Origin of the sequence: Nocardia sp. NPDC047654 (assembly GCF_043205035.1) — a bacterium.
Classification (GTDB): domain Bacteria; phylum Actinomycetota; class Actinomycetes; order Mycobacteriales; family Mycobacteriaceae; genus Nocardia.
Genome location: NZ_JBIDDF010000025.1, coordinates 1 through 57,671, shown reverse-complemented (window position 1 = coordinate 57,671; position 57,671 = coordinate 1). Strand labels below are relative to the sequence as shown.

The window sequence follows — 57,671 nt, the reverse complement described above, 5'->3', positions numbered from 1 at the left end:
TGCTCAGCGGCGTGTACGTCAGCGGGTGGATCAAGCGTGGCCCACGCGGTGTGATCGGTTCGAACCGGATCGACTCCGAGGAGACGGTGGAGCTGCTGCTCGCCGACTTCACCGCGGGCAAGCTCGCCGCGCCGCAGGCCGACCGCGCCGCGCTGAGGGCCCTGCTCGCCGAGCGCCAGGCCGACTTGGTCGACCGGGCGGGCTGGCGAGCGATCGACCAAGCGGAGAAGACCGCGGGCAAGTCCGCGGGCCGCCCGCGCGTCAAATTCACCACCCGCGAAGACCTGCTCAAAGCCGCCCGCGGCTGAGGAACCAGCCGGGCCGGTCGGAACGCCACGTTCCGACCGGCCCGGTCCCCCGGCCCCGACCGAGCCGTGCGGCAAATCTCGTCGCCTGACGTCACGACCGCGCCGAACGGGTCTCGCCGGAACCGGCCGACTGATTTCGCAAGAACATGGGTAACTCACCGGGTACGCCCGAAACCCGAGCGGCACCCGACGCAGGACCTGCGCGGGAATCCCCGCATCCCCGACTGGTATGGCCTGAAACCCGGAGAGGCGGGGGAGCCTAAAAAACCGGAGAGGCGGGAGAGCCGGGTAAGGGCATGATGCGGACCACGGTTGTGGTGGTCCCGCCGACCACGAACCACAGCCGGAGCACCGGCTGCCCGGTGCGATCCCCCGCCTCGTACCGGCTGCGCACGCTCACGTGCTGGCGGGCCAGCACCGGGGCCACGTATTCGATCACCGCGCGGTGCGGACCCGCGAGCAGCTTGGGATATTCGACCAGGAACTGTTCCACCGCTTGCCAGTAACAGGCGTTGTTGACGTGGTTGTACTGGTCGATGTCGGTGGCGCGCACCGGGAAGGGCAGGTCGGTGTCGGACTCCGGCGGCGTGGCGTCGGTCAGATAGGGCCGCCACCGCAGACGGTGCTCGCCGGAGGTGCGCGCGAGGTAGGCGAGGCCCTCGTCGCTGATCCGCGCGGGCATGCCGGTGGACTCGCTGATATTGATCCAGAAGCCCTCGGTCTCGATCAGGCCGCCGTTTCCGCTGGTGATCCGCACGCGCATGTTGGTCCAGCGGGTGGACAACGCCGAGCACCACCGCAGCAACTGCACCTCATCCGGCCACAGAATCGGCCGGATGACGTCGATGACCGTGCGCCGGATGATCCAGTTCGGGTCGGTCCGATGGAAGAACGTCTTATGCAGGTTTTCCCAGGCGATATCTTGCAAGTAGCGGGCGATGGCATCGAACCGCAACCGGTCGTAGGGATCCACATCACCAGCCCGGATGGGCCACGCCGAAGCAAAGCCCATGCCCTCCTGGGGAAGCGGGGCGAGTGGCTGATCGAGTGACACTTGTGCTCCTCGCGCTGCACGGTGTGCCGCGTTTCTTCATGCGGTGCTGTTGTGACGACTTTACGGGGCGTACGTCACACCCTCGCGTCGAGCCGTCCGTACCTCCTTAATAGTCCGTCAGCCGGGTCGTGGGCCAGCAAGAATGGGGTTTTCCGTGCGCGGCACCGGTACGAGATCACGCGCGCTCGGCAGCCGGTGGGGGCAGGCCATGGCCGTGAGCGGGTCAGTAGCCCTGGTACGCGCCGCCCGAGTTGACGGCGGCGACACCGGGGACGTTGCCGAGCGACCCATAGCGATCGATGGAGTAGCGCACTCCGGCGATGATGTTGTCGACCGGGTTCCAGACGTCGTCGTGGCCGGGCGCTTTGTAGGCGTTGAACGTGCTGTCGATGGTCTGCATGAGACCCTTCGACGGATGTCCGGCCACCCAGTTGCTGTCCCAGCGGTTCTCCGCGTAAGGATTGCCCGCGGATTCGTGCTCGATGATCAGCGCGATAGCTCGTTCATCGATGTCGGCCGGGTCGTACCCCATCGCGATGAGTTTCTGCTTCGCCTCGGCGATCCATCGCGCGACGTCACCGCTGGGCAGCGGACCGGTCGGCGCGGACGAACTCGGCCCGCCGTGATACGGCGTTCCCGACGACGTGCCATGGGAGGTTCCCGAGTCGTTGTGCCCGGACATCAGCTGGCTCGACCGATCCGGCGAAGGCGCGGAGACTGGGGTTCCCGACGTGGCGGCCGGTGTGGTGGCGGCGGGCGCGGTGGGGGCCGCGGGTACGTTCGCGCTCGGCTCACCGAGCCCGGCGAACGCCGCCTCCAATTTGCCTGCCGCGCCATCGACCTGGGTCTCGGCTCGGTTCGCCACGTCTTCGGCGGTCTTCAAGGCGTTGGTCAGCTCCCACGTCCGCGAGGCCGCCTGGAGCGCTTCCTGGAAGACGAGCCCCTCGACGTCGGCCTTGTCCGCGTGCGCCCGGAGGTAGTCGATTCGCGTCTTGGCATCGACGGTGCCGTTGGGCGCGACATCGAAGGGTGGCGTCTGGTTCAGTGCGTCGTCGCGCAGGCTCAGTACCTTGGCCTTCGCCTCGGTCAGGTTCTGCACCTGGGTGGTGAGCGCGGTCTTCAACTCGAGTAGCGCGGCGCTCACCGCGGAGGCGCGCGTCTTCTCGGTCTGCATCCGGGCGTTCGCCGCGTCGCCGGCGGATCCGGACCACTGCTTCGTGTCGGCGAGCGCTTTCGTGTCGTCCGCGCCCTTGCCGACCGCGTTGTCCAGCCCCTGCGACATCCGTTCGGCGAGCGCGCCCGCCGCCGAAAGCTGCTCCGGTTGCCAGTTCTCGACGTCTGGAATGGAGAGCGTCATGGCAGCTGGAGCCCTATGGCGCGCAGCTTCGCCGCGAAGTCGTCCTCGGCCAGCTCGTACTTGCCCGCCGCGTTGTGCAGGTTGTCGGCGATCGTGGTCAGGCGCGATCCGATCCGCTCCAGGCAGCGGTGCGCGGCGTCGTTCGCGCGCTGGGCCACCGGACCGAAATCGGTACCGGGCAGCGCGCCCGCCGCGACGCCGAGACCCTCGCCGGCGCCGAGGTCGGTGACCGACGTGGCCTCCGTGCGCAGCGTCTGCGCGAAGGAGCGCAGCGCCGCCGGGTCGACCTGCATCGTCGTCGCAGGTTGCGGCTGGTTTTGCTCGACCATGAATCCCCCTTCCCTCCCGACCGCGAGGTCGCGGCCAGCATAGCAAAATCGGGCGTCCGGACGGGCGTGCTCGGGGGGCGCCCGTTATGTTGTCGGTGTGGCGCCGGCGCGGATCAGGCCGGTGCGAGGACAGAGAGGTCGGCACATGCGCGCAGCCCAGGTCAGCAAGCTGGAGGGACCGGAAGCGGTTCGGATCGTCGATATCCCGGAGCCAGCGGTCTTCCCGGGCGGCGTGGTGATCGACGTGCACGCGGCGGGCGTGGCCTTCCCGGACGTGCTGATGACGCGCGGCCTCTACCAGATGAAGCCCGAACTGCCGTTCGTCGTGGGCGGCGAGGTCGCGGGCATCGTCCGGGAGGCTCCCGAGGACGCGCACGTGCGGCCGGGTGACCGGGTGGTCGCGCTGACCATGCTCGGCAACGCGATGGCCGAGACGGCCGTCACGCCAACGCAGATGGTGTTCCGGCTCCCCGACAACGTCTCGCTGGAGGCGGGCGCCGGCATCCTGTTCAACGACCTGACCGTGCACTTCTGCCTGCGCACCAGGGGCAGGCTGGCGGAAGGGGAGACGGTGCTGGTGCACGGCGCCGCCGGCGGCATCGGCACCTCGACGCTGCGGCTGGCGGCCGCGCTCGGCGCGGGCCGGGTGATCGCCGTGGTGAGCACCGAGGAGAAGGCCGAGGTCGCGCGCGCCAACGGCGCCACCGATGTGGTGCTGACCGACGGCTGGCTGGCGGCGGTGAAGGAGCTGACCGGTGGTCGCGGCGTGGACATCGTGCTCGACCCGGTCGGCGGTGACCGTTTCACCGACAGCATCCGTTCGCTCGCCTCGGCGGGCCGGTTGCTGGTCGTCGGCTTCACCGCGGGGGAGATCCCGACCGTGAAGGTCAACCGGCTGCTGCTGAAGAACGTCGAGGTGACCGGCGCGGCGTGGGGCGAATGGGTGATGTCGCATCCCGGCTACCTGCAGGAGCAGTGGGCCGAGGTGGAGCCGCTGCTGGCCTCCGGCCAGATCGCGCCGCCGCGACCGGTGCTGTACCCGCTGGACAAGGCCGCGGAGGCGGTCGCCTCGCTGGACAACCGGACGGCCACCGGCAAGGTCGTGGTCACCCTGCGCTGACTCGCCCGGTCCGCCCCCCGTCATGAAACTGTCCAACCGGGTACTGAACCGGACCCTGCTGGCTCGCCAGCATCTGCTCGAGCGCTCGCCGCGGACGGCGCACGAAATGTGTGATCATCTCGTCGGATTGCAGGCGCAGGATTCGCCGCCGCCGTTCGTCGGATTGTGGAGCCGCATCGCGGCTTTCGATCCGGCGACGGTGTCGGACGCGCTGGAGGACCGCTCGCTGGTCCGGATCACCTTGATGCGCGGCACCATTCACCTGGTCACGCCGCCCGACGCGCTGCGGATAGCGCCGCATGTGCAGCCGGAACTGGAGAAGGCGCCCTTCCGCAAGGGCTTCAACTACGGCGCCATGGTCGGACTCGACCCGGAGGAGGTGCGCGGGCAGGGCGAAGCGGTGCTCGGCGACGAGCCGATGTCGGCGGCGGACCTGCGCGCCCACGCCGCTGAGCGCTACCCCGACCGCGACCCGGGCGCGGTGGTGCAGACCTGGCTGTATCAGCTGCCGGTGTTGCAGACCCCGCCGCGCGGGAAGTGGAAGAACAGCAGCAGGCCGATCTGGTCGCGGGTCGAGCCCTGGTTGGGTGCGCCGCTGGACCCCACGTATCCGTTGGCGGAGTTGATCTTTCGCTATTTGCGTGCGTTCGGTCCGGCGAGCACCATGGACATGCAGACGTGGTCGAAGCTGCCCGGGATGAAGAACGCCGTCGCCGAACTCGGCGATCGCGTGCGCACCTACACCGACGAGCGCGGCCGCACGCTCTACGACGTCGCCGACGGCGCGTTGGCCGATCCGGACGTCCCCGCTCCGGTGCGGCTGCTCGGCTGGTACGACAACGTTCTGTTGTCGCACCAGGATCGGACGCGGATCGTGCCCGACGGCGCCGTTCCTCCGCTGCGCGCGTTCGCGGCTCAGGTCTCTCCGGTGCTGGTCGACGGGTTTCTCGCGGGCCTGTACAAGGTCTTCGCGGATGCGAAGTCCGCCCGGCTGCGCATCAGCCCGACCCGGAGCTGGACGAAGGCGGAGCGCGCTGAGGTCGAGGCCGAGGCCGAGGCGCTGCTCGCCTTCTTGGAGGAGGGCAAGCGGGGAAGCGTGGAAATCCTCGACGTGCGCGCCGACCTGCGCCCCTGAGCCGGATCGGTTACGGCTCGCGGGCCGGACGATAGGCGGGCGCCTTGGTGGTCCCGGTCGGGCTCAGCGTGCGCAACAGCGGCAGCGCCCGGCGTTCGACCACGGTGGACAGCACGATGACGCTGTGCGAGCGCACCACCGAGGAGGTCCGGTCGATGCTCAGCAGCACCGCCTGCAACCCGGCGTGCGAGTCGGCGCCGATCCGGCACAGCACGTCGCCGGTGCCGGTGGTGGCGTAGGCCTCCAGCACGCCGGGGATGGCGTCGAGTTCGGCGGCCACCGCGTCCAGCGCGCCCTGGGCGATCTCCAGCGTGACGAACGCCTGCACGTCGAACCCCGCCGCGGTGACGTCGATCTGCGGGTCGTAGGAGGCGATCACGCCCGACTCCTCCATGCGCGCGATCCGGGACTGCACCGTGGCCCTGGCGACCCTGGTCCGGCGGGACAGCTCGAGAATGCCCGCTTTCTGGTACTCGTGCATCGCGGTGAGGATGGCGAGGTCGAGTTCGTCGAGCTTCGCCGATGTGCGCGCCATGGCGGCCTCCGTTCGAGCACCGGGCCGGGCTTGCTGCCCGTCCCCTCGATGCTATTCAAATTGTCCAGCACCATGCGCTATTTGCTAGACGAATTCGCCACCCTGCCTATCGGGATCAGACGCTGTTGCCTATCCGGCGGACCCGGCGATTTCCTTGGTCCATGACCATCGAGCACTTGCCGGGCGCCCGGTCCGGCGCCGTCCCCAGCGACGGCGAGCTGCGCACGCTCGTGGGGTTGGTAGACCACGACGACAGCGGTGACCCGTTTCCGGTCATCGGGTGGGACGCCCTGGTCTGGGTGGTGGGCAACGCCACGCAGACCGCGCACTTCCTGGAATCCGCCTTCGGGATGCGGTTGGAGGCGTATTCGGGTCCGGAGACCGGCAATCGCGACCACAAGGCGTTCGTTCTGCGCAGCGGCGCGGCGCGCTTCGTGATCACCGGAGCGGTGCATGCGGACAGCCCGCTGGTCGCCCACCACGATCGGCACGGCGACGGCGTGGTCGACATCGCCCTCGAAGTGCCCGACGTCGATCGGTGTGTCGCGTGGGCGCGCGCACACGGCGCGAAAGTACTGGTCGAACCGCACGACGACACCGACGACTTCGGCACGGTCCGCTCGGCCGCGCTGGCCACCTATGGCGAGACCAGGCATACCTTGGTCGACCGGTCCGGCTACTTCGGGCCCTACCTGCCCGGCTATGTCGCCCGCCGCTCCCACTATCAACGGCGCGACGGCGCGCCCGCCCGGCTGTTCCAGGCGATCGACCACGTCGTGGGCAACGTGGAACTCGGCCAGATGGACGAGTGGGTCGAGTTCTACCGGCGGGTCATGGGATTCACGAACATGGCCGAATTCGTCGGCGACGACATCGCCACCGAGTACTCGGCGCTGATGAGCAAGGTCGTCGCCAACGGAAACCACCGGGTGAAGTTCCCCCTCAACGAGCCGGCCGTCGGCAAGAAGCGCTCGCAGATCGACGAGTATCTGGAGTTCTACCGAGGCCCCGGCGTCCAGCACATCGCGCTCGCCACCGGCGACATTTTGACCTGCGTGGACGCCTTGCGCCGGGAGGGCGTCGAATTCCTGGAGACACCCGCCGCTTATTACGAGGACCCGGAACTACGCGCCCGCATCGGCCGGGTCCGCGTCCCGGTCGAAGAACTCCAGCGCCGTGGCATTCTGGTCGACCGCGACGAGGACGGTTACCTGTTGCAGATCTTCACCAGGCCGCTCACCGACCGCCCCACGGTCTTCTTCGAGCTGATCGAGCGCCACGGCTCCCTCGGCTTCGGCAAGGGCAATTTCAAAGCCCTGTTCCAGGCGATCGAACGCGAGCAGGAGGCCAGGGGCAATCTGTGATCGGTGATCGGGGCGGGTGATCTTGTCGAGCATCTTCGGCGAGTGCGTCGGTAGAGTTCTTTTCATGCGGATCAAGTCGGCAGTCGGCATCACGGCAGCCTTGGTGCTCGCACTGGCGGGTTGCGGTTCGGGGGAGGAGACCGAGGACTCGGGTCCGTCCCGTCCGGCGCCGAAAGTGGTGGCGCTCGGACCGTTCGTCGGGGAGTGTGGTCACGTGACCGACGACGAGGTGCGCAATCTCGGTGGTCTCGGCCGGATCTCCGGGGTGTTCCGCAACGCGGTCGGCTGCAACTGGCAGTCGGCCGGAATCGGTTCGCCGAGTATCACATTCGCTTCCTACCGAGGCAGCCCCATCGAACGGGAACGGGCGTGGGTGACCGTCAACGGCCGCGCGCCCGATCCGATAAAAGTGGGTGGGCGAGATGGCTTCGCCGCTTTGGATCCCAGCGGTGTGATCTGCGATCTGGCGGTGCAGCTCGGCGACGATTTCTTCGAGTGGTCAACCAACATCGGCTCGTTCGGCGCGGTGTCCGGCAATCCGTGCGACCGGAGCCGCGCTCTGGCCGAGCTGACTCTGCAACGGCTTCAGTGAGGGGTGGCGAGTGAACGTCGGCCGAGACCTGTGCAGGCGCGGCGCGGCCGCCGCCGCGGTGGCCCTCGCGTTGTTCGCGGTCGGGTGCGGCCAGGTGATCTCCGGGGACGCGCAGCCCGTGGGCGGAAGCCAGCCGGTCAACACCAGGCTGGACAAGCTGCTGCGGGAATGCGAGATCCTCTCCCACGACCAGATCGGCGAGGCGATCGGCGGGGGCGTCCAGGTCAGCGACTCGTTTTTCGGCGCCGTCTGCATGTGGGACCTGATCGGCGCGCCCGGCGGTAATGGGATGGCCACGCTCAACTGGTACGAGAACGGGACGCTGAGCAACGAGAAGCAGACGAACAGCAAGCTCGGCTACGAAACCACCAACATCACTATCCAGAGTTCGCTGGCATTGCAGATCCGCAGGCCGAAGGACCCGGACTCCTGCGGTGTGACGGCGAGTGCGCCGGACAACGGCGTGATCGGCTGGTGGATCAACTACCGGCCCGGCTCGGGCCACCCCGATCCGTGCGACGCGGCGAAGAAGCTGATGGAAATGACCCTGAACCTGGCCAGGTAGACGATCCTCGAACCGACCCGCTTTGACCCTGTGTCCCGGCCACGGGTATCGTGGATCGCTGTGCCCGGAAGCTTGCGGGCAAGTTCGTGCGTGACCGTAGGCCAGCGAAAGCGGCCGACGACTCCAGCGTGCCCGGAATCAGGGCTCCGCGCCGCGCGCGACACGCCCGACCTCGGGACGCGAGAAACGTGGCCGGACGTGCGAGTGAAAGCTCGATAACAGCGGTGTGAACGACGGGCCCGAAGCGGAAGCTTGCCTCTGCGAAGGGCCCCGGGAGCGCCGCGAACTTAAAACAGACATGAAGTCCACACACCGCGTTAACTAATAAGGAAAGCCGGTCTATGCCAACCATCAACCAGCTGGTCCGCAAGGGTCGCCGCGACAAGGTCGCCAAGACGAAGACCGCGGCCCTGAAGGGGAGCCCGCAGCGTCGTGGCGTGTGCACCCGCGTGTACACCACGACCCCGAAGAAGCCGAACTCCGCGCTGCGCAAGGTCGCGCGTGTTCGCCTGACCAGCTCGGTCGAGGTCACGGCCTACATCCCGGGCGAGGGGCACAACCTGCAGGAGCACTCCATGGTGCTCGTGCGCGGCGGTCGTGTGAAGGACCTTCCCGGTGTCCGCTACAAGATCATCCGCGGCTCGCTCGACACTCAGGGTGTGAAGAACCGCAAGCAGGCCCGCAGCCGTTACGGCGCCAAGAAGGAGAAGAGCTGATATGCCACGCAAGGGCCCCGCACCCAAGCGTCCGCTGATCAACGACCCGGTCTACGGTTCGCCGCTGGTTACTCAGCTGGTCAACAAGATCCTGCTGGACGGTAAGAAGTCCACCGCCGAGCGCATCGTCTACGGTGCGCTGGAGCAGGCGCGGGAGAAGACCGGCACCGACCCGGTCGTCACCCTCAAGCGCGCGCTGGACAACGTCAAGCCGTCGCTGGAGGTGAAGCCCCGCCGCGTCGGTGGCGCCACCTACCAGGTTCCGGTCGAGGTCCGTCCGGGCCGCGCCAACACCCTGGCCCTGCGCTGGCTGGTCAACTTCTCGCGTGCGCGCCGGGAGAAGACCATGGTCGAGCGCCTGGCCAACGAACTGCTCGACGCCAGCAACGGCCTCGGCGCCTCGGTCAAGCGTCGCGAGGACACCCACAAGATGGCCGAGTCCAACCGGGCCTTCGCGCACTACCGCTGGTGACGTCTACCCGGCCCGCCGTCTGGGTCGGGAGGCACAGCCGGAACGCGGCACTCACCGGCCGCGTCCGGCGTTGACATAGAGGCGACCACAGGGTCGTCCCCGATAATCCCAACTAGCTACGAGCGGGGAAGATTTCCGTGGCACAGGACGTGCTCACCGACCTGAACAAGGTCCGCAACATCGGCATCATGGCCCACATCGATGCGGGCAAGACGACCACAACCGAACGCATCCTCTTCTACACCGGCATCACCTACAAGATCGGTGAGGTCCACGACGGCGCCGCCACGATGGACTGGATGGAGCAGGAGCAGGAGCGTGGTATCACCATCACCTCCGCGGCTACCACGTGCTTCTGGAAAGACAACCAGATCAACATCATCGACACCCCCGGGCACGTCGACTTCACCGTGGAGGTGGAGCGGTCGCTGCGCGTGCTCGACGGCGCCGTCGCGGTGTTCGACGGCAAGGAAGGCGTCGAGCCGCAGTCCGAGCAGGTGTGGCGTCAGGCGGACAAGTACGACGTGCCGCGGATCTGCTTCGTCAACAAGATGGACAAGCTCGGTGCGGACTTCTACTTCACCGTGCAGACCATCAAGGACCGCCTCGGCGCCAAGCCGCTGGTCATCCAGCTGCCGATCGGCGCGGAGGACACCTTCGAGGGCATCATCGACCTGGTCGAGAACAACGCGAAGGTCTGGCGCGGCGAGACCAAGCTCGGTGAGCAGTACGAGGTCGTCGAGATCCCGGACGACCTGAAGGAGAAGGCCGAGCAGTACCGCCAGGAGCTGCTCGAGACCGTCGCCGAGTCGGACGAGGCGCTGCTGGAGAAGTTCTTCGGCGGCGAAGAGCTGACCATCGAGGAGATCAAGGGCGCCATCCGCAAGCTGACGGTGACCTCCGAGCTCTACCCGGTGCTGTGCGGCTCCGCGTTCAAGAACAAGGGCGTGCAGCCCATGCTGGACGCGGTCATCGACTACCTGCCCTCGCCGCTGGACGTGGAGGCCACCACCGGCCACGTGCCCGGCAAGGAAGAGGAGCTGCTCACTCGCAAGCCGAGCGCCGACGAGCCGTTCGCGGCCCTGGCGTTCAAGATCGCGGTGCACCCGTTCTTCGGCAAGCTGACCTACGTTCGGGTGTACTCCGGCAAGGTCGACTCCGGCGCCCAGGTCATCAACTCGACCAAGGGCAAGAAGGAGCGTCTGGGCAAGCTGTTCCAGATGCACTCCAACAAGGAGAACCCGGTCGGCGCCGCCTCGGCGGGCCACATCTACGCGGTCATCGGCCTGAAGGACACCACCACCGGTGACACCCTGTGCGATCCGCAGAACCAGATCGTGCTCGAGTCCATGACCTTCCCGGACCCGGTCATCGAGGTCTCGATCGAGCCGAAGACCAAGTCCGACCAGGAGAAGCTGGGCACCGCGATCCAGCGCCTGTCCGAAGAGGACCCGACCTTCTCGGTCAAGCTCGACCAGGAGACCGGCCAGACCGTCATCGGCGGTATGGGCGAGCTCCACCTCGACATCCTGGTCGACCGCATGCGGCGCGAGTTCAAGGTCGAGGCGAACGTCGGTAAGCCGCAGGTGGCCTACCGCGAGACGATCACCAAGAAGGTCGAGAAGCTCGAGTTCACGCACAAGAAGCAGACCGGTGGTTCCGGCCAGTTCGCGAAGGTGATCATCGCGCTCGAGCCGTTCGTCGGCGAAGACGGCGCGCATTACGAATTCGAGAACAAGGTCACCGGTGGCCGTGTGCCGAAGGAATACATCCCTTCGGTGGACGCGGGCGCCCAGGACGCCATGCAGTACGGTGTGCTCGCCGGCTACCCGCTGGTGAACATGAAGGTCACGCTGCTCGACGGTGCCTACCACGACGTCGACTCGTCGGAAATGGCGTTCAAGATCGCAGGTGCGCAGGCGCTCAAGGAAGCGGCTCGCAAGGCCGGTCCGGTGATCCTCGAGCCGCTGATGGCGGTCGAGGTCACCACGCCCGAGGACTACATGGGCGATGTGATCGGCGACCTGAACTCCCGCCGTGGTCAGATCCAGGCCATGGAGGAACGCAGTGGTGCCCGTGTCGTCAAGGCGCTGGTTCCGCTCTCGGAGATGTTCGGTTACATCGGTGACCTGCGGTCGAAGACCCAGGGCCGGGCGAACTACTCCATGGTGTTCGACTCGTACGCGGAGGTTCCGGCCAACGTGTCGAAGGAGATCATCGCCAAGGCGACCGGCGAGTAAATGGCTCCCGGGCGTTTGTAATACCCCTTTCCCCGTGTCCGCGGGGATGACCCCGCACTGCTGCAACTGCACGCACCAACAAGTCCAGGAGGACAAACAGTGGCGAAGGCGAAGTTCGAGCGGACGAAGCCGCACGTCAACATCGGCACCATCGGTCACGTCGACCACGGCAAGACCACGCTGACCGCAGCGATCACCAAGGTGCTGGCTGACAAGTACCCGGATCTGAACGAGAGCTTCGCGTTCGATCAGATCGACAAGGCGCCGGAGGAGAAGGCTCGTGGTATCACGATCAACATCTCCCACGTCGAGTACCAGACGGAGAAGCGCCACTACGCGCACGTCGACGCGCCGGGTCACGCCGACTACATCAAGAACATGATCACCGGTGCGGCGCAGATGGACGGTGCCATCCTCGTGGTCGCCGCCACCGACGGCCCGATGCCGCAGACCCGTGAGCACGTGCTGCTCGCCCGTCAGGTCGGCGTGCCCTACATCCTGGTCGCGCTGAACAAGGCCGACATGGTCGACGACGAGGAGATCCTCGAGCTCGTCGAGATGGAGGTCCGCGAACTGCTGGCCTCGCAGGAGTTCGACGAGGACGCGCCGGTCGTGCGGGTCTCCGGTCTGAAGGCGCTCGAGGGCGACCCGAAGTGGTCGGAGTCGGTGCTGGAGCTGATGGCCGCGGTGGACGAGTCCATCCCGGACCCGGTTCGTGAGACCGACAAGCCGTTCCTGATGCCGGTCGAGGACGTGTTCACGATCACCGGTCGTGGCACCGTCGTCACCGGTCGCGTCGAGCGTGGCGTGATCAACGTGAACGAGGAAGTCGAGATCGTCGGCATCCGTCCGGACAAGACCAAGACCACGGTCACCGGTATCGAGATGTTCCGCAAGCTGCTCGACCAGGGCCAGGCGGGCGACAACGTCGGCCTGCTGGTTCGTGGTATCAAGCGTGAGGACGTGGAGCGCGGCCAGGTCGTCGTGAAGCCGGGCACCACCACCCCGCACACCGAGTTCGAGGGCCAGGCGTACATCCTGTCGAAGGACGAGGGCGGCCGCCACACCCCGTTCTTCAACAACTACCGTCCGCAGTTCTACTTCCGTACGACTGACGTGACGGGCGTTGTGACCCTGCCCGAGGGCACCGAGATGGTTATGCCCGGTGACAACACCGAGATGACCGTCAAGCTGATCCAGCCGGTCGCCATGGACGAGGGTCTGCGCTTCGCGATCCGCGAGGGTGGCCGCACCGTCGGCGCCGGTCGCGTCACGAAGATCATCAAGTGATTCACTGAATCGCTGGGAACGGCGCCGCTCCGAAAGGGGCGGCGCCGTTCGCGTTTTCAGGGGGCGAACGGCTGTGCAGATGCGCCGAGCGCCGATACGCGGTATCGGGTGCTACAGCTCAGCAGGCGTAAGCGCGGCCGACAGCCGATTCGCGCTCCGCATCCGGTAGTTCGCGCAGGCAGCCGAGCGGAACGACGCCTTCACTGCTCAGTTGGACGCCACTGCCCGTAGTGGGGTTCACGCAGGTGAGGCCTGTCGTCGCGAGGCGGCAGAGGTACGCGCCGAAGGCGACGGTGCTGTCATACGGCAACGTCGCGCCCTCGCCGTTGATGAAAAGCCCTGGATCACCACGGAACCGGCCCACGGTCAATCGCTGACCGGAGTAGGACACATACCCGCCGAACCACTGGCCGTAGCCCGCACCCGGCGCGGGGACCGGGTCCGTCAGGCTGACCATGCAGTCGAATCCGTCCATTTCCAGCGCGGTCCCGGTGATACAACTGATCTTGCGGGTTGGGCTGACGAACGCGATATCGTCCCGCAGGTCGGTCACCGGACCGCCGTCGATCCGAGCCGAGTGAAAGCCGCTGAGATCAACCGGTGTACCTTGCCGAACCCAGGCGATCCGATCTCGCAGGTCTCCGGCCTTCTCCGGCGCGCCCGACTGCGAGGCCCCCGCTACCGGATGCGGCCTTCCCGTCGTGGTGTGCGCGCAGCCACCCAGCAGCAGCACCAATCCCACCGCAACCATCCATCGCATGCTGCTCACAGTATCTCTGCGCCGCAGTCGAATTCGCCTTCGCGGTCCGGGCCGTCGCGCGCCCGGCATTCTCATGACCGCGGTGATCAACGGGGTGCGGGGGAGTTCGCGGTGGTGACCAGCAGGTGGTGCAGCACCTGCGCGGGCGGTGCGGCCTGTGTGGCGTTGAGGACGACGTCGGTGAATGCCTCGGCGAGCGCGGCGGCGGGCTGAAACCGCCCGCGGTCGAAGCTGTGGCCGCTCAACCGCGACCGCCATTCCTGGAAGCCGGACACCGTGCGATTCAGCGAGCTCTTGTCCTCCGGATTCAGCTGCGGCAGATACGCCGTGAGCAGCGCACGTCGCGCGGCGTCGCGAGCACGGAAGCGGCCTGCCCCGTCGAGCGCTCTGCCGAGTTCTCGCACGATCGACGAGTACACCGGCCGCCGTGCGCATCCCGGTGCGAGCAGGCCCGCATTATCGGCCGTGGCGACGGTTTGCTGCAATTGCTGGGGGTCGGTGGCAGCATGCAGCGCCAGCACGATACGTGCGGTGTGCAGCGTTTCGGCTGCCCCCGGAAGGTGCTGATCGGGAGCGCCATCGGAGTCGCGCGTTGCGTCCGGCGCGGTGACCGAATCCCATTCCAGCAGAGCCGTTTCACCGTCATTCAGTTCCTCGATCCCGATGGAGCGCAGGGCTATCTGCGGGTATCGCGGCAGTACGTCGTCCACTGCGGCGACGATCTCGGTCAGTACCTCTACCGCTACACCCGGAGTGTCGAAGCCGAAGGCTCGCACGCCGTGACGCTCGGCCAGTTCTCTGGCCAGACGGGCCGCGACCGACTCGCCGGAGGCGTTCACCTTCCGGTCCGGTTTCTCGTCTTTCTGGTCCGGTCGTGCGGTGGGTCGGCCGGGCATGCGCGGCGGAGAACCGGGTGTGCCCGCGTCCGGGGCGGACACTCTCGGGGGTCGACCTGCGGTGTTGGACCACGGCGTGCTCGACCCCGGCGCGCCGGATTGCTTCGCGGCGGATGGCGTGGCGGCGGCCCGCGAGGCGGCGGCTTGCCTCGTTTCGGCGTTGGCCCTCGTCCACGGCGACGACGGCCGATTGTCCGGTGCGGGCCGGGTGAGCGCGGCATCCGCCCGATGAGCCGGGTTCACGCTCGGGCCGGGTGAGCCCGGTTGCTCGGTGCCGCGATGGTCGGCGCCGTTCGGATTCCCCTCGGCCTGGCCCGGCCGCTGACCGGAGGCGGGCTCGTTGCCGGGTGTGCCCGGGGTTCGAGCGGGCGGCGCCGACGAGAGCGGTGCCCGCTCGGCCGGTGAGCCGGCGGCGGAAGCCGGTTGTCTCGGCGCCGGCGACGTGACGGCCGCAGTGGGCGCGGGAGATCCCGCGAACGGCTGCACGGCGGCGGTGGGTACGTCCGCAGTGCTGGGGTCGAGCCGATGGGTGGGGCCGGCGTCGACGCGCACTGGAAGCGCGGCCGGATCGTTCCCGATTCCATTGGCGGCGTTGTGGATACGCTGCCCGATGGCCCGGTCCTGGTTCTCGAAGTTTTCCGCGAGGTGGCGCAGATCGGTGCCGGCCTGCTGGAGCGCCTCGACGAGGCTGTTCAAGTCGGTCATCGTCCGTTGGTATTCCGGAACGTAGGATTCGGCGAACGCGTGGCCGGCATCGTCCCTGCCCCAGGGTTCGCCTTCCCCCGCCAGGGCAGTGCGCAGCTTCCGCACGGTAGCCGCCACATCCGCTCCGATCTGGTCGAACCGCGGTGCGTGATCGCGCAACTTATCCGGGTCGACCGAAAACTTCTCGCCCACACCTTCTCCCTACGCACTGCGATCCATTGTCGCGGCACCGCGGTCGCATTGTCGCCTACGGTGAGACTGCCGCCGCACGGAGCGTTGAATCGCGGCCACCTTCCCGGGCCCCGAAAAGTATTGTCTGGCGGAATGCTGGGTTCGGAGATAAGGGTTCGAATCGCTGTCTCGTGCAGTAGTTGCATTCTCAATAATTCGTCACCGTGCCGCGATGCCTCTCGGCCGATATCTCTCCTGATCGGGACTATCGCCAATGTTGGGAATGGTTAGCGCAGTCCGGTATGTCTAGATAGTCTCGCAGCGACTGTGAGGGTGCCGGGAGGCAAGCTGCGATGGATTCGAGCGGTTTGCTGGCCGAGGTGCCCTCGGCTGTGCGGGAATTGGTCCTCGGCCACTGGCCGGAGACCGACGTCGATGGAATGCGTCGTAACGGGGACGCGTACCTGGTGGCGTCCGGTGAATTGAACAACTCGGCAGACCGATACGAGACCGAGGCTGCGGGTACCGAGCAGGCCGTTGAGGGCGCCACGTCGACGGCGCTCACCGAACGCCACCGTGTGGTCGTGAAATCCATGCGTGATCAGGCGGCGGTGTGTCAGAGCCTGGGCAAACAGTGCCACGACGTCGCCGATTCGGCTGTGCAGACGCAGCATCTCCTGATCGCGATGGGAATCGCGCTGGCGGCTCAATTGGCCTATGACGCGCTGCTGTTCTTCCAAGGCGGTGGCGCGAAGGCGCTGATCGATCGGATCGAGGCCGAGCAGGCGATGGCCGCCGCGGCTGCGCGACTGGCCGCGGAGGTGGGCGAGCGGGCGGTCGCGGGCGCGGCGCAACGAGCCGCGCTGCACACCGCTGTGCACGCGGCGAAGATCGGTCTTCTGACCAGTGCCGCGATCAGTGGTGGGGCACAGCTGTGGGACCTGAAGGACGGGGTGCGCGACAAGTTCGACACGGGCGCCTTCTTGGAAATGCTTCTCGGTGGTGTGGTCGGCGGCGTGGCTGGTGCGGAGGTCGGCCGCAGGCTCGCGCCGCGTGTGCTCGGCTGGACGCGCGGCAGAGCGGTCGGTACCTCCGGCCGGCTCGCCGCGCACTTGGGCGGCACGATGTTGCTCGGCGGCGCGGGTGGCCTCGCGGGTGGTCTGGCCGGTGCGGTGCCCTCGGTGTTGATCCACATGGACGAGATCCACAGCCTCGGTGATCTGTTCAAGATGGTTCGCGAATCCGCGATCACCGGCTTCGGCAGCGGGTTCGTCGGCGCGGCGGGTAGTGCGATCCGAGTCCACACCGCAGGCCGCAACGCGGTGCGTTCGGAAAGCGACGCATCTCGACTCGGTCTGCGCCACTGGGAATTCGCGTCACGCGTCAACGAGCTGTTGGGTTCGGGTGAACCACCGCGGGTGGAGACGATCGAGCGATTCAGCGCCGAAGGCAAATCGGCGAAAGTGGTGGAGCGACTCGTCTTCCACGACGGCACCGAGGTGATCCACAAGGTGGTCTCCGATCCGCAGCACGCGCACGCGGAATTCCTGAGCTCGCTGGTCGGCGACGCGGTGGGCGCGCGGGTGCCCGCGGTGCATGTCATCGGCGACCACGTCTACATGGAGGTCGTGCCCGGCACGGTGGCGGCGGAGACGTATCCGCGAAGAGCGTACCCAACAGAGGTACTCAGCGGTCCTGGGGGAATGCGCCAGGGCGTCATGGACGTGCTGATACGCATGCCCGATCGCAATGGGGACAACTGGATGGTCGACCCGGCCGGGAACGTATGGGGAATAGACCACAGCCGCGCATTCGAGAACTTCCCCGACGCGCAGTATGTCGTCGGGCCCTTCGCGGAGAACTTCCTGCGCTACGGAGACAACCTCGAAATCCTGTGGAACGACCACGCTCTCACACGCCCGGAACTGCACGAGATCCGGCAGCGGGTCGAAGAGCTGAGCCCGGTCTTCCACGCCGCGGGCCACCGGGACTGGTACGACGGCATGCTCCAGCGGATGACCGCGTTGGAGGACCATGCCGCGGGTGGCGGTGGTGACGCCGGGCGTGGGGTCCTGCCGCCCGTGTCACCGCAGTCCCCCGGCTCTGCGCCGGGAATGGTCCCTGGTGACGGGCGTGCGGTGTCCGTCACGCCACGACAAGACCGGCCGCCCGTGACCGACGTGTATGGGCGCAACGGCAGGCCGCCCACAGCGCGCGGTAACGAGGTCGGCGGCTCGGCTGTCGCGCCACGCGGACGCAGTGACCAGCCGCCACCGCTGCCACGGAATGCCGATGGCCCGCTCATGCGGCAGGAGGAGTTGACGCCGCGGGTCCCGGTCGACGAGGTGGCCTCGGATGGTCGGCCGCCGGTGCGGAACGATTCGCGGGTTCCGGACGAGTCGAGTCCGCGCCCTCCGGTCGATGAGGTGAACCCGGCCGGGCGGCAATCGGCGGCCGATGAGACTCCGGCGACGCCCAACGATCCGACGCCTCGCGCGCGGACCGACGAACCGACGTATGACGGCCCGCCGACACGGCCGCAGCCGCGGGTCGAGCTACACGACCAACCGGCGAGCCAGGACGGATACCGGCTGGCGGCGGACGCCCCTCCCGCCGGATTCACTCAGCACTACCGCCATCCCGACGGTGGCTACGTCGACATGGTGCTGACCGGCCCCGACAACGCGCGCCTTCGGCTTCGCCTGATTCCAGGCCAGGAGTACGTGCTCGGTCGTGGTGACGGCGCGCTGCTGGAACACATGGCCGGCGAGCGAGTTTCGCGCCGCCACGCGACGATAACGGTGGACGAGCAAGGCCATGTCCTGCTTCGAGACGACAACTCGATGAACGGCACCTTCGTCGACGGCAAACAGCTGACCGACGGTCGCTGGGTGCGGATATACGACGGCCAAGACGTCATGTTCAGTCGCGACCTGGAACTCGGCGTCACGTTCCAGCGTCAAATGGTCGAAGTGCGACTGTTCGGCGATGACGGACCCGTTCTGAAGCTTCACCGCGGCCGGGAGATCGAGATCGGTCGTGCGATGGTGTACCCCGAAGCGCCGGGGCGCGAGAGTATCTCGCGACGGCACGCGTTTGTCGGCATGGATGAGGACGGCCGGGTATGGATCCGGGACGCTGATTCCAGCAACGGCACCCGAGTCAACGGCGATCGACTCGGCAGCGGCGAGCGCCGGGTGCTGGAGCCAGGAGACGAATTACGCCTCGGCTGGTATGACAGCACGGCGCAATTCATCCCGGCGGATGTGGCGATCGAGGTCGATCCGGTCCATGTGCGAATCGGAAGTGGCACGGACGCGACACCGGTGCGGCTCGCGCCGGGAGAAACGGTCGTGATCGGCACCGACGAGAGTTCGCCGTTCGCGTCTCAGTTGCGCGGGATCCCCAGTGTCGGCGAACGACACGCGACGCTCGGCATGGACTACGACGGCCGCCTGTGGATCCGGGACCACCCGGGTTCCGAAGGGGTATGGGTCAACGGGGACAGGATCGCTCCGAACCAAAGGGTGACCCTCACCGAAGGCGACAATCTGGGAATCGGTCCGGATTACGTCGGCACCGCCCGCATCGGCGGCCAGGCGCCGACCCAGCATCCACCTGCCGAACTGCATTTCGACCCCTTCAAGCGCAAGCTTCCGATACGCCTCGCACCGGGCCAGGAGGTGTCCGTCGACACCAGTGCGCTCAACGGTCATGCGATGGTGATCGGAAGGCCGGGCAGGGAAGTCGTCGTCGGGCGCGATCTCGACGGTCGTATCTGGGTGCGCGACCCGGACGGAGACAGCTGGATCGGAACCAAGGTCAACGACGAGACCATCCCGGCGGGGGAGAAGCGGTACCTGAACCCCGGAGACAAGGTGACCTTCGGCGAGGTGTCCAGCAGACTCCAGGTGGGCGAAGAAGCGCCGCTGCAGTTGAGATTGTCCGACGACGAGAGTCTGCCCCCGCTCAGCCTGCGGCGAGGCGAGGAGTTGGTGATCGGCCGTGGGCAGGATTCGCCGATGGCGGATCATCTCGCCGAGAACACGACGGTGTCGCGCCGGCACGCCACCATCTACCGCGACGAGTACGGCGACGTGTATTTACGCGACGAGAACTCGACCAGAGGGACCTGGGTCGACAACGTCAAGGTCGATCCGGACGTGCCGGTGCGCCTGCGCCCAGGCGACCGAATTCGCCTCGGCGATTGGGTGGGGGCGGCGCGATTCGAGGACGGCATCCGGGAAAGCGCTCCGCGCGCCCTGCCGGTGAAGCTGAACAACGTACACGGCGACGTGTCCCTCGACTTGGCGCGTGGTGGCGAGCCGCTGCTGCTCGGCCGGGACAGTGCGGAACTGCCCGACAGGCTGTCCAACACCAACGCGATATCCCGTCGGCACGCCAGTCTCGGCGTCTACCCCTCCGGCCGGGTCTGGATCCGTGACGAAGGATCGACGAACGGCACCTACGTCAATGGGAAAGAGGTCCAGCCGGGGACGAAGGTCATGCTGCATCCGGGCGACAGCGTGCGGCTGGCGGACGCGTTCGAGTTCGTCGTCGCCTATCCGCCTCCCGACGGCGGCGCGTTCGTGAACATCATCGATCGGACACCCGAGACGTTGCGGATGGTCCAGGACATCGCTCGCGTGCCCAGCCATATCTACGCGCGGGTCAGCGAGCACATGAACGCGGTTCCCGGGGGCGGGATCGTCATCGGACATCGCCCGCTGCTCGAATTGCCCGGTACGGAAAGCCTGGCAGGCAGCACCCCGTACGGCCGCAAACCCGGGACGAGTTGGAACACCGTGCGAGGCGTCTACCTGGGCGGCCCGCGGCGTATCGTGATCAACTCCGGCGGGCGGGGCGGTAGCCTCAACGTGGTCCTGCACGAATTCGGGCATGCCGTGGACGCGGCGTACGGCACCGGTGGAAAATGGCTCAGCGATTCGCAGGGGTGGCGCGACCTGCACTCGGCGATGCTCCAGTCCATCGGCAAGAGTAAACAGTGGAACAGTTATTACGATTCACCCAGCGAAGCGTTCGGCGAGGCGTTTTCGGCATGGCTGCACGGTCCGAAGCAGCTTCGCGATTTCGCTCTCGGTGACCAGCAACTCGCGAACCGGCTGAAGGATTATTTTGACGGCGTATTCGGATGACACCAGCCCGCCCATGCTCGCCGAGGACGGCGAGACGATTCTCGTCCACTTGCGCGGCCGGACCGAAGACGGCGTCTTCTACAGCGGCTTCGAGGAATTCCATCCCGGCGACCCCGGTTACGACGAGATGCTCCCGGTCGCGAGAGAAAACCCGGTCTCGGAGTCGGAGCCCCCGGAGCGTCCGGTAGACGAAGACACCTTGGCTCGCATCCTGCGGGAAGCAGGATTGGACGGGATGGACCTCGGCGGCGAGTAGCTGTGCCCTCGGCAGGGCACGCAAAACATTGGGCGAGTGGCCGGTCGCCATGGGCAGGGTATGCCCCTCGCGATCCGCTCGAGTTGCCGCACCGTCGGCGCCGCGCGCGTTCTCATTGCGATTAGCCAGTTGGATGCTGAACTTTGAGATATGTGAATCGGTCGATGAAATACGGCTGATTGAGGGGCTTACGCGGCAGAATGTGGCGATGCGGACATTTGCCAAATTGTTGCAGGCTGTCGTTGTCGGGGTGCTGGTCGTGATAGTGGGCCAAGGCATCGTGGCAGCCCCCGCTGTGAGCGACGCCCATATCCAGTTGCCGTGGCCGACGTCTGAGCTGGACGCGGTGCGGGCGTCGGGAGCAGCGCTGGCGGACGGAATCACCGGCACGATGCTGTGGTCGCGGCAGCCGAACATCTCGGTTCCGATAGCCAGCATCACGAAGGTGATGACGGCACTGGTCGTGATCAACGCCGGCGACCTCGATCGGGCCATTACCGTGCCGCGAGAAGTCATCGCCTACTGCACCGAGTACGACGGAAGCGACGCGGGCCTGGTCCCCGGCGAGGTGCTCACCGCGCGACAGCTCCTCTACGCGATGATGCTGCCGTCCGGCTGTGACGCCGCCTATGCCCTGGCCGAGGCCTACGGTCCCGGTCAAGACGGCTTCATCGCCGAAATGAACCACACCGCTCGTCACATGGGCCTGGCAGGAACATATTTCACCGACCCCAGCGGGCTGCCCGCCCCCACCGACCACTCCACCTACTCGACACCGGCAGACCTGGTTGCCCTCGGTCTGCGCGCGATGAGCCTGCCGGTGTTCCGTGAGATCGCCGGGGCACACAGCTATCACGTGCCCGCCGGGCCGGGCAACCGCGATCACTTGTGGCAGACCACGAATCGGCTGCTGCGCGACTATCCCGGCGCTATCGGCATCAAGACCGGATGGACCGACGCTGCGGGAACCTGCCTGCTGTTCGAGACCGTCAGGGCGGGGATACCGCTGATCGGTGTGGTCCTGCACAGCTCACCCGACAGCGACGTCGCCGCGAAGGACGACGCCGCGCGCATGTTGAACTGGGCCTACGGCCCGATACTGAGCGCGCTGCCGATCGGATAGCGTCGAGTGCGCGGTTCTGGCGGGTGGCCGCCATCGGCTTCCGAGAATTCAGTGCTGACCTGCGAAGTCACTGATGAGCGCGCCGGTGCTGCCGGGATCTTCGACCATGGGCGTGTGGCCACAGTCGAGGCTCTCGATCCGAATGCCGGGGACGCGGCGGTAGTCCTCGAAAGAGTCCGGTTGCCAACGTTTGTCCTGCGAGCCGTAGAGCACCATGGCCGGCACGCCGAGGTCGATGAGCCGGTCCGTTTCGGTGCGTTCCCGCAGGTAGTCATCCGACGCGGCCGAGGTCGCTGTGAGACTGCGGTAGGTCATGCCGCGCAGGTCGGCGACGAACTGGTCGGGGATCTGCACGTCCCGGGTGAACGCGGAGCTCATGGCTTGCCGGAGGACGACGTCCGGCAGCAGCGGCCACAGCGGCCGCCCGATCGCCGGAACGAACAGGAGGTTGCCGACCGGACCGTTGTCGGTGACGGCGTCCAGGCGGGGTCCGGAGTCGATCAGCATGATCGCCGACACCAGCTCGTGGCGCTGTTCGGCCAGCGAGGTGGCCACGTAGCCCCCGGAGGAATGCCCGACGACGATCGCCCGGCGCACGCCCAGCCGGTCGAGCACGGCCCCGACTCGGCTCGCCTGTTCGGACGTGCTGTAGCCGCTGTCGGGTTTATCGGACTTGCCGTGGCCGAGGAGATCGATGCGCACGACGTACTGGTCCCACAGGGTGGGCAGCACCGGATCCCAGTAGGCGGTCGAGGCGCCCAGGCCGTGCAGCAGCACCAACGCGCGAGCACCGGGTGTTCCGTCGGCGACGACGTGGATGTCTCCGCCCGGCAGGTGCACCATGTGCTCGTGCGAATCGTCGGTCTCGGCGTTCGCCGTCCCGGTCATGTTGCCGGTGAGCGCGGCGACCAGGGCGGTGACGATCAGCAGCCCGATGTGCTGCCACCGATTCCGTCCCGCGGCGGTGGTGGTGATTTCGTCCACGGCTCCTCCTTCGATTGGTTGGGACGTCACCACGTTCGGGCACGACAGCGGGTCGCGTATTGAAGAAATGTCGGCGTCCGCGGCCGCTCATACAATCGACGTGTGCCTTGGGACATCGCGCGGCCGGCGCGGCCACCCGCCCTGCGCGGCGTCGACATGGCCGGATTCCATGTCCACGGGGACGGCCCGGAGCAGGTGCGTGTCATTCCGCATCCGGCGGTCACGGTGATCGTCGAGTTCGGCGAGTGCAGCTTCGACGTCCGCGACGCGACGGGCCGCAGCCATTCGGGCAGTCTGACCCTCGGCCTCGCCCGCACCGCGCTTCCGGTCCGCGTCCATGCCGTCGAATGCGTCCAGATTCGCCTGGAACCGGTTGTCGCCCAGGCCATCCTCGGCCTACCTCCCGCGGAGCTGGGTGGAACCATCATCGCTCTGGACGACCTCTGGGGGCGCGAGGCGGGGTGGCTGCGCGAGCGCCTGCACGAGACACCGGACTGGCCCGACCGATTCGCCCTGATCGACACCGCGCTGTCCGCGCGGTCGCGGCACGACCATCGCGTCGACCCGGAGGTCGCCTGGGCATGGCGACAGATCAAGCTCAGCCGCGGCCGTCTCCGCGTCGAGCACCTCGCCGCCGAGCTGGGCTGGAGCCGTCAACGACTGTGGTCCCGCTTCGGCACCCGAATCGGCCTGACCCCCAAGCGGGCCGCCAAACTGGTCCGCTTCGACCACGCCGTCCACCGCCTCGTCCAGGGACACCCTCCCTCCCGAGTAGCAGCCGACGCCGGCTACGCCGACCAATCCCACCTCCACCGCGACATCCGCGAATTCACCGGCACAGCCCCCACCTCCGCAGCCACCGAACCCTGGCTCACCATCGACGACCGAGCCTGGCCGTCGACCACAGTGACCTAGCCCGGCCCGACATTCGACTGCCCGTACTCGGCGACGATTTCTTCACATTATCGGCGGTTTTGCTACGCCGGCCGAACTTCCCCGGGAGGCTTCGACGCGTGCAAGGGATTGCGGAGACCGGTCGGCTCGGCTGGGCCTCAGCGCGGATTCTGACGCCCACCGGCGACGTGGTCGGCGCGGGATTTCTGGTGCGACCCACTCTGATTGCGACCTGCGCGCACGTCGTGTCGGCCGCGCTGAATCGGGAAGCGACGGACGGCGAGGTGCCCGAAGAGCCTGTGGCCGTGGACTTTCCGTCGTCGGACGCCGCAATTCCGATGCTCGCCCGGATCCGGCACTGGTCCGCCATCCGCGAAGACGGCCGCGGCGATATCGCCATCCTGGAGCTGCTCGAGTCCGCACCGGACGCCATTGCGCCGCTGCCATTCTGGCCTGCGGGCCAGCCCTGGGGTGGAGAGTTCCGGATGTTCGGATTTCCGGCCGAGATGCCCGGCGGTGTCTGGGTGTCCGGCGAGTTTCGAGCCCCGCAGAGCCAGGGCTGGGTGCAGCTGCAGGCGGCGACCGGTGGACAGCCCATCACCGAGGGGTTCAGCGGCGCCGCCGTTTGGGACACCGAGGCGCACGCCGTGACCGGAATGGCGGTCGCCGCCGACCGCCGCCGCTACACCCGTACCGCGTTCATGCTTCCCATCGATGAGGTGCTGCGGCTGAATCCGGCGCTGCTGTCGAGTCCGTATCGCGGTATGGCGCCGTTCGACGAGGAGCACGCGGAGTTCTTCTACGGGCGGGACGACGATATCGCCCGGGTGCGGGAGACGCTGCGGCAGAGCGGTTTCGCCGCGGTGGTCGGACGTTCCGGTACCGGGAAGTCCTCGTTGATCCGAGCCGGGGTGATACCGCGATTGCGGCAGCAGGGGTGGCAGGTCGCCGCATTCCGGCTCAGCGGCGACGCCACGACGGAAACCGGCGTGCGCGCGATCGGCTCCGGCATCGCCGTGGACGAGCCACTGTCGACCTGGTTGATCGAGCAGGCCGCGCCCGCGCCCGATGCCGCTGACGCGGCCGCACTGCTGCGACAGCTTCCGCCGCAGGGCACGGTGTTGTTCGTCGACCAGTTCGAAGATCTGGCAGTGGCGGCCCCGCGGCAGGCCCGTGCGCTATCGCAGGCGTTGCTCGAGCTCACCCGCGCCGACACCGAGGGACGCCTGGCGATCGTGCTGACGTTGCGCTGGGACGCGCTGGACGACCTACTCGACGCCGAGCTCGCCGAGTTCCTCAGCAGCACCACGGTTGCGGTCGCCCCGCTGGGCCGTGCCCAACTGCGCGACGTGATCAGCCGTCCCGCCGCGCGTGCTGGAGTGACGCTGGACGATGCGGTGGTGCAGCGGCTGATCGACGGTGTTTTCGACCAGCCCGGCGGTTTGCCGTTGCTGGCGTCGGTGCTGTCGGATCTGTGGGATCGGCATACCGGCGGCCGGATCACCCTCGCCGATTACGAAAAGGTCGGCAGCGTGGAGGTTTCCATTGCCCGGCGGGCCGAGCAGGTCATGGCGCGGTTCACCGATCCCGCCGAGCGGGCCGACGCGGAACGGCTTCTGAAGCTGCTCGCGGTGCCGACCTCGAGCGGCGCCGGATTCCTCCGAGCGGTGCTGCCCATGCCGGAGTACCCCGAACTCCGCGGAGTGGCCGGGCGACTGGCGCTCGACCGCCTGGTGGTCGTCGGCCGCGACAGGAACGGCGCGGATACCGTCGAGCTCGCACACCAAGCGCTCATCGACAACTGGGAACGGCTGCACGACCTGCTGCAGTCCGACCGCGACTTCCGCGCCTGGCAGCAACATCTCGCGCGGGACCTGGACAACTGGGAACGGCGCGGCCGCGAACACGACGCGTTGCTGCGCGGTACCGCTCTCGAGACCGCGAAGGACCAGCTCGAGGCTCGGAGAGCCGACGTGCCGCAAGCACATCAGGAGTTCATCGCGGCCAGCCGCCGGCTGCGCGGGCGAGAGGTGCGGCGCCTGCGGCTGGTGGCCGCGGCGCTCACCGTTCTGGTGGTCGTGGCCACGTCGATGGCGGTGCTCGCCTACCGGAGCAGTGCGGCTCGCGCGGCGCAGTTGCGATTGCAGGCGGGGCGCAGCCTCGCGGCGGAATCCATGCGGGTGGCCCACTCCGACCTGGACAAGGCGCTGCAATTCGCGCAGGCCGCGGCGCGGTATGCGCCGGACGACGAGACGGTGCGGACGGCACTGCTGTATCAGCAGGTGCGGTTGTCGTCCGTCACGGATTACCGGACCGACCTGTGGCGCGATGCGACATTCGGGGCGGCGAGTGGCGACGGGTCCGAGGTCGCGGTCGCCGAGGGCCGCGACGTCACGGTCTGGGCCGGTCTGCTCGGCGATGAGCCGATACCGTGGCGACTTGCACCGACCGCCGGGAAGGTCGCCTCGCTGAACCTGAGCCGCAACGGCGCCGCGCTCGCCGTGGTGACCGACGATGGTGCGGTCGCCGTCTGGGATGTCCGAAACCACACCGGCCCTGCGGTGGTCCGTCCGCCGGAGCCCGCACCGCTGCTGCCCAATGGCGTGTCGACCGGCTGGGATCAGACCGGGCGCTGGCTCGCGGTGCGACTCAACCGAGCGCAGGTCCAGCGGGCGGAGCCGCAGCAGGCCCAGCACACCGACCTGCTGGAGGTGTACGACATGGCGAGTGGCGGTCCCGTTCTGGCTTCTTCTCCGCCTCCACTGGGAGATTTCGCCCAGTTTCCGGACTACGTCGACCCGACCGGCACCATGATCGCGATGCGCGAGTCGAAAATCGGGACCACGCGCAACGTCGTGCGCGACGCCAGGACTGGACAGCAGATTCGGGAATTGCCGGCCGGTAGGATCACCTCGACCGGTCTGATCGCCGGATGTTCCGACGACCAACTGGTCGTCTCGGACGCGCTGACGGGTGCCGAACGTCTGCGGGCGCCGCGCGGCTCGGGGTCGACGACAGAGGACTGCAAGTGGGCCGTCGATAGCAGTGGACGGTACGCGTGGTCCACGAGCATCCTCGCCGGCGATACGCTCGGCCAGACTCACCTCATCGACCTGCGAACCGGCCGGGCCTTCGTCGTCCAAACAGCCAGCCCTCGGGATATGTCGGCCACGGTACTGGTCGCCCCAGCCGACGACGGCCCGCGGCTGGCCCAGTTCACGCCGAGTGGCCTGCTCCGCTTCGCGCCCGCCGTGGCGATCTCGGACATGAACGTGTTCGCCGGACCGGCCACCGAACAGCGGATTGTCCAGTGGAGTCCCGACGGCTCGTTCGTCGTGGAAATCGCATGCGGCCCAGAAGATGCGAACGCAATGGTGCGCGTCGTCGAAGTAACGCCCGCCATGCGGGAAGTCGCGCGTATCACGGTGACCCTTGCCGTGCCCGGGTCGATTCCGCCCGAATCCGCCTACCGGATCACTGCCGACGGGAAGCACTTCGTCATGGCCGGTGCGGCGGGTGGCTTCACCATCTTCTCGTTGCCCGGACTCGCTGTCGAGCAACGTATTTCGTTGCCCGTCCCGCCCGAACTCGGACCTGGACTGCGGCGACCGACATCCATCATGCAGCCCGGCGACGACGAGTTGGCCTTCTTCCATGCGGGCTCGGTCACCCGGTGGCGGATCAGCGATGGGAAACAGCTCGGCCACACCGTGCGGACTTGGCGCGATATCGACGAACTGGTGTGGATGGTACGGGCCGGCGCGCAGGCGGCCCTCGTCCCGACGCGCAACGACCAGTACTTCACCGAGAACATCGACGGCGATACCGTCCGCGCCCTTGATGACGGACGAGTACTCCGCTCGGTACCCGTCAACCCGATCGATCGCGGCAAGAGGCGGGATGCCTTCGTCAGCCCTGCCGCTCCACAGATATACATCAGGTACGAGTCCGGGGAAGACACCGTGGAGAACTTCGACAGCGGTGTGGAATCTCCTTCTGCACAACCATTTCCGTCGGGCGATGGGGTCGGCATGACCGACGATGGTCTGCTGGTGGTCGATCACCTCGGGACACTGGAGATCTGGGACTTCGATCGCAGCGCAAAGCTCTTCGATGTGAAGATCTCGGACCAGCGGTACGGGGATCTCTCCGGAGATGCCCTGTACGCGCTGAATCCCGGCAGGTACTCCGGCAGCGGAGGTGTCGGACGGTACTCGATCAATCTCGACCGCGATGACGTACTGGGACGGCTCTGCGCGATCAGTGACCGCGAGTACACCCGGGCCGAACGGGACGAGCTACCGGTGGGCGCCGACAACACCCCACCCTGCCGCGGGATCTGATGATCAAGCGACCTGCTCTTCGAGGCATTTTCGGACCCGCAACAGCCCGTCGTGGACGTATCCCTTGACGGTGCCCTCCGCCAGGCCCATGACCCGAGCGGTCTCTTTGTAGGTGTTTCCCTCGAAGGTGTAGATGATGACCGCCTGGCGTTCCCTCGGCGGCAGTGCGTCCAAGAGCCGGATCAGCATGTCCCGCAGGGCGATCATGTCGTCGAACGGCAGCCCGGCCTGGTCGGCGAGTGTCGAGAGGCGTTCGTGCCCATCGGAATCCAGCCGTTCGCGATCCTTCGCGGCCCGGACCATGGCATCCTTCGCCAGGTTTTCCGCCGTGGTCCACAGGTACTTCCGGAGCCCTTCGACGTCGGTGATGTGGTCCGGCCAGCGCGCGTACACCCGCATGAACGCGGTCTGCACTATATCGTCGGCGTCGGCGCGGCTGCGCGTCGATTTGGTGATGCGGGCCAGCAGCATCTCGCTCGCCGACTCGTATGCCTCCACCAGCATTTCGGCGAATGCCTGCTCCCGCTGCTCACCACCGCGGGCGATCCGGATGACGGCCGGTTCGGTATCGGCGGTGAGCAGCGTGAGTGGAGCCTGAGCGCATTCGTGCAACACCACACGCAGCAGGGCGGCGAGGGAAATATCACGGGCCTGGGCGGGATCGAGTGGCGCGCTCATGTGGTCTGGCTCCCTACGGTCTCTCGGTATCCTATGCCCGATACTCGAGCCATCGCGTGGTCGATGTCGCCGAGGTCAGGAAGATCGTGGCGATCGGGAACACGGTTACGAGCACGGCGAACAGCGGGCTGCCGATCACACCGTACTCATCGGAGGCTCCGGCAACGGCAAGCACGACCATTGCCTCGATGACGCAATAGGCGATGTCGACCGCACAGCCGATGACGATCAGCCGACGGGCCGAGGCACGCTTGCGAAACATCTGGATGCCGCCGGCAAGCAACAGCGAACCGGCGAGCAAGAAGACCGGGATCGACACCGCGAAAAGCAACCGCGGCGCATTGGTCTCGCCCTCCGAGTCGAGGTCGCTCAACATCACTATCCCGACGATGAGCACAAGAACGCTCAGCAGCCGGTGCGCACCGCCGAGGCAGGCGAGCACCCCGGCCGTGATGGCGGTCCCGCCGCTGGGCGGCGCCGGGTGTGAATGGGCAAAGTCGTCAGCGGCGGTGGGGCTCTGCATCATGGCGGATTCCTCCCTATCGAACTGGGTGTTCGTAGGGATCAACCGCCGTGGGTCACGAAACGTTGGGTCCGGACCCGAAGCTGCTTGCGGCGGCCGCGCGGCGCCACGATGACCAGACTCCCTCAGGCCGAGTCGAGGGTGTTCGCAGGAGCGTGGACGCGATCTCGGCTGCACCGATGAATTCCGCGTCGATCCTCCGTCGATACCTCTGGATACACCGACAGCGGTGAGCCTGCGCCGGGACCGTCGAGCGCGGGCAGAAACACACGGAGGCAATGATGAGCGTCGACGACCCTGCGCAGCGGCAAATGATCCGGACGGGTGAGCAGGTGGCGCGGTGAGCGGCGCCAGGGTGTTGGTGGCGGGGGCGAGCATCGCGGGGCCCGCGCTGGCCCACTGGCTGCGCCGGCGGGGGGCCGAGGTGACCGTGGTGGAGCGGGCCCCCGAACTGCGTCCCGGCGGGCAGGCGGTGGACGCGCGTGGGGTGACCAAGGAGGTCATCCGGCGGATGGGTTTGGACGCGGCGGTGCGCGCGGCCTGCACCGAGACCGCCGGCGCACACACCGTGGACGTGGACGGGAACGTGCTGGAAACCTTCCGCGCCGCCGACGACGGCGGCGACGGGTACATCGCGGAGATCGAGATCCTGCGCGGTGACCTGTCCCGGGTGCTCTACGACGACACCCGCGACGGTGTCGAGTACGTCTTCGGCGACCGGATCGCCGAACTCACTCAGGACGCGGACGGGGTCGACGTGGTCTTCGCGGGCGGTGACCGGCGGCGCTTCGACCTGGTGGTCGGGGCGGACGGGCTGCACTCGGCGCTGCGAGCGATGGTCTTCGGGCCGCGCGAGCGGTTCGTCCGCCATCTCGGGCTCGTGCTGGCCTTCTACAGCGTGCCCAACGAGTTCGGGCTGGACCGCTGGCTGATCGACTACCAGGAGTCCGGTCGCTCGGCCGGCCTGCGGCCCATCCAGGACGCCACCCGGGCGATGGCCATGTTCTCCTTCCACTCGGGAGACTTCGACGTCGACTACCGCGACATCGCGGCCCAGAAGCGCCTGCTGCGCGAGCGGATGGCCGGGATGGGTTGGTTGACTCCGCGCATTCTCGCGCATCTGGACGACACCCCGGACTTCTACCTCGACCAGGTCGCCCAGGTGGTGATGGATCGCTGGTCGAGCGGACGGGTGGGGCTGCTCGGGGACGCGGCGTTCAGCGCGTCGCCGATGTCCGGGCAGGGCACCGGGCTGGCCCTGGTCGGCGCCTACCTGCTGGCCGGAGAGCTGGCCGCCGCCGGGTGGGATCCGGAGGCAGGGTTCGCCGGATACGAGCGGCGGATGCGCTCGTTCGTCGAGGCCAACCAGGAGATCGGCCGGTTGCACGCGCGCAGCCTCGCCGCCCCCGGGCAGGACGCCGAGCCGAGCCCCGATTTCGCCGGCGAATGGTTCACCGAGCTGATCGAGCGGGCGATCAACGGCGTCGAGCTGCCCGACTACGCAGGGGTGCCGGACTCCGGGGCCCCGGCCGGACCGCCGATCACCTCGTCGGCCAGGCCGTAGGTGTCACATTACCTGTCGAGAGGGCGACGCTTCGGTCGACCGCCTGAGCCCGCACCCATACCGTGCGGATCTGCACTGGTCGGGCCATCGGAAGATCGACGGGCCGTGCGACTTTCGTCAGACTACGGTGTCCGCACACGCCGCAGTCCGAGAGCTGTCGAACCGGCCGGCCCGACTTCGACGCAGGCAAGCAGCTCCTCGTGGTCGTGGCTGCATGCTTGCGGTATCGAGGAGATCGTCTCGTCCAAGCCCTTGTAGGTATGGGCAACTCGACGCTGTCCAGCGCGGGGTGTGGCTGTCGCAGCAGCCGTCAACGGCCACGGCGTGTCCGGGGCGTTGTGCTGCCCAGCTTTTGTTCAACGATTGCGTTGTGGCACTCCGGTATCCGGGTGTCGATCGGGAGTGCGCAGGGGTGCGCCGACGTGGTGCAAGTGTCTGAGCGCCTCGCGGTAAGAGGAGATCAGCCCGGTTTCGTGGTAGGGCACGCCGATTTCGGTGCAGTAGTCGCGCACGATCACCTGGGCGTGACGCAGGTTCGGTGTCGGCATGCTCGGGAACAAATGGTGCTCGATCTGATAGTTGAGCCCGCCGAGGGCGAGGTCGGTCAACGCGCCACCTCGCACGTTGCGGGAGGTCAGCACCTGGCGGCGGAGGTAGTCGGGGCGGTCGTCGCCGGTCAGGGTCGGCATGCCCTTGTGGTTCGGGGCGAAGATGCAGCCCATGTACAGGCCGAAGAGGCCCTGGTGGACAGCGAGGAACGCGAAGGCCTTGTCGGCGGGCAGAACCGCGAACAGCGCGGTCAGGTAGGTGGCGAAGTGGACGAACAGCAGCGCACCCTCCGATCCACGATGTTTGATCGATCGATTTCTGAGCGCACGGACACCCGCCACATGGAGGTTCAGACCCTCCAGCAACAGGAACGGGAAGAAGAGGAACGCCTGCGCCCTCCCGATGAGACGAGGCAGACCGCGGCTGGACCGTGCTTGCTGTTGTGACCAGACCAGGATGTCGGGCGCGACATCGGGGTCGAGTTCCTCGTGGTTCGGGTTGGCGTGATGCCGCGTGTGCTTGTCCTGCCACCAGCCGTAGCCCAGGCCGATGCCGGCGTTGCCGACGAATCGTCCCACGAGCTCCGTGCGCCGCCGTAGCCGGAAGACTTGGCGGTGCGCGACATCGTGCATGACGAGGGCGATCTGAGCGAACGTCACGGCCATGAACCCCGCGACCAACAGCGTCCACCACGAGTCGCCGATGAGGACGAACGCCGCCCAGCCCGCTGCGAACGCGACCCCGACGAGGCTGAGCCGGACGGCGTAGTAGACGGGTCGCCGGTCCATCAGCCCCGCCTCGGAGATCCGGCGCAACAGACGGGCGTAGTCACCGTCGGCGCCACGCCGCGGTGACCGTGGAGATGACTCGGGGACCAAGGCAGATGTCGTCATAGATCTTCCTGAGAGTTGAGTCGCCAGACGCCACCTCCGTGCGTCGACGATGTCGACCGGTCGTCTCGGAGTGGGGCGCCGATTTCGATACCTCGAAGCTATCGGCCGGATTCTCGTTACTTGTAACCCTCTGGTATGACTTGGAATCGGTCTGCGGTGTGATATTCGAGGTCTACCGAGGACCGAGGCGGCTGACCGGTAATCGGCCAACACATCCGGGCCGCCGGATCAGACGATCGTGCATGCCGCCGATCGAGCGATCGTGACGTTTATCGACCCGTGGTGCTGTCGCTGTCCTGCTGCTCCCAGCCGCCCGGACGGTAGACCCACCGTTCACCGCTACCGTCGCGGGCGACGTAGGTGGCGCCGAACGGAAGGTCTGTGACCTCACCGCTGTAGTACGCCATCCGGAGCATGTCGACGGCCAGCCAGTACGCGTAGTGGGCGGCCGTCGATTCCCATTCCGCGCGTTCGAGTGACGTCATGAAATGCTCATCGCGGCCGAGAGCGTCGCCGTGCGGGCAAGTCCAGTACAGCACCCGTTCCGGGCCGCTATAGCCGCGCGGTATCAGCTCACGCGCAGCGCCGCACGTGGAACACGGTCCCACCGGGCGGGGCGCGAATCGGTCCATTATCCAATGCAAGTCGACAATGCTGTGTTCGGTGTCGCGGGTGCCTGTACCCCCGCTGGGGGCCAGGCAATCCGGGCACTTCATCTCCCTGAAGCCGTCCCCGGCATCCGGCCACCCGGCAGGCCACCGCGCGCCGCAACGCCTGCACCGGAACTGGCCGCGATATGGTGCGGTCACCGAGAACTGGGTGATGAAACCCGGCTTGTCGCGTAACGGCCCCAGATAGCCCGGATACGTACCCAAATCTCTGTGCGGCCACACGCTGGCCAGTTCCTGCGGCCACACCAGCCTGATGGCCTCGCTCACAGCGCGTCGGTCCCAAACCGTGCCGGGCCGTGCCGGAAGTCCGGCCGCATTGAGGTGGCCGGCGAGGTCATCGAGATCTCCGGCGGAAGATGCGTTCCGCCGAGCGAGTTCCAACACACCGGCCTCGCCGTATCCGGCGCGGATCGCGGCGGGTATATCGGCCCACTGCAACGCGATTCGAATCCGGTGCTGGAGGTGGCGCTCCGATTCGGCGCGATTCCGCAGCGCCGCCTGTTGGTCCGCACTACCTGGCCACTGGTCGACAGAGCGGTCGCCGTATACCCGGCGTGGCATCACCGCCAGCGCGCCCGCACCAGGCGGAACCAACTCCTCCTCGTGGTAGCGACCGTGGTCACGCCCCGCACGTTTATCGAGCTCGGCGAACGCCGCCTTCGCCTCGGCAATCGACTGCCTGCTCAGCTTCTGCGCGTCCTCCGGCGGCCGGAACCGCTTCCCGCCGAGCTCTTTCGACATTCGCCTCCCCTCCCGCAGCCGCCCACAGATCGTGCAACGGTACGGTACCGGCGCACATCCCTCGCCTCGATCCCGGTTCAGCGGGCAGCGATCCGTCGCCCACGCTGCATGCGCCCGAGATCGGACCACTCCTACCCGTCAGTCGCCGACGAACAGAAGATATCCGTTGGCTCGGAGCGCGATCGACGCCGCCTGCCTCAGTAGGTCGACAGCCCGCCGCTCGGCATCGGTCCGTACCTCGATCCCCTCGATCTGATCCAAGATCAAGCCGAGCTGGTACCGGTTGAACATGGTGTCGCCGTACCGGTAGATGCCTCGTACCAAACTGGTGTCGGGCTGCGCGGCGCACAGCCTGAACAGGGTTTCGTCCGCATCGTCACCGAAGCGGTGTATCTCGGCATGGTTGAGGTCCTGTACGACGATGTCTGAAGCCACCCGATCCCTACTCATCTCCACGGCGTCAGAACTGATCGTCGGAGTTCAAGAGAGCAATGTAAGCAGGGTCGAACGTGCGACCAAAGATGTCCTGACCTGCAACATTATGGTGCCCTCGGCGGGGCACACAGAACATGGGCAACTGGAAAGCGCCTGGTCATCCGCTGGAGTTATGCCGTGTGACCGGGTGTCCAGGTTGCTACGTGTCTGCGGGCAGGATCCGGGACGAGCGGAAACCGGGTGTCAATGGTCCCATTGTGCGGAGAACGCAAGGTGTAGATGCAGTCGGTCCTACTTGTCGGCGAGCACGACGATCGACAGCTTCAGCGAGATCGAGTTGCAGCCCTTTGTATTGAGTTCGGATAGATTGCGCGGTTGCCAGGTCGACATGTCCCAACTCGGCAAGCCGGTAGCGCCAGTTGAGGGCTCGGCCCAGCAACGCGTCGGTGACCTTCGCCGCGTCGAACAGAGCACCCACAACCCTGGATGATCACAGGTGGCCGTGCTATTCCCTGGTAGACGAGCCCGGCCACAAACTATGGCTGGAGTTGTAGAGTCGCCTGGCGTATGCGGAAGGCGTTCGGCTACCCTGTCGTCAGCACATCGTTGGGGTTCTAGTGGGGGGTGCCTGAAGCCATGAGCTTGTTGATCAGTGATGTGAGTTTCTCTTACGGGACTCGCTCCGTGTTACGCGGCGTGACTTGGGAGTTGAATCCTGGTGTGACAACGCTGCTTGGTCCCAACGGGGCAGGCAAGTCGACCTTGCTTGCCCTGGTTGCCACCCGACTCGCAATGACGGCAGGCAGCATCTCATCCGACAAACTTTTTTGGTCCGCCCGCAGCGATCTGATGGCCATCCGACGCCGCATCGGCTGGGTACCACAGGCTCTCGATGTGGACCGGGCCATGCGAGTACACGATTTCGTTTCCTATTGTGGTTGGTTGCGTGGCATGTCCAGCCGAGCGTCGGCGGCCGCGGCTGGGCAAGCACTGGAGCGGGTGGGTCTGGCCGCACGCCGCAAAGACCGGATCAAGGCACTCTCGGGGGGCATGCAACGCCGTGCGCTCATCGCCGCAGGGATAGTGCACGCGCCATCCATACTTGTTCTCGACGAACCAACCGCGGGGCTGGACCCGAAGCATCGACGCTCGCTGAACACGATGATCAACGACCTGGGCCGCGAGGGTGTCACCGTATTGCTCGCGACCCACCTCTCGGAGGACGCCGAATCATCCGATCGGATAGGTATTTTGAGCGGCGGATCACTGGTCGCGAACGACACGCCCGCGGCGCTGAAGGCCAAGTATGATTCGATCTCGCAGGCATACGTGGAACTGGCTTCGGACGATGAAGACGCGGGAGCGATACCCGCGTGAGAAGACTTGTGGCTTACCTCCGCGGTGGTCGACCGATTCCCAAGTCGGCCATGATAGTTCTTTTCGGGCTTTCACTGACCTACATGCAGGTCTCGGACCCGAAAGAACAATTCAGCGGGTATTGGCCCGGCGTGGATGTGTCAGCTGCGTCCAGAACCCTACTTGTAGGGGTGGGTGTAGCCGCGATTTCTGCGTGGGTCGCGCAACGATGGCCGGTACGCCTTCGAATGCAGGCTTCGGTACGCGCTGGCTGGCAGATCTCTGTCCGAGACCTGGTTAGGCTGTATCTGGTCGTAATCGCCATGTTCGCGGTGGACTACGCGGTACTCATCGCCTATCGGTTCAGCATGTACGGCGCAGGCACGCCAAAATTTTCTGTTGTCGTTGATTGTATGGTGTGGCTTCTATTTTGCGTCACCGTCGGGTGGGGGATCGGCAGCGTCCTGCGTGCTGCTGCTGCGATTTTCACCGCCGCGGCGACAACGCTTCTATTGTCGGTGGGATCGGTCATGGCCAATGATGGTCACATCGGTTTCCCCCTGCTCGCCGGACGCCAACTGCCGTCCTTGCCGTCCTACGCCGTAGAGTTGTCCCCGACTCCGATGGTGACGATTGTTGGAATCATCACGACCCTCCTCGTAGCCGTATTGATCGTGGCTGCCGCGATACCCCGGAGGGTTTCATGGACGACCACCGGTGCGGCGCTTGCCGGTGCAGTCGTGATCCCGATCGCGGCTTCGATCGCCACAGGTGGGAATTCCTGGCTGGAACCGCGCGCCGCGGCAACCGAGCCCATCTGTGTCGGATCGGAACTGCAAGTCTGTTCCTGGAACGAGGACGCCCAGCGACTGGCGGCGCTAGGGCCCGCGTTGCCGAAGCTAGCCGACGCTATGCGGAATACGGGTTACCCGATTCCGGCGCGGCTGAGCGTATCCGGCGCGATGCCCGGCGCGGCGGCAAAGATTTGCCCCTTCCGCAATATGAAGGATGGCGTCGTAAACATACTGGGACGTGTGCCTGCCGAGAGCGCTTCATGTATCGGCTCGGATCGACCGAAACAGTGCGCGGGCGATGTTGAGATTCGAGGAGACTACTTGGCTCTCACTCAGATATACATGGGATGGCTCGGCAACTTCCCACTGGGTGCAGACCGGCTGGTATCGAGGCATGCCGACGGCAGCCCTACGGAAGAATACCTCGCCGCCGAGCATGTCCTCAGCTGGCCGCCGGATAAGCAATTCTTTTCTATGTCGCAGGCATATCGCACCGTTAGTGAATGCGATGCCGCTTCGGCACGGGCTTTGCTCGACAGCATTGGGTATCACTGATGCCGACCAGCCAGTACCTCCGTATGCGAACGTGGTTGGAAGCTGTGCCATTCTTCGTGGTGTGCTTTCCGCTCGTAGCGCTGGCGAAACAGCAGATACCGCGGCTGTACGGACTGGAACAAGGTGTCGGGATCAGCCCGGCCCGGCTTGCGCCGATCTTACTAACGGGGGCACTGGTGGTCGCGACCGGCTCGCGTCTCGGCGATGTGCACGAGCATGCACTACTCGGCAGGCGCTTCTTTATCGAACGTGCACAATTCGTATTGATAGCCGTTGCCCTCGCAGTACCGGTCATCGGGGCAATGCGTTTGTCCGGTGTTCCGTTCGGTGGTGTAATCCGCGCCGGATTCGATACGGCGCTCTTCTTCGGAATCGCACTCCTAGCATGTGTGCATCTGCCCAGAATGATGGCGCTGGGGATCTCATTGATTGTGTCGTGGTCGATTCAGACTCTGCCGTGGTGGTGGACTTTTACGTCTGGCACATGGACCGACATGCGTGGATTTTCAACGCCTTTCGCTCTGGCCGTAGTGTCTCTGCTGGGTTCGGCCCTCGGTACGAGTGTCTGGCTCGCCCAGTATCCACAAGTCCACGGCGGGTCCTGGCGACGATTGCGTTCCCGCTAGGCGCTGTGAATCGTGTTGCGCTCCAACTCTTTTCATTGACAGCAACATGTAAAGCAGGATAGTGTCGACTCGGTCGACCTCGGAAGAGGTGTTCAACCTGGGAGGGTTTACGGGGGGAGTTCGCTGCTTATGGGGGACCTTCTGCGTAAACGTCAGACGCGAAGCGGAGCATTCATGAAGGTCGGAAATTATATCGCGATTCTCTGCGGCATTGTCACATTGACGGTCGGGGGCGTGATCGTAACGGCCCCCCCGGCAGTGGCGCAGCCTGCCCCGACACCGCTGGATTGTCGGTCGGATCGGAAGAATGATAAGGATATCGAAGTGCGCTGCTGGAATCTCAGCGCTGAAAGAAGTTATCGAGTCAGGGTTTCTATCGATTGCGCGTGGCAGCCAGATCCCTCGGAAATATTTGACATCCCCAGGAAAGATGATCGCCGAGTGACGCTGAGCTGCAATTCGCTGGGTAACGCACGCGGTACATTCAAATATGAAGTGATCCAGTGACGTCCCCAGCACGCCAAATTTCAGGAATATGCGACTTCACGATGCGGAAACTTCTTTCAGCGATTGCGCTGCTCTTTGTATCCATTGTCATAGCGGGCCTGGTCGGCAGTCCAGCCAGCGCGGACCCGACGACAGAAGGGCCGCACTTCGTCCAGGTCGAGGGATGGTACCCGGAAGGGCCAGGCGGGTTCTACCGGGGCGGAAACAACATGGAGCCCAAGCCGAACGAGTACCGTATCCGAGATGGTCTGGTACAGACCACCCACGGCATTTCTCTGCACACCGACCCATCGGCAGTCGAGCGCTTCGGAGGTGCTTACGCTGTGATGAGCTATCCTTCGACGCTACAGATCATCCAGCGTGGAAAAGACAGGCAGCATTTCGAGATGGTTCCGGCGCAGCCGATGCCACTGGATGACTACCGCGCTGCGCTAGCACGCGTCGAGTTGAAACTCGCACAACGAGTGAAGTAGAGGCGCTATCTGGTCAACAGATAACTGACCACTAGGGTGGGCGCTGCTGGAAGCGCCCGCCCTAGTGATCGGGGCGACGTGGCCGCTGGCGATGTGAACTACCAAGAGGAAGCGGTGTGCCTTTTGACGGCGTTGCCTTCGAGAGATTCGACCGGCGCAAGCAATGGCCGATAACAGCAATGTATTTCGCTAGTCGAAGCCGTTCTCCTTCGCCTCGACGAGCGCGGTCTACGCACAAAGGAAAACATGACGTGCAGCGCGCTGGAGGAGGAGGGCCTGAAACCGCAGTGCCTCGTCAACTGAGATCGAACGGTGATTTCTCCTAAGGCTCCGAACGCGCCCGGGACTCGTTCAACCGACGGGGCGACCTCACCTAGGTATCTGCTGCAGGAGAATCCGGCGGAATACTGATCTCGGCAACGCCCTTTGACAGTGACTTGTCGGCGACTAGCTGGCAGAATAGCGGCATGGCAAGTGTAAAAGGGATGGCTGTTCGTTGGGTTGCCGACGACCAGCCAGGAATCATCGAGGTCCAACTGACTGACGCCGAGGGCGTCGTACACAGCCTGATCGACAAGTTGCCGATCTTCGATGGAACCGAAGACCTTGGGCCTGACTCAACCTATCCGGCGGCAGTGGAAATTGAGGTGGATCTCGTAGAACCAATCGATGGCGACAATGCGGTGGTAGATCTCAGGTGGGCAGCAGTGAATACAGATCGTGTCCGATTCGTCGTGCCCAGCGCCGATCTCACACTCTAACCATCAGCGCCTACGTCGGCGACATTCTCTAGGCGGTTCCCGGTTCGGTTGGTATTGTCCGTCGCCAGTTAGCGAGACCGTCCGGCATTAAATACGTTTGTGAGCCGTCGACTTATTTGGTGGCAGCGATTCGTGTTTGGGTCAGCTGCCCCGTATCGCGCCGCAGGAGACCTGATCCGCCCCCGCTTTTCTGCCGCCCCGTTATGGGGTAGCAGGAAGGATATGGGCCATGCCCAAAAAGATCGACCCAGTGCTTCGGAGCCAGGCCGTCAGGCTTGTGCGGGAGCACCGCTCGGAGTACTCGACCGAGCGTGCCGTGCATGTCCAGGTCGCCGAGTCCCTCGGCGTGTCCCGGGAATCGGTGCGGCGCTGGGTGATGCAGGAAGAGATCGACGCGGGCCAGGTGCCGGGTGTGACCAGCGACGAACGCGACGAGTTGCGCCGGTTGCGGGCGGAGAACAAGCGGCTGCGTGAGGTCAACGACATCCTGAAATCGGCGACAATTTTCTTCGCGTCAATGTAATGCTGTTGGGACCCAGCGGGGTTCGCTCGTTTTTTCGCTGCCCCGGCGTTTGGATGCCGGTGGCTTGTCACGATGTGCGGCCCCGCTGGGCCCGGCCGGTGGGGTTCGTGGCCTGATAGGAGCGCGCGACCTGCCCGATTGACGCGTGCCCGTCCTCACTCGGCTCGTCAGCCTGGATGCACCGTGGAGAGGACGAAATTCTTTGAGCCTGGTAGTGATTGGTGTTGATGCGCATAAGCGCAGCCATACCATGGTGGCTGTCGACGCGGTTGGCCGCAGACTGGCGGTCAAGACGATCGGAACGACCAGCGAAGACCATCTGAAGGCGGTGGAGTGGGCCAGGCAATGGCCCGACACGAAGTTCGCGCTGGAGGACTGCCGCCACGTCACTCGCCGGTTTGAACGCGATCTTCTTGGTGCGGGACTCGAAGTAGTTCGGGTGCCGACACATCTGATGGCTGCGGCCCGCCGCGGAGGCCGAGAGAAGGGCAAGTCCGACCCGATCGACGCCCTGGCCGTCGCGCATGCCGCATTGCGCGAACCGGACCTGCCGACCGCGCGCCTGGACGGCCCGGCGCGCGAGGTGAAGCTGTTGTCGGACTATCGCCACGTTCTGGTCACCGAGCGCACCGAACTGATCAATCGCCTGCGCTGGCACCTGCACGAACTCGACCCTGGTCTGGAGATCCCCTCCCGAGGGCTGCGCCGCTACTGCGTCATCGACGATCTCGCGCAACGACTGACCGGATTCGACGGTCTGGTCGCCGAGCTCGCGCGGGCGATGACCGCCCGCTGCCGGGAGCTGACCCAGCAGGTCAACGATCTGGAGCGTCAACTGCGTGACCGGGTCCGGGCTCTGGCGCCGAGCCTGCTCGCCGTTCCTGGCTGCGGTGTGCTGTCGGCCGCGGTGATTGTCGGAGAAACTGCTGGAGCGCAACGGTTTCGGAGCAAGGATGCGTACGCGCGATTCACTGGGACCGCTCCGATCCCAGTATGGTCGGGCGCCACCTCAGGCAAAGTGCGACTCAATCGTGGCGGCAACCGCTGGATCAACTGCGCCCTGCACATGATCGCGCTTACCCAGACTCGTGGCCACGGGCCGGGCAAGGACTACGTCGACAAGCTCGTCGGCCGGGGAAAGACCCGCGTCGAGGCCATGCGACTGCTGCGCCGGCGCCTGTCCGACGTCGTCTTCCGATCCTTGGTCAGCGACGAACGAGCCGCAGCCCAGCAGGCCGCCTCGGTCACAGAATTGGCTGCGCTGCAAGCGGCTTGACATAGGAGCATCGGGGAACTCGACCCCCGAAACCGCTGATCGTGGCATTCACCGACCAGATGCGCGCTGCTGGTCACGCCGTCGAGTCGATCTTGATCGCCCTCAGCACCGCTGGGCTCAAGATCGCGGCACGAACCTTGCGGGCCTGGTGTGCCCCGGCTGGACCCGGGAACAGGCCGGCGGCCAGGACCGTGACCGACGCCCTGATCCAGGACGCGATCCGGACCCTGGCGTTCACCACCAACGCCGCCGGGCAGCGTGTGCTGACCCCGGAAGGGCTCTATGGCCGGCGCAAGATGCTGGCTCTCATCCGCCGGACCCTGTTCCCCGACGCCGGGTTCGGGGCCGTCGACCGAGCCATGCGCTCGCTCGGCTTGACCGGTGTCGTGCGTGGTAAACGAGCCAGGACCACGATCTCGAACCCGGCCGACACCAGAGCACCTGATCTACTTGACCGGGACTTCACCGCGGTCGCGCCGGACCGGAAGTGGGTGACAGATTTCACGTATGTTCGGACGTATCAGTCGTTTTCGTATGTCGCGTTCATTGTGGACTGCTTCTCCCAGAAGATCGTGGGCTGGCATGCCTCGATCAAACGGGACGTCGAGCTGGTCGATGTGCCGTTACGGATGGCGCTGTGGCGCCGCGGCCATGAAGGTATAATCCGGTCGAAAGAGGTCGGTTGACATGCCATTCCGATGCGGGGTCTCAATACACCAGTATCCGCTTCACCGAGCATCTGCGGATCGAGGGCATCAGCCCATCGATCGGCAGCGTCGGCGACGCCTACGACAACGCCCTGATGGAGACCATAAACGGCCTCTACAAGGCCGAATGCATCCGCACGGCGGTGTTCCACGACGGTCCGTGGAAGACGATCGCCGATGTCGAGTACGCGACCGCGGCATGGGTCGAGTGGTACAACAACCGGTGCTTGCATTCGAGTCTGGGCATGATCTCACCGACCGAGTACGAGGCAGCGCACTACGCTGACACAGACCGATGGGCCGAGTGACTACCGGCTCGTAAAACACCGGCAGGAAAGCCGGGGCGGTTCAACCGGGCGGGCTGACGCGCGTGAACTGTCTGTCGCCTTGCGGTTCACTTGCCAGTGATGTGTCCACCTGCCTGGTCTCCGTTCATGGTCTGACTCGATAGAGGTGTGGCGACAAGCTCTGTACGAGGTTCTTTGTCGGCCGTGGATTCCCCGTCGGCATGAGGCGAAGTGCCAGAACCTGATGATGTTGATCGGCGTCGATCCGCACAAGACCGCCCACACCGCAACAGCTCTCGACCTGGCAACGAACCCCGACTGCCGCTCGGTCCGCATCGCCGCCAATCGGAAGCTGCCGACCTGAGCTCGGCAGTGGCCCGAACGAACCTGGGCGGTGGAGGACGCCGAGGGCCTGATCGCCGAAACCGGTTACCAGTCCCACTACGCATCTGTCGGCGGCGAGTGAAGAACCGCGGGAGCGTGAGCCGATCGTGAATCTCCCGAGTGGCTGCAAGCGAAGAGACCGGACCGCAACCAGGTCCGGATGCTTGTCCATTCGGATGTGGGTGTGGTGTACGAGGGGTTGACTGCATATTTCGAGGTTCATTACGTCGATGGTGAGGAAGGCGAGCGCGTCACTGCTGGACAGGCGGAGGCTCTCGCCGCGCTGTTGAGATGGCATGCCGGGCGTAGCGACGTCAGCCGATCTTCAACGGCGGGTCGTCCGACACGGTTGCCCATGTTTTGTGTTTCCTACGGGCTTGCGCTGGGGCAACCGACTTGACGTGCACGTTTCCGTATATTTGATTGGACTGGAAGCAGTCCAAGAATCATGGGCGGCCCACTGACCTGCGGAAACCCGCCGCAGGTTGGTGCCCTCGGCAGGATTCGAACCTGCGACACCCGCTTTAGGAGAGCGGTGCTCTATCCCCTGAGCTACGAAGGCGTGGGTGGGCTGGGCCCGCCCGGGACGTTCGCAGTCTACCGGGTGAGGGGCTCGGAAGCCGCATCGCTGTCGTGGGGATATCGCGAGCGATCAGAAGCCGCCTCCGTCGAAGCCTCCGCCTCCGTCGAAGCCTCCGCCGTAGTCGCCGCCCGAGTCGTACCCCCCGTCGTAATCGCCACCCGAGTCGTAGTCCCCCTCCGCGGCCATCCCGTCTTGGAAACCTTCGCCGTAGCCGCTCTCGAAGCCGGACGCTCCGTAGCCCACTCCGGACATTCCGGCGAACAGGGATGTGAACAGCAAGGTCGAGCCGAGGCCCCACGCGCCGGCGATCAACGCGGGTTTCCACCAGGGCTCGGAGTACCACCCCGCGGGTATCGGCCGCCCGGCCACTCGGCCGCCGGGGTAGTAGTTGGGCGTCGATGGCGAGGGAGCGGGTGCGGCCGCGATCTGCCTGCCTTCGTATTCGACTACGCGCTTCTCCGTGACCTGGCCGGCGGTGTCCTGGCCGTCGAGGGCGGGGATCGCGGGGCCCGGGTCCATGTTCATCGCGGTCCGCGCGGCCTTGATGTAGTAGAGCCCTTCCAGGGCGGTCTGCTTCGCCAGTCGTGCTTGTGTGGGGGTGCGGGCCTGGTCGAGTTGTGCGCCTGCCGCGAGATGCCGTTCGGAAGCGTCGGCGAGTGCCTGGACGGCGGCGTCGTTGCTGCCGGAGAGGCTGTAGACCTGGCCGCCCAGTCGTTCGTTCACTTGCCGGGCGTCGGCGAGAGCGTCGGCGAGTTCAGTGGCTTCGCGCTGTTTGCCCTGCTGTGTCCGCCATGCCAGGAAGGCGATCAGCGCTATCAGCATCAGCACGATCAGTAGCCACCACATGGCACCTCTTCCGCCGGACCTCGGACCAGTTCAGTTTACTGACCAATAGCTGAGGTCGGGCTCGGTGTGTCGGGTCAGCGCGTTGTCGCGGCCGCTTGCGCCTCGTCGTAGTCGGCGGGGTCGAAGTTGCGGGTCTTCCAGCGGTAGAGGACGGTGGCGCCGGGCCAGTTGTTGGTGATCCGGCCGGAGGCGTTGCGGTACCAGCTGGAGCAGAAGTTCCAGGGGGTGTCCTTCAGGCGGCGCTGTAGCCAGTCGTCCCAGTGCTGGTCGGCGGTGGGGCGGGCGGCGAGGTAGCGGCCGGGGCGGTCGGCGAGGTAGCGCACGACCTGGCGGATGTAGCGGGCTTGGGATTCGAGCATGTAGATGATGGAGCCCGCGCCGACGTTGGTGTTCGGGCCGTACATCAGGAACAGGTTCGGGAACTGCGGCACGGACAGGCCGAGGTAGGCGCGGGCGCCTTCATCGCCCCAGACGTCGGCCAGCTTGCGGCCGCCGAGGCCGTAGATGTTCATCGGCGCCAGGAACTCGGTGCCCTTGAAGCCGGTGCCGAAGACGATGACGTCCACTTCGTGCTCGACGCCGTCGGCGGTGCGGATTCCGGTCGGCGTGATCGACTCGATGGCGGTGGTCTCCACGGTGACGTTCGGCTGCGCGAGCGCCGGGAAGTACTCGTTGGAGAACAGTCCGCGCTTGCAGCCCGCCGCGTAGTCGGGCGTCAGTTTCGCGCGCAGTTCGGCGTCGGGAACCTGCTTTTCGCGGTGGCGGTCGGCCAGGGCGATCACGGGGGTCTTGATCGCCGGGATGTCGGTGAGTCCGAGGGCGAGCAGTTCGAAGACGGACCAGATGGCGAAGCGCTCGGCGAGACGGCTGGGTGGGAAGTACTTGAACAGCGCGTGGTGCAGGGCGCTGTACTCGACGTCGGCTTTCGGCAGCACCCAGGCCGCCGATCGCTGGAACAGCGTGAGGTGGGCGGCGTCCGGCTGGATTCGCGGGATGTACTGAATCGCGCTGGCTCCGGTGCCGATGCAGGCGATGCGCTTACCGGTCAGGTCGACGTCGTGGTCCCACTCGGCGGAGTGGAAGGCGGCGCCGGTGAAGGTGTCGATGCCCGGAATGTTCGGCAGGGCGGGACGCGAGAGCTGGCCGACCGCGGGGATGAGGATGTCGGCGGTCAGTTGCGCTCCGTCGGCCGTACGGACGGTCCACCGGCCGGTGCGCTCGTCGAACTCCGCGTCGGTCACCTCGGTGCCGAAGCGGATGAAGCGCCGCAGGCCGTGCTTGTCGGCGACGCCTCGCATGTACGCGTGGATGTCGCGCTGTTCGGAGAAACGCCGTGGCCAATCGGATTTCGGCTCGTAGGACCAGGAGTACAGCGGGGAGGGCACGTCGCAGGCGGCGCCGGGGTAGGTGTTCTCCCGCCAGACGCCGCCGAGGTCGGTGGCGCGCTCCAGGATGGTGAAAGTGTCCAACCCGGCCCGCCGCAGCTCCAGTGCCATGCCGAGCCCGCCGAATCCGGCTCCGATGATGATGATGGACGGCGTCGTCATGTTTCGAGGGTACGAAACAGTATTCGCAGGTCCGAAGACATCCGCGGTCAATCAATCGGCATTTTCGGCCACGCGTGGTCGCGGTGCGGCCACGCCCGGCCCGCGCGGAACATGGACCGCTCGATCGTGCCCGATTTATTCGCGCAGGCGCCCCGGCATCAGTTGCCCGCGAGCTGGCGTGCGATGACCAAACGCTGAATCTGGTTGGTGCCTTCGAAGATCTGCATCACCTTGGCCTCGCGCATGTACCGCTCGACGGGGAAATCCTGGGTGTAGCCATAGCCGCCGAAGACCTGGACCGCGTCGGTGGTGACCTTCATGGCGGCGTCGGTGGCGACGAGTTTGGCCACGCTGGCCTGGCGCGAGTACGGCAGCCCCGCGTCGCGGCGGCGGGCGGCGTCGAGGTAGGTGGCGCGGGCGGAGTCGACCGCGGCGGCCATGTCGGCGAGTACGAAGCCGAGCCCCTGGTGGTCGATGATGTGGCGGCCGAAGGCCTCGCGCTCCTTGGCGTACGCGACGGCCTCGTCGAGGGCGCGCTGCGCCAGGCCGGTGGCGACGGCGGCGATGCCGAGGCGGCCGGAGTCCAAGGCGCTGAAGGCGATGGAGAGGCCCTGGCCCTCCGCGCCGACGCGACGTTCGGCGGGCAGGAACGCGTCGTCGTAGGCGGCGGTGGTGGTGGGCACGGCGCGCAAGCCCATCTTCTCCTCGGGTTTGCCGAAACTCAGTCCCTCGGTGTCGCCGGGGACGAGGAAGCAGGAGATGCCACGGGAGCCTTCGCCGGTGCGGGCGAACAGCGTGTAGAAGTCGGCGCGGCCACCGTTGGTGATCCAGGCTTTGGCGCCGGTGATCCGGTAGCCGCCCTCGACCGGGGTGGCGCGGCAGCGCAGCGCGGCCGCGTCGGAACCGGCGTGCGGCTCGGACAGGCTGTATGCGCCGATGGTCTCGCCGGAAAGCATGCCGGCAAGCCAGCGCTGCTTCTGCTCCTCGGTGCCGAACGCGAACAGCGGATGGCAGCTGAGACTGTGCACGCTGACGGCGACGGCGACCGCGGCCCAGCGGGCGGCGAGTTCCTCGAGCACCTGGAGGTACACCTCGTAGGGTTGCGCGCCGCCGCCGTATTCCTCCGGATACGGCAGGCTGAGCAGTCCGGCGGCGCCCAGCGCGGGGAAGACGCCATCGGGGAAGATCCCGGTCTTCTCGCACTCGGCCACGCGCGGCTCGAGCACCTTGTCGGCGATGTCGCGGGTCAGTTCCAGCAGGTCCCTGGCTTCGGGGGTGGGCAGCATTCGGTCCACTGGCATGTCGTCTACTCCGCGGTCGCTCGATTCTCGTGATTCACAGTAACCGGGCGTCGGCGGGGATCGGTCCGCTCGTCCGGGGGCGGTGATCGGCGAACCGTCGTCGGGGGTGGATGAACCGGTGGGCGCGGGCGGAGATCACGGTACGGACAGGATTCCCGCGAACGCGCCCGGTTCGGTGCAGAATGTCCGGATCGCCGGTGGCGCAGCCGGTGCGGCCGAGGTGCCGGGACGCTCACGCGGCCCGTGCTGCACGTGCAGCTGTGCGCGCAGGTGCGCGTGAACTTTTCGGCCGCCGCCGGATCATTCGTGCTGGTCATCACCGTTTCATCGGGCGTGGTCCGAAATGGAGTGCGCAGCTGCGCGATTGGTTCGTCTCATTCGGGTGATATCCCTTCGATCGTCTGGCGCAGTGACGCCACACTCGACTAAGACAGGAAGCTGTTGGGATTCGGGGTCGACCGGTGCGTCGGCGGCAACGCAGGGGGTGCCGCCGCCGCATCGGCCCGGAGACCTGGTTCCGCGCCGCGATCCGTTCTAATATCTGCGTATGAATGCAGATAGCCAGGAATGGCGGCCGCGTCTCGCCGAGGATCAGGTCGGACTGGTTGTCGAGGTGTTCCGCATGCTCGCCGATCCGACGCGTGTGCAGGTGCTCTGGGCGCTGGTGGATCGCGAACTGTCGGTGAACGATCTGGCCGCGCGAGTCGGCAAACCGGCGCCTTCGGTATCGCAGCATCTGGCCAAGCTGCGGATGGCGCGGTTGGTGAGCACCCGCCGATCGGGGACGACGATCTTCTACCGGCTGGAGAACGAGCACGTCCGGCAGTTGGTGGTGGACGCGGTGTGCAACGCCGAGCATGCGGGGCCCGGTGTCCCCGCGCACCATCGCGGCGCGGGCGCGGTGCGGGAACTCCCGGGCCGGGACGAGGCGAGTGCGTCATGACCCACCGGCATCAGCATCATCATCACCACCATGCCGGGCATCAGCACCGCCATCGGTCGAGCGCGATCGGCGCGTTGCGGGAAGTCTTCGTCCCGCACAGCCACGACGCGGCCGACAGCATCGATGACGCGCTGGAGGCGAGCGCGGTCGGCATCCGGGCGGTCGGGATCAGCCTGGTGGTGCTCGGGTGCACCGCGGTGCTGCAACTGGTGATCGTCGTCGCGTCCGGCTCGGTGGCGCTGGCCGCGGACACCGTGCACAACTTCTCCGACGCGCTGACCGCGGTTCCCCTGTGGATCGCGTTCGCCCTCGGCCGCAAGGCCGCGACCAGGCGCTACACCTACGGCTTCGGCCGGGCCGAGGACCTGGCCGGGCTCTTCGTCGTCGCGATGATCGCCCTGTCCGCGCTGATCGCCGGATACGAGGCGGTGCGCAGACTGCTCGATCCGGTACCGCTCGACCACTTGGGTTGGGTCGCCGCAGCCGGGTTGATCGGATTCCTCGGCAACGAGACGGTGGCGCTGTACCGGATCCGGGTGGGGCGGCGAATCGGCTCGGCGGCACTGGTCGCCGACGGTCTGCACGCGCGCACCGACGGGTTCACCTCGCTGGCGGTCCTGCTCGGGGCGGGGGGAGTGGCGCTGGGCTTTCCGCTCGCCGACCCGATCGTCGGGCTGCTCATCACCGTCGCGATTCTCGCGATGCTGCGGACCGCGGCGCGCGACGTCCTGCGCCGGTTGATGGACGCCGTCGAGCCCGAGTTGGTCACCGCGGCCGAGCGGGCGTTGTCCGCGGAGCCGGGCGTGCAGGGCGTGCGCAGCCTGCGGATGCGATGGATCGGCCATCGGCTGCACGCCGACGTCGAACTGGACGTCGCCCCGACGATCACGCTCGCGGACGCCCATCACCTCGCGCACGAGGCACAGCACACCCTCACCCACGTGGTGCCCAAACTGGACACGGCTGTGGTCCACGCCTATCCGGCGCATACCGAGGTCGCGCTGCCGGGCACAGCGTGAAGCCGGGCAGTTGCCATCGGGGTCGCGGTGCCGGGTGCGGCAGGGCCTGGCATCCGCTACCGTCGCGGTCCCCGGAGGGTTGGGAACCGAGCGTGTGTCCACCGAGGTCGAAGCGCCGAGCTGACCAGGGAAACTGAGGGCGTGTGCCATCGGATAGGGACGCGTGCGAATGCCCCGTCGGCCTTGCTCGAGGCCGCCTACCGTTGGGTAGCATCGCCGGTGTGATGTGGCTCATGGTCGGTGCGTGCTGAACCATGCCGCCGCGTGTACCGACTTCTGCTGAGCTTCCCGACCTGGTCTTACGCAGCCGCATCCCGGAAGATCCCGACGCCGCGGTGATCGGCGTGGCAGGGCGTTTCGCCGGCTTCTTTCCGGAAGGGGCGCTGGGCCGAGCGTGCGGCAGCGGCTCCGATGGGCCGGTCGGCGCAGCACTCCGTTCGGTATCGACTCCGAGTCCGACGGCGTCACGGTGTTCGCCGTGCCCCTGCTCATCGAACGCTAACCGCTGGAACCGCACGTGGCGATCGGCCCCCACTTTCCCGATTCCGTCTGTTACGAAGCGGGAGTCAGCATGAGCGGACAGGTGCTCGCGCGTCGGTCCGGCGTGGTGACGCGGCCGGAAATCCTCGCGACAGCGCTGGCTCCGCGATCCCGGATCGAACCGGACCAGACGTCGCTGGTGAATCGTGTCTTCGGCCGCGGCCGATGCTCGTCGGCCGGGCGTTCAGCCTGTTCGGCCCCGATGTCCGCCCGCGTCTTCGGTCGCCTCGGCTGCACGGGCGATGTGGCGCTGTCTCGGGTGCTCGACGGGAGCGCGTCGGCCGAAATCGACTTGGCTTTCTGACGGGAAGTCACCGAAGAAAAAGGAGTTCCGATGTTGAGCACCATGCAGGACGAGCCGTTGTCGCTGGCCACGTTGCTGCGCTACGCATCGACGTTCGCCGGCGATTCCACCGTGTCCACCTGGACAGGTACCGGCGTGCGCACCATGACCTACCGTGAGGTCGGCGCCGAATCGGCGCGGTTGGCGAACGCGCTGCGCTCGTTGGGCATCGGGGTCGGCGATCGGGTCGGCACGTTCATGTGGAACAACAACGAGCACCTGGTCGCCTACATCGCGGTGCCCGCGATGGGCGCGGTGCTGCACGCGCTGAACATCCGGTTGTTCCCCGACCAGGTCGTCTACGTGGCCGATCACGCCGAGGACCAAGTGGTGCTGGTGGACGGCACGCTGGTGCCGCTGTTCAGCCAGATCCTGCCGCACCTGACCACGGTCCGCCACGTCATCGTGGTCAACGGTGACGCGGCGACGCTCACCGCGCCCGAGGGCGTGCAGGTGCACTCCTACACCGAGTTGCTCGGCGCGCAGCCGGACACCTACGACTTCCCGGTGATCGACGAGCGTTCCGCCGCGGCGATGTGCTACACCTCCGGCACCACGGGCGATCCGAAGGGCGTGGTGTACTCGCATCGCTCGAACTGGCTGCACGCCATGCAGGTGGCCGCGAACAACGGGATGGGCCTGTTCGAAACCGACACCATTCTGGCGATCGTCCCGCTGTTCCACGCGAACGCCTGGGGCCTGCCGTACGCGGCGCTGATGTCGGGGTCGAATCTGTTGATGCCGGACCGGTTCCTGCAGCCGGGCCCGTTGCTGGAGATGATGGCCGCGCAGAAGCCGTCGTTCGCCGCCGCGGTGCCGACGATCTGGGGTGGGGTGCTGGCGGCGCTGGCGGCGAATCCGCAGGACATCACGCACCTGCGCTCGGTGGTGGTGGGCGGCTCGGCGGTGCCGCCGTCGATGATGCGCACCTTCGAGGACTCCCACGGCGTGCGGGTGCTGCACGCGTGGGGCATGACCGAGACCTCGCCGTTGGGCAGCGTCGCGCATCCGCCCGCCACCGCGGTCACCGACGACGAGAAGTGGGCCTACCGGGTGACCCAGGGCCGCTTCCCGGCCGGTGTTCGCGCGCGTCTGGTCGGTGACGACGGCGTGGTGCCCAACGACGGTGTGTCGCTGGGCGAGCTGGAAGTGCGCGGGCCGTGGATCACCGGCTCGTACTATTCGCCGGACGACGCGGTGGTCGATCCGGAGAAGTTCGACGAGGGCTGGCTGCGCACCGGCGATGTCGGCAAGATCAGCCCCGACGGCTACCTCACGCTGGTGGACCGCTCCAAGGACGTGATCAAGTCCGGTGGCGAGTGGATCTCGTCGGTGGATCTGGAGAACGCCGTGATCGGCCATCCCGCGGTGGCCGAGGCCGCGGTGATCGGCGTGCCGGACGAGAAGTGGGACGAGCGCCCGCTGGTGGCGGTCGTCCTCGCCGAGGGCGCCGAGGTGAAACCCGAAGACCTGCGCGACTTCCTGGCCGACAAGTTCGCCAAGTGGCAGTTGCCGGAACGCTGGGCGTTCATCGCCGAGGTTCCCAAGACCAGTGTGGGCAAGTTCGACAAGAAGCGGCTGCGCAGCCAGTACGCCGACGGCGACCTGGAAGTCACCACGCTCGGCTGACCGCGCCGCCCCGCGTCACCACTTCAGCATCGGCAGTGGTGACGTGGGGTGGGTCCGCAGCCGCCGCGCGGCCAGCGATACGAGCCTGCGGTGGAAACCGTGGTTCGGGTAGCGCTTCGCCAAGTCGCGGTAGGTTCCGCGGGAGATGCCGAACCGGCCGAGCAACCCCCGTTCGACGTCGATGGCGTCGGCGCGCCGGAAGATCTCGACCGGGTCGTGCGGCGGCCCCGCCGGGCGCAGCTTGTGATGCTGATCGATCATCGACACCACCAGCCCGGTCGAGTCGTCGCGGTCGATGCTGGCCAGCCACGCGCGTGCCTGGTCGCACGAGGGGGCGAGGTAGTCGAAGCTGCCCGCCGACCAGATGCCGATGTCGTGCAGGACGGCCGCGGTCAAGAACTCCTCGCGCGTGCTCGGTCGAGGTTGCTGGTCGGCGGCCAAGAGGTCGCACAGCGTCAGGACGCGCAGCACGTGGTTGGTGTAGGCGGCGCGGTCCGGCCCGAGCTGTTGCTGCCACGGCGCGAGCCGGGCTTCGACCTCATCGCGAAGATCGTTGCTGCTCATGGCGGTTGACCCTACGCGCAACCGACCGCCGTCGACGGCGGCGACGCGCGGGCGCGGCGCCGGATGGACGCAAACACCCGGCGCGGGCGAATCAATCTGCCGCGCCGGGTGTTCAGCTCGTAGATCAGCAGTTGCGCAGTTCCGGGCTCTGGTTGAGCAACTGGGCCCGGGTGCTGATGAACGTGCTGTAGGTGTCGCCGCCGACCGCCGCGAGCGGGAAGGCGGCGACCCGGTGGCAGTTCTGGAAGGCGAGCTTCACGCCGAAGTGCCGCTCCAGTCCACCGCGAATCGCGTCGGAAGCCATGGCGCGCAGCAGTTGTCCGCGTGCCACGTCGTCGGGCGGCGCGATCGTGTTGTCGGCGTATTCCTCCGTGCCGGAACGCAGGTCGGCGGCCACGCGGCTGACCACTTCCCAGGCGTACGGCAGCGAGTTGCGGACGACCTCGACGAAGTCGGCGTCGTCGACCTCGCCGCGCTCGGCGCGTTCCAGTATTGCGGTGGGGACATCAAGGGACATGGCGCTCTCCTCCAGTGCTGGACGTCGATGCGATGCCCGAGTCTAATCGAAAGTCGTTGTCAATAATGCTGGATTCGGCGTGAAAGAGCTTTTTCCAGTGCGGCTTTCGTGTCGGCCGCCAGGTGGGCGACCAGTTCTCCCGCGGGTAGCTCGGGGGTCAGCGTATGAGTTTGACCGGCCCAGAGATTGACCTCGTCCGGGTTGCCTGCCGCGCGCGCGGCGGCCCGCAGCGGGGCGGTGGCGTAGTGGATCTCCGGGTATCCCACCGGCGCGGTCGCGCTGTGCCGCAGCAGGAATCGGTTGCGCAACCCGCGTGCCCTGCGTCCGGTGAACGCTCGCGTGAGCATCGTCGGGGTGTCGGCGGTCAAGGCGGTACGGTGCACCTGGTTGGTGCCTGCTTCGGGGCAGCGCAGGAATGCTGTGCCCAGTTGCGCGGCCGCGGCGCCCGCCGCGAGGGCGGCGGCGATGCCCGCGCCGGTCGCGAGGCCGCCGGTGGCCACCAGGGGCCGGTTCGTGGCGGCGGTGAGCAATTGCAGGAGTGCCAGCAGGCCGAGCGGGTCGGCGGTGTCGTCCGCAGGGCGGTCCACGAAGGTCGCGCGGTGCCCGCCCGCCTCCGCGCCCTGGGCGATGAGCACGTCGGCGCCCGCCTCGACCGCGACGCGCGCCTCGTCGACCGAGGTGACGGTCACCCAGATTTCGGAACCGGCGGCGTGCAGCCGCCCTATCTCCGCGGCGCTCGGGCACCCGAAAGTGAACGACACGGCGGCGACCGGGTCGGCGACGAGCAGGTCGAGCTTGGCGTCCCAGTCGTCGGTGTCGTAGCGCGGATCCCCGAGCGTGTGGTCGGCGCCGAGTTCGGCGAGATAGTCCGCCAGGTCCGCGGCGGGGGTCGGTGGGCCGGGTACGAAGAGGTTCACGCCGAACGGCTTGCCGGTGGCCGCGCGCGTCGCCGCGATCCGCGCCGCGGTGTCGGCCGCGCTCAGATAGCCGGCGGCCAGCTGGGCGAACCCGCCCGCCTCGGCCACCGCGGCGGTCAGCTCGGGAGTGGATGGGCCGCCCGCCATCGGGGCCAGCACGATCGGAACGTCCGCCTGGTCGAGGATCACGCACCGATTGTCGCGCATCTGGACATGTGACCCGGGCCTCACCAGCTATTTTCCGCTGGAAGGTTGCGGAATGGTCACGACGCGGTAGAGTTCCCGTCACGACGGATGCCAAACCGTTATCCGCTCGGCTTCACCGGATCGTTATCGAACCCGGTTCGGCTCGGGCTCCGGCATCCCGGACCCTGTTCTACGACCGAGGACTCAGCTTTGTCGCAGCACCGTGTAGGCCCCAGTTCCATTACCGTCCAGAGCCTCCTCGGCGACGGCGGCGAAACGGGCCGGCCGACGCGGCACCGCGCCGAGCCGTCCGCCACCGAGCGCGTGAAGGCCGCCGCGACCGCAGCGGTCGCCGCGGGCGCTTTGATCGGCGCCGCCAGCCAAGTCGCTCCCGCGATCGCCTACGCGTCGCCGTTGCTGCCCGGCTCCCACGATGCCGACGAGGAGACGCAGGCCGCGCCTTCCACCGTGAAGGGTACGAGCATCCTGCCGATCGCCGAGGCGAAGGTCGCCGAGCCGGTCGCGCAGGCCGCGCCGGAGCCCGCCGCGGTCGCCGGGCAGATCGCGGCCCCGGTCGCCGCTCCGTTCGGCATTCCCAATCTTCCCCCGGAGATCGCGGCCCCCTTGGCTCAGGCCGAAGAGGTCCTCAAGGGCGTGCAGCAGCAGGTCGCTCCGGCGCCCGCGGTGCGCCCCGTGGCCGGTGAGATCAGCTCCGGCTTCGGCAGCCGCTGGGGCGCCATGCACTACGGCCTCGACTTCGCCGACGCGCTGGGCGCGCCGATCCACTCGGTCAGCAGCGGCACCGTGATCGAGGCGGGACCGGCTTCCGGTTTCGGCCTGTGGGTGCGCGTGCTGCAGGACGACGGCACCACCGCGGTCTACGGCCACGTGAACGAGATGTTCGTGCACGCCGGGCAGCGCGTGAACGCGGGCGACGTGATCGCCACCGTCGGTAACCGGGGGCAGTCCACCGGTCCGCACCTGCACCTGGAGATCTGGGACCAGGCGGGCACCAAGATCGACCCGATGCCGTACCTGGCAGCGAAGGGCGTGCCGTTGCAGTGGGGCCCGTCCGCGCACTGACTTCTCCTGTCCAGCTTGATATTCCGGTCAGCGCACGGTTGCGCGCAGCGGAGCTTCCCGCGACGAGGTAATGCGGGAAGCGGTTGGTGCGCGGGTCTTTCAGAGCCGCCCCATGGGCACCGGTCGGTCGCTAGGCTCGGGCCGTGATCGAGCTGGGCGACATCTTCGAGCCTGGGTCACCGCACGGCCGCGTCTACGCCGTGCTGGTGCACCATCCGCGGTCGAGTCTCGCCGATATCGCGCAGTACCTGGGCGTTTCGGAAGACCTCGCCGCGGACTCGTTGGATGTGTTGTGTGAATTGCGCGCCGCGGTCCGCGTCGAGTCGCCCGAGGGCGAACCGCTGTGGGACGCGCACGCACCGGAATCGTTGTCCGAAGCCGAGGCGCGGCGCAGACAGCAGGAGATCAACCAGATGCACGCGGCCGCGGCGCGCTTGAGCGAGACGTTCCGTTCGGTGCGCCGCTCGCCCCGCGGCAACGGCGCGGTGGTGCCGGTGTACGAGCGGCTGGAGATGCTGGCGGATTTCGAGGAGATGCAGACCGGCGCGCGCAGCTGCGTCAAGCTGGTCGAGCGCGGCCCCTATCTCAGCGATCCGGAACGCGAGCGCCAGCTGTTCGAGCTCAAGCGGACCAGGCTCGGCGAAGGAATCCGCTATCAGACCTTGTATCAGGACACCGTCTACCAGGATCCGGAGCGCTTGCGGCACGCGCTGTCCACCAATGCCAGCGGCGCACAGGCCAGAACGCTGCCGGAGCCGCCGTTCAAGCTGATCATCAGCGACGACGAGCGCGCCAGCCTGGTGTTGCACGCCGACGAACGCAGGCCCGATCCGATGGGTCTGCGCATCACGGGGTCCCCCACGCTCGAGCTGTTGGTCAAGACCTTCGACATACTGTGGACGATGGCCGCGCCCATATCGGTGAATCCGGCCGCCGAGGCGCTGGACGAACGTGACCGCGCGATCCTGACCTTGATGGGACTGGGCGCCACCGACGACACCATCGCGCGCAGGCTCGGGATGTCCCGGCGCACGGTGGTCCGCCGGACCGCCCGGCTGCTGGAGCGTCTCGGCGCGAGCACGAGATTCCAGGCGGGGGTGCAGGCAACCCGGCGCGGGTGGCTGTGAGCAAGCTCACCGATCGAACGAGTCGTGCAACATGAGGGACTCGGCGCCGATATAACGGCAGGCATCACGCAAGACACCGATTCCATGGGGGAGTGGGCGGCGCTCGACGAGAGGACAGCACCGAAAGGGGGACGCGGACCGCCACCGACGGCAGCCGCGGCAATCCGATACAGCGCGCGGGTTGGGCAGTCAAGCCCCTATATGATTGCTCGGTCCGCGCTGGCCCCGGATAACGAACCCTGCGCAGGGTACGGCCCGGGTCCTGGCTCGATGCGAGAGGTGAATGCACTCGAATGGAAACCGCCCGTCGCTCTGCTCGCGGTAGCCGTCGCCGCAGGTCGGGCAGTCCGCTGTTCGCGCAGCTGCTCACCGCCGCCGTCGAGTCCGCCGCCACCGAGGTCGCGATCCGGTTCAACCCCACGGGAGATCCGGCCGACGATCGGGAACTCACCTACGCCGAGCTGGACGCGGCGTCCTCCCGGCTGGCCAGGGAGCTGATCGAGCGCGGTGTCGGGCCGGGCGACGTGGTCGCCATCGGAATCTCGCGCAGCGTGGAGTCGGTGCTCGCCGTCTGGGCCATCGCCAAGACCGGCGCGGCGTATGTGCCGGTGGATCCGACGTACCCCACCGATCGCATCAACCACATCCTCGCCGACTCCGGCGCCACGGTCGGCCTGACCACCTCGGCGCACCGCCCGGTGCTGGGCACCGGCGTGTACTGGATCGAGCTGGACGACCCGGTGCAGGCCGCGCGCATCGCCGCGCGCCCGGAGCACCCCATCTCCTACACCGACCGGGTCCGTCCGCTGGACGAGCGGCACCCGGCCTATGTCATCTACACCTCCGGGTCCACCGGCAAGCCCAAGGGCGTCGTGGTCTCGCACAGCGGTCTCGCGGGACTCGTGACCGCGGAGCGCGAGCACTACGGGGTGACGGAGGATTCGCGCGTTCTGCACGTCTGCTCGCCGAACTTCGACGTCTCGGTGCTCGAACTGCTGCTGGCCTTCTCCACCGGCGCGACGCTGGTGATCGCGCCGCCGTCGGTGTTCGGCGGTTTCGAGTTGGCGGATCTGCTGCGGCGCGAGCACGTCACGCACATGCTCATCACGCCGGGGGCCCTGGAATCGGTGGATCCGGCGGGGCTGGACGACCTGCAGGCCGTCGTGGTGGCCGGCGACAAGTTCGGACCCGAACTGGTCGCTCGCTGGGCGGCCGAGCGCGAGTTCTACAACGGCTACGGGCCCACCGAGGCGACGATCCTGGCCACCAGTACGCCGCCGATGACACCGGGCGAGCCCATCACGATCGGTACGGCCATCCCTGGAGTCGGGGCGTTCGTGCTGGACTCGCGGCTGCGGCCGGTGCCCGCCGGGGTGGTCGGCGAGCTGTATCTGACCGGTCACGCGCTGGCGCAGGGCTATCTCAACCGACCGGGCCTGACCGCGGAGCGATTCGTCGCCAGTCCGTTCGGCGCCGACACCGGCAACCCCGGAGCGCGGCTCTACCGCACCGGAGACCTGGTGCGCCGCACCGAGTCCGCGGGCCAGGACGGCGTCATCGAATACTTGGGCCGCTCGGACTTCCAGGTGAAGATCCGCGGTTTCCGCATCGAACTCGGCGAGATCGACAACGCGCTCACCGGCCACCCGGACATCGACTTCGCGGCCACTCTCGGCAAGACGCTGCCCTCCGGCGCGACCGCGCTGGTGTCCTATGTGCTGCCGCGGCCCGGGGCCGATGTGGACACCGGCGCGCTCGCCGAGTTCATCGGTGAGTCGTTGCCTGCTTACATGATTCCGGCGTCGATCATGGTGTTGCGGGAGATTCCGTTGACGCCGGTGGGGAAGTTGGATCGGGC

General features: G+C 66.9%; 48 protein-coding genes, 1 tRNA gene and 2 pseudogenes (1 of these 51 running past the window's edge). 32 read left to right on the top strand and 19 right to left on the bottom strand.

From position 1 onward, the window contains the following. Positions 1–308 carry the 3' end of an FAD-dependent oxidoreductase gene (locus tag ACGF7Y_RS34570; RefSeq protein WP_393241560.1) on the top strand. Its footprint begins 1,363 nt before the window's first position, so 308 of the gene's 1,671 nt are visible here — the last part of the coding sequence; the start codon falls outside the window, past its left edge; the stop codon is at positions 306–308. Between the two features lie 259 nt (positions 309–567). Here the strand turns inward: ACGF7Y_RS34570 and ACGF7Y_RS34565 are convergent, their stop codons facing one another. The 3 genes from ACGF7Y_RS34565 to ACGF7Y_RS34555 form a co-directional block, all read right to left on the bottom strand. Further along, on the bottom strand, positions 568–1,362 hold the full coding sequence (locus ACGF7Y_RS34565) for an acyl-[acyl-carrier-protein] thioesterase (RefSeq protein ID WP_393241558.1): 795 nt from the start codon (positions 1,360–1,362) through the stop codon (positions 568–570). Positions 1,363–1,585: 223 nt separating this feature from the next. Continuing rightward, positions 1,586–2,719: a transglycosylase SLT domain-containing protein gene (locus ACGF7Y_RS34560; RefSeq protein ID WP_393241555.1), complete on the bottom strand. Its 1,134-nt coding sequence runs from the start codon at positions 2,717–2,719 to the stop codon at positions 1,586–1,588. Further along, positions 2,716–3,048: a type VII secretion target gene (locus ACGF7Y_RS34555; RefSeq protein WP_357127255.1), complete on the bottom strand. Its 333-nt coding sequence runs from the start codon at positions 3,046–3,048 to the stop codon at positions 2,716–2,718. The genes ACGF7Y_RS34560 and ACGF7Y_RS34555 overlap by 4 nt, the downstream gene beginning before the upstream one ends. Before the next feature lie 145 nt (positions 3,049–3,193). Here ACGF7Y_RS34555 and ACGF7Y_RS34550 point away from each other — a divergent pair, with 145 nt between their 5' ends. Together ACGF7Y_RS34550 and ACGF7Y_RS34545 are read left to right on the top strand one after the other, a co-directional pair. Further along, positions 3,194–4,168 (top strand): NADPH:quinone oxidoreductase family protein, encoded by a 975-nt coding sequence (locus ACGF7Y_RS34550; protein ID WP_393241552.1) that lies wholly within the window; start codon positions 3,194–3,196, stop codon positions 4,166–4,168. A gap of 22 nt (positions 4,169–4,190) precedes the next feature. Next, complete coding sequence (locus tag ACGF7Y_RS34545) at positions 4,191–5,303, top strand: winged helix DNA-binding domain-containing protein (RefSeq protein ID WP_393241549.1); 1,113 nt, start codon at positions 4,191–4,193, stop codon at positions 5,301–5,303. Between the two features lie 10 nt (positions 5,304–5,313). Here ACGF7Y_RS34545 and ACGF7Y_RS34540 read toward each other — a convergent pair whose 3' ends face one another. After that, entirely contained in the window at positions 5,314–5,838 is a 525-nt protein-coding gene (locus ACGF7Y_RS34540; protein ID WP_040870262.1) for an Lrp/AsnC family transcriptional regulator, read from the bottom strand. Positions 5,839–5,999: 161 nt separating this feature from the next. On the opposite strand from ACGF7Y_RS34540, the gene hppD reads away from it, so the two are divergent. The 7 genes from hppD to tuf all read left to right on the top strand — a co-directional run bounded on the left by hppD (position 6,000) and on the right by tuf (position 13,077). Next, complete coding sequence (hppD, locus tag ACGF7Y_RS34535; protein WP_357962557.1) at positions 6,000–7,202, top strand: 4-hydroxyphenylpyruvate dioxygenase; 1,203 nt, start codon at positions 6,000–6,002, stop codon at positions 7,200–7,202. A gap of 22 nt (positions 7,203–7,224) precedes the next feature. Then, positions 7,225–7,794, top strand: coding sequence for a DUF3558 domain-containing protein (locus ACGF7Y_RS34530; protein WP_393241545.1), 570 nt, complete (start codon positions 7,225–7,227; stop codon positions 7,792–7,794). Between the two features lie 10 nt (positions 7,795–7,804). Beyond that, positions 7,805–8,359, top strand: a complete 555-nt coding sequence (locus ACGF7Y_RS34525; protein WP_393241542.1) for a DUF3558 domain-containing protein — start codon at positions 7,805–7,807, stop codon at positions 8,357–8,359. Between the two features lie 341 nt (positions 8,360–8,700). Then, positions 8,701–9,075: a 30S ribosomal protein S12 gene (rpsL, locus tag ACGF7Y_RS34520; RefSeq protein ID WP_039801925.1), complete on the top strand. Its 375-nt coding sequence runs from the start codon at positions 8,701–8,703 to the stop codon at positions 9,073–9,075. 1 nt (position 9,076) lies between these two features. Further along, complete coding sequence (gene rpsG / locus ACGF7Y_RS34515) at positions 9,077–9,547, top strand: 30S ribosomal protein S7 (RefSeq protein ID WP_014353063.1); 471 nt, start codon at positions 9,077–9,079, stop codon at positions 9,545–9,547. 137 nt (positions 9,548–9,684) lie between these two features. Then, complete coding sequence (fusA, locus tag ACGF7Y_RS34510; RefSeq protein ID WP_393241538.1) at positions 9,685–11,787, top strand: elongation factor G; 2,103 nt, start codon at positions 9,685–9,687, stop codon at positions 11,785–11,787. A 99-nt stretch (positions 11,788–11,886) separates the two neighbouring features. Continuing rightward, positions 11,887–13,077 (top strand): elongation factor Tu, encoded by a 1,191-nt coding sequence (gene tuf / locus ACGF7Y_RS34505; RefSeq protein ID WP_043732954.1) that lies wholly within the window; start codon positions 11,887–11,889, stop codon positions 13,075–13,077. Between the two features lie 118 nt (positions 13,078–13,195). Here the strand turns inward: tuf and ACGF7Y_RS34500 are convergent, their stop codons facing one another. Both ACGF7Y_RS34500 and ACGF7Y_RS34495 read right to left on the bottom strand, forming a co-directional pair. After that, positions 13,196–13,837, bottom strand: coding sequence for a hypothetical protein (locus ACGF7Y_RS34500; RefSeq protein WP_393241536.1), 642 nt, complete (start codon positions 13,835–13,837; stop codon positions 13,196–13,198). An 86-nt stretch (positions 13,838–13,923) separates the two neighbouring features. Then, a complete protein-coding gene (locus tag ACGF7Y_RS34495; RefSeq protein ID WP_393241533.1) occupies positions 13,924–15,630 on the bottom strand; it encodes a WXG100 family type VII secretion target in 1,707 nt (568 codons plus the stop codon). 332 nt (positions 15,631–15,962) lie between these two features. Between ACGF7Y_RS34495 and ACGF7Y_RS34490 the strand changes: the two genes are divergently transcribed. The 3 genes from ACGF7Y_RS34490 to ACGF7Y_RS34480 all read left to right on the top strand — a co-directional run bounded on the left by ACGF7Y_RS34490 (position 15,963) and on the right by ACGF7Y_RS34480 (position 22,144). Further along, positions 15,963–20,765 carry an FHA domain-containing protein gene (locus ACGF7Y_RS34490; protein WP_393241530.1) on the top strand — a complete coding sequence of 1,601 codons (4,803 nt, stop codon included), beginning with the start codon at positions 15,963–15,965 and terminating at the stop codon, positions 20,763–20,765. Further along, positions 20,746–21,021 (top strand): hypothetical protein, encoded by a 276-nt coding sequence (locus ACGF7Y_RS34485; RefSeq protein WP_393241528.1) that lies wholly within the window; start codon positions 20,746–20,748, stop codon positions 21,019–21,021. Before ACGF7Y_RS34490 ends, ACGF7Y_RS34485 begins: the two co-directional genes overlap by 20 nt. 208 nt (positions 21,022–21,229) lie before the next feature. After that, a complete protein-coding gene (locus tag ACGF7Y_RS34480) occupies positions 21,230–22,144 on the top strand; it encodes a D-alanyl-D-alanine carboxypeptidase family protein (RefSeq protein ID WP_393241525.1) in 915 nt (304 codons plus the stop codon). A gap of 48 nt (positions 22,145–22,192) precedes the next feature. On the opposite strand, the gene ACGF7Y_RS34475 is transcribed toward ACGF7Y_RS34480, so the two are convergent. After that, positions 22,193–23,128, bottom strand: coding sequence for an alpha/beta fold hydrolase (locus ACGF7Y_RS34475; protein ID WP_393241522.1), 936 nt, complete (start codon positions 23,126–23,128; stop codon positions 22,193–22,195). 102 nt (positions 23,129–23,230) lie between these two features. Between ACGF7Y_RS34475 and ACGF7Y_RS34470 the strand changes: the two genes are divergently transcribed. Beyond that, positions 23,231–24,043, top strand: coding sequence for a helix-turn-helix domain-containing protein (locus ACGF7Y_RS34470; RefSeq protein WP_393241519.1), 813 nt, complete (start codon positions 23,231–23,233; stop codon positions 24,041–24,043). 98 nt (positions 24,044–24,141) lie between these two features. Beyond that, positions 24,142–28,365, top strand: a complete 4,224-nt coding sequence (locus ACGF7Y_RS34465) for a trypsin-like peptidase domain-containing protein (protein ID WP_393241517.1) — start codon at positions 24,142–24,144, stop codon at positions 28,363–28,365. 3 nt (positions 28,366–28,368) lie between these two features. On the opposite strand, the gene ACGF7Y_RS34460 is transcribed toward ACGF7Y_RS34465, so the two are convergent. Both ACGF7Y_RS34460 and ACGF7Y_RS34455 read right to left on the bottom strand, forming a co-directional pair. Further along, complete coding sequence (locus ACGF7Y_RS34460) at positions 28,369–29,043, bottom strand: RNA polymerase sigma factor (RefSeq protein WP_393241514.1); 675 nt, start codon at positions 29,041–29,043, stop codon at positions 28,369–28,371. 31 nt (positions 29,044–29,074) lie between these two features. Continuing rightward, a complete protein-coding gene (locus tag ACGF7Y_RS34455) occupies positions 29,075–29,440 on the bottom strand; it encodes a hypothetical protein (protein ID WP_393241511.1) in 366 nt (121 codons plus the stop codon). A gap of 466 nt (positions 29,441–29,906) precedes the next feature. Here ACGF7Y_RS34455 and ACGF7Y_RS34450 point away from each other — a divergent pair, with 466 nt between their 5' ends. Continuing rightward, entirely contained in the window at positions 29,907–31,130 is a 1,224-nt protein-coding gene (locus ACGF7Y_RS34450) for an FAD-dependent monooxygenase (RefSeq protein WP_393241508.1), read from the top strand. 356 nt (positions 31,131–31,486) lie between these two features. On the opposite strand, the gene ACGF7Y_RS34445 is transcribed toward ACGF7Y_RS34450, so the two are convergent. The 3 genes from ACGF7Y_RS34445 to ACGF7Y_RS34435 all read right to left on the bottom strand — a co-directional run bounded on the left by ACGF7Y_RS34445 (position 31,487) and on the right by ACGF7Y_RS34435 (position 34,419). Continuing rightward, positions 31,487–32,572, bottom strand: a complete 1,086-nt coding sequence (locus ACGF7Y_RS34445; protein WP_393241505.1) for a fatty acid desaturase family protein — start codon at positions 32,570–32,572, stop codon at positions 31,487–31,489. 269 nt (positions 32,573–32,841) lie between these two features. Then, positions 32,842–33,984 carry a hypothetical protein gene (locus ACGF7Y_RS34440; RefSeq protein ID WP_393241502.1) on the bottom strand — a complete coding sequence of 381 codons (1,143 nt, stop codon included), beginning with the start codon at positions 33,982–33,984 and terminating at the stop codon, positions 32,842–32,844. 138 nt (positions 33,985–34,122) lie between these two features. Further along, on the bottom strand, positions 34,123–34,419 hold the full coding sequence (locus tag ACGF7Y_RS34435) for a hypothetical protein (protein WP_393241499.1): 297 nt from the start codon (positions 34,417–34,419) through the stop codon (positions 34,123–34,125). Between the two features lie 636 nt (positions 34,420–35,055). On the opposite strand from ACGF7Y_RS34435, the gene ACGF7Y_RS34430 reads away from it, so the two are divergent. From ACGF7Y_RS34430 to ACGF7Y_RS34390, 9 genes and pseudogenes are all read left to right on the top strand, one after another. Next, complete coding sequence (locus ACGF7Y_RS34430; RefSeq protein ID WP_393241497.1) at positions 35,056–35,796, top strand: ABC transporter ATP-binding protein; 741 nt, start codon at positions 35,056–35,058, stop codon at positions 35,794–35,796. Positions 35,797–36,098: 302 nt separating this feature from the next. After that, complete coding sequence (locus ACGF7Y_RS34425) at positions 36,099–37,124, top strand: hypothetical protein (protein WP_393241494.1); 1,026 nt, start codon at positions 36,099–36,101, stop codon at positions 37,122–37,124. After that, on the top strand, positions 37,124–37,750 hold the full coding sequence (locus ACGF7Y_RS34420) for a hypothetical protein (protein ID WP_393241492.1): 627 nt from the start codon (positions 37,124–37,126) through the stop codon (positions 37,748–37,750). Before ACGF7Y_RS34425 ends, ACGF7Y_RS34420 begins: the two co-directional genes overlap by 1 nt. A 174-nt stretch (positions 37,751–37,924) precedes the next feature. Beyond that, entirely contained in the window at positions 37,925–38,257 is a 333-nt protein-coding gene (locus ACGF7Y_RS34415) for a hypothetical protein (RefSeq protein ID WP_393241489.1), read from the top strand. Between the two features lie 41 nt (positions 38,258–38,298). Continuing rightward, complete coding sequence (locus ACGF7Y_RS34410) at positions 38,299–38,730, top strand: hypothetical protein (protein WP_393241487.1); 432 nt, start codon at positions 38,299–38,301, stop codon at positions 38,728–38,730. Positions 38,731–39,197: 467 nt separating this feature from the next. Next, positions 39,198–39,491, top strand: a complete 294-nt coding sequence (locus ACGF7Y_RS34405) for a hypothetical protein (protein WP_393241484.1) — start codon at positions 39,198–39,200, stop codon at positions 39,489–39,491. A gap of 229 nt (positions 39,492–39,720) precedes the next feature. Further along, positions 39,721–39,999: pseudogene (locus tag ACGF7Y_RS34400) on the top strand (transposase); the annotation flags it as partial. 265 nt (positions 40,000–40,264) lie between these two features. Beyond that, entirely contained in the window at positions 40,265–41,290 is a 1,026-nt protein-coding gene (locus tag ACGF7Y_RS34395) for an IS110 family transposase (RefSeq protein WP_393241592.1), read from the top strand. A gap of 14 nt (positions 41,291–41,304) precedes the next feature. Continuing rightward, positions 41,305–42,305, top strand: a pseudogene (locus ACGF7Y_RS34390) (IS3 family transposase); the annotation flags it as partial. 849 nt (positions 42,306–43,154) lie between these two features. On the opposite strand, the gene ACGF7Y_RS34385 reads toward ACGF7Y_RS34390, so the two are convergent. From ACGF7Y_RS34385 to ACGF7Y_RS34370, 4 genes are all read right to left on the bottom strand, one after another. Further along, a tRNA-Arg gene (locus ACGF7Y_RS34385) sits at positions 43,155–43,230 on the bottom strand. 90 nt (positions 43,231–43,320) lie between these two features. Continuing rightward, positions 43,321–44,097 (bottom strand): DUF1542 domain-containing protein, encoded by a 777-nt coding sequence (locus ACGF7Y_RS34380; RefSeq protein WP_393241481.1) that lies wholly within the window; start codon positions 44,095–44,097, stop codon positions 43,321–43,323. A 74-nt stretch (positions 44,098–44,171) separates the two neighbouring features. Continuing rightward, on the bottom strand, positions 44,172–45,644 hold the full coding sequence (locus ACGF7Y_RS34375) for a flavin-containing monooxygenase (protein ID WP_393241478.1): 1,473 nt from the start codon (positions 45,642–45,644) through the stop codon (positions 44,172–44,174). 158 nt (positions 45,645–45,802) lie between these two features. Next, positions 45,803–46,945: an acyl-CoA dehydrogenase family protein gene (locus ACGF7Y_RS34370; RefSeq protein WP_040871819.1), complete on the bottom strand. Its 1,143-nt coding sequence runs from the start codon at positions 46,943–46,945 to the stop codon at positions 45,803–45,805. A 243-nt stretch (positions 46,946–47,188) separates the two neighbouring features. On the opposite strand from ACGF7Y_RS34370, the gene ACGF7Y_RS34365 reads away from it, so the two are divergent. The 4 genes from ACGF7Y_RS34365 to ACGF7Y_RS34350 all read left to right on the top strand — a co-directional run bounded on the left by ACGF7Y_RS34365 (position 47,189) and on the right by ACGF7Y_RS34350 (position 51,419). Continuing rightward, positions 47,189–47,374, top strand: a complete 186-nt coding sequence (locus ACGF7Y_RS34365) for a hypothetical protein (protein WP_393241475.1) — start codon at positions 47,189–47,191, stop codon at positions 47,372–47,374. Positions 47,375–47,492: 118 nt separating this feature from the next. Further along, a complete protein-coding gene (locus ACGF7Y_RS34360) occupies positions 47,493–47,888 on the top strand; it encodes an ArsR/SmtB family transcription factor (protein WP_393241472.1) in 396 nt (131 codons plus the stop codon). Next, positions 47,885–48,907, top strand: a complete 1,023-nt coding sequence (locus ACGF7Y_RS34355) for a cation diffusion facilitator family transporter (protein WP_393241469.1) — start codon at positions 47,885–47,887, stop codon at positions 48,905–48,907. Before ACGF7Y_RS34360 ends, ACGF7Y_RS34355 begins: the two co-directional genes overlap by 4 nt. 874 nt (positions 48,908–49,781) lie before the next feature. Next, complete coding sequence (locus ACGF7Y_RS34350; protein WP_393241466.1) at positions 49,782–51,419, top strand: long-chain fatty acid--CoA ligase; 1,638 nt, start codon at positions 49,782–49,784, stop codon at positions 51,417–51,419. A 15-nt stretch (positions 51,420–51,434) separates the two neighbouring features. On the opposite strand, the gene ACGF7Y_RS34345 is transcribed toward ACGF7Y_RS34350, so the two are convergent. The 3 genes from ACGF7Y_RS34345 to ACGF7Y_RS34335 all read right to left on the bottom strand — a co-directional run bounded on the left by ACGF7Y_RS34345 (position 51,435) and on the right by ACGF7Y_RS34335 (position 53,624). Beyond that, positions 51,435–51,983, bottom strand: a complete 549-nt coding sequence (locus tag ACGF7Y_RS34345) for an HD domain-containing protein (RefSeq protein WP_393241463.1) — start codon at positions 51,981–51,983, stop codon at positions 51,435–51,437. Between the two features lie 124 nt (positions 51,984–52,107). Then, positions 52,108–52,500 carry an SCO5389 family protein gene (locus ACGF7Y_RS34340; protein WP_040871825.1) on the bottom strand — a complete coding sequence of 131 codons (393 nt, stop codon included), beginning with the start codon at positions 52,498–52,500 and terminating at the stop codon, positions 52,108–52,110. A 59-nt stretch (positions 52,501–52,559) separates the two neighbouring features. Further along, entirely contained in the window at positions 52,560–53,624 is a 1,065-nt protein-coding gene (locus ACGF7Y_RS34335) for a nitronate monooxygenase (RefSeq protein WP_393241460.1), read from the bottom strand. A 189-nt stretch (positions 53,625–53,813) separates the two neighbouring features. On the opposite strand from ACGF7Y_RS34335, the gene ACGF7Y_RS34330 reads away from it, so the two are divergent. From ACGF7Y_RS34330 to ACGF7Y_RS34320, 3 genes are all read left to right on the top strand, one after another. Continuing rightward, positions 53,814–54,686, top strand: a complete 873-nt coding sequence (locus ACGF7Y_RS34330; RefSeq protein WP_393241457.1) for a peptidoglycan DD-metalloendopeptidase family protein — start codon at positions 53,814–53,816, stop codon at positions 54,684–54,686. A 143-nt stretch (positions 54,687–54,829) separates the two neighbouring features. After that, positions 54,830–55,813, top strand: a complete 984-nt coding sequence (locus ACGF7Y_RS34325) for a DNA-binding response regulator (protein WP_393241454.1) — start codon at positions 54,830–54,832, stop codon at positions 55,811–55,813. Between the two features lie 293 nt (positions 55,814–56,106). Then, a partial coding sequence (locus tag ACGF7Y_RS34320; protein WP_393241451.1) for an amino acid adenylation domain-containing protein occupies positions 56,107–57,671 on the top strand: 1,565 nt, incomplete at its 3' end.

What these genes read in the sequence shown, in the direction of transcription:
- ACGF7Y_RS34440 (WP_393241502.1), bottom strand. Translation starts at nt 33,984, where the DNA reads ATGTCGAAAGAGCTCGGCGGGAAGCGGTTCCGGCCGCCGGAGGACGCG.
- ACGF7Y_RS34405 (WP_393241484.1), top strand. Translation starts at nt 39,198, where the DNA reads ATGGCAAGTGTAAAAGGGATGGCTGTTCGTTGGGTTGCCGACGACCAG.
- ACGF7Y_RS34355 (WP_393241469.1), top strand. Translation starts at nt 47,885, where the DNA reads ATGACCCACCGGCATCAGCATCATCATCACCACCATGCCGGGCATCAG.
- rpsG (WP_014353063.1), top strand. Translation starts at nt 9,077, where the DNA reads ATGCCACGCAAGGGCCCCGCACCCAAGCGTCCGCTGATCAACGACCCG.
- ACGF7Y_RS34480 (WP_393241525.1), top strand. Translation starts at nt 21,230, where the DNA reads ATGCGGACATTTGCCAAATTGTTGCAGGCTGTCGTTGTCGGGGTGCTG.
- ACGF7Y_RS34555 (WP_357127255.1), bottom strand. Translation starts at nt 3,048, where the DNA reads ATGGTCGAGCAAAACCAGCCGCAACCTGCGACGACGATGCAGGTCGAC.
- ACGF7Y_RS34560 (WP_393241555.1), bottom strand. Translation starts at nt 2,719, where the DNA reads ATGACGCTCTCCATTCCAGACGTCGAGAACTGGCAACCGGAGCAGCTT.
- ACGF7Y_RS34370 (WP_040871819.1), bottom strand. Translation starts at nt 46,945, where the DNA reads ATGCCAGTGGACCGAATGCTGCCCACCCCCGAAGCCAGGGACCTGCTG.
- rpsL (WP_039801925.1), top strand. Translation starts at nt 8,701, where the DNA reads ATGCCAACCATCAACCAGCTGGTCCGCAAGGGTCGCCGCGACAAGGTC.
- ACGF7Y_RS34420 (WP_393241492.1), top strand. Translation starts at nt 37,124, where the DNA reads ATGCCGACCAGCCAGTACCTCCGTATGCGAACGTGGTTGGAAGCTGTG.
- ACGF7Y_RS34500 (WP_393241536.1), bottom strand. Translation starts at nt 13,837, where the DNA reads ATGCGATGGATGGTTGCGGTGGGATTGGTGCTGCTGCTGGGTGGCTGC.
- ACGF7Y_RS34425 (WP_393241494.1), top strand. Translation starts at nt 36,099, where the DNA reads ATGTTCGCGGTGGACTACGCGGTACTCATCGCCTATCGGTTCAGCATG.
- ACGF7Y_RS34460 (WP_393241514.1), bottom strand. Translation starts at nt 29,043, where the DNA reads ATGAGCGCGCCACTCGATCCCGCCCAGGCCCGTGATATTTCCCTCGCC.
- ACGF7Y_RS34340 (WP_040871825.1), bottom strand. Translation starts at nt 52,500, where the DNA reads ATGTCCCTTGATGTCCCCACCGCAATACTGGAACGCGCCGAGCGCGGC.
- ACGF7Y_RS34345 (WP_393241463.1), bottom strand. Translation starts at nt 51,983, where the DNA reads ATGAGCAGCAACGATCTTCGCGATGAGGTCGAAGCCCGGCTCGCGCCG.
- ACGF7Y_RS34545 (WP_393241549.1), top strand. Translation starts at nt 4,191, where the DNA reads ATGAAACTGTCCAACCGGGTACTGAACCGGACCCTGCTGGCTCGCCAG.
- ACGF7Y_RS34410 (WP_393241487.1), top strand. Translation starts at nt 38,299, where the DNA reads ATGCGGAAACTTCTTTCAGCGATTGCGCTGCTCTTTGTATCCATTGTC.
- ACGF7Y_RS34375 (WP_393241478.1), bottom strand. Translation starts at nt 45,644, where the DNA reads ATGACGACGCCGTCCATCATCATCATCGGAGCCGGATTCGGCGGGCTC.
- ACGF7Y_RS34360 (WP_393241472.1), top strand. Translation starts at nt 47,493, where the DNA reads ATGAATGCAGATAGCCAGGAATGGCGGCCGCGTCTCGCCGAGGATCAG.
- ACGF7Y_RS34380 (WP_393241481.1), bottom strand. Translation starts at nt 44,097, where the DNA reads ATGTGGTGGCTACTGATCGTGCTGATGCTGATAGCGCTGATCGCCTTC.
- ACGF7Y_RS34350 (WP_393241466.1), top strand. Translation starts at nt 49,782, where the DNA reads ATGTTGAGCACCATGCAGGACGAGCCGTTGTCGCTGGCCACGTTGCTG.
- ACGF7Y_RS34550 (WP_393241552.1), top strand. Translation starts at nt 3,194, where the DNA reads ATGCGCGCAGCCCAGGTCAGCAAGCTGGAGGGACCGGAAGCGGTTCGG.
- ACGF7Y_RS34415 (WP_393241489.1), top strand. Translation starts at nt 37,925, where the DNA reads ATGAAGGTCGGAAATTATATCGCGATTCTCTGCGGCATTGTCACATTG.
- ACGF7Y_RS34395 (WP_393241592.1), top strand. Translation starts at nt 40,265, where the DNA reads ATGGTGGCTGTCGACGCGGTTGGCCGCAGACTGGCGGTCAAGACGATC.
- ACGF7Y_RS34445 (WP_393241505.1), bottom strand. Translation starts at nt 32,572, where the DNA reads ATGACGACATCTGCCTTGGTCCCCGAGTCATCTCCACGGTCACCGCGG.
- ACGF7Y_RS34540 (WP_040870262.1), bottom strand. Translation starts at nt 5,838, where the DNA reads ATGGCGCGCACATCGGCGAAGCTCGACGAACTCGACCTCGCCATCCTC.
- ACGF7Y_RS34490 (WP_393241530.1), top strand. Translation starts at nt 15,963, where the DNA reads ATGGATTCGAGCGGTTTGCTGGCCGAGGTGCCCTCGGCTGTGCGGGAA.
- hppD (WP_357962557.1), top strand. Translation starts at nt 6,000, where the DNA reads ATGACCATCGAGCACTTGCCGGGCGCCCGGTCCGGCGCCGTCCCCAGC.
- ACGF7Y_RS34335 (WP_393241460.1), bottom strand. Translation starts at nt 53,624, where the DNA reads ATGCGCGACAATCGGTGCGTGATCCTCGACCAGGCGGACGTTCCGATC.
- ACGF7Y_RS34430 (WP_393241497.1), top strand. Translation starts at nt 35,056, where the DNA reads ATGAGCTTGTTGATCAGTGATGTGAGTTTCTCTTACGGGACTCGCTCC.